We start from the raw sequence: 57,671 nt of genomic DNA, 5'->3' as shown, positions 1-57,671 counted from the left end.
GTGGTTGATAAAAACAATGTTGTTGTTCTGAAACGAGTGGAAATAGGCAGTTTAGAGCAAGGCATGCGTGCTGTCCTTAAGGGACTTGATGCCCAAGATAATGTTATCGTCAGTGGATTGCAGAATGCCACACCTGGCAATCCAGTTACTCCTCAATCATCCTCATGAGGAGGCATAGCCATGATTTCTAAATTTTTTATTGAACGGCCGGTACTAGCAAACGTCATCGCATTATTGCTGGTTTTTCTTGGCTTGATTTTCATTGCTGTTTTGCCTGTATCACAATATCCAGCGATTGTCCCCCCCACAATCCAAGTGACGACGAACTATCCTGGCGCTGATGCCAAAACCTTAATCAACACCGTTGCACTTCCCATTGAGCAACAAGTCAATGGGGTAGAGAATATGCTCTACATGCAATCAACCAGTACCAACAGCGGTAATTATAACTTGATCGTGACCTTTGCTATTGGTACTGATCTCAATTTTGCCCAGGTGCTTGTGCAAAATCGTGTGCAAGCAGCCATGGCGCAATTACCACAACCAGTCCAACAACAAGGCGTACTTGTACAACAAAAATCCACCAATATTTTGCAGTTTATTACCCTCACATCCGAACATGGTGAGTACGATGGATTATTTCTTAACAATTACGCCACCATCAACATGCAAGACGAGTTATCTCGATTACCCGGTGTAGGCAATGTAATCATTTTTGGCTCGGGCTCGTATGCCATGAGAATCTGGCTTGATCCTAAAAAAATGCGGGCTTTTTCTTTAACGCCACGTGAAGTACTTGAAGCCATCAGCAATCAAAATAAGGAAGTCTCCGCTGGACAAATTGGCAACCCGCCCACTGCAGGCATACAGGCTTATCAATTGACCCTAAATGTCCCGGGTCAGCTTGCTGACCCACAGGAGTTTGGCAATATCATCATTAAATCACAAGCCACTCAACCGGATGAAAATGCGAATGCCAGCAATAGTGCACAAATCATACGTGTTCGTGACGTCGGTCGGGTTGAACTTGGCTCCTCTAATTACAATCAGCTTGCCAAATTCAATGGTAAACCGACGGCTGCTATTGGAATATTTCAGCTCCCCGGAGCCAATGCTTTGGAAGTAGCCAATGAAGTGCGCAAAACGGTCGATAAAATGGCAAAAAAATTCCCGCCGGGAATGAAGTACTCCATTCCTTTTGACACAACAATTTTTGTAAAAGCTTCAGTCGATGAAGTGTATAAAACACTCTTTGAAGCAGGTATTTTAGTACTACTGGTCATTGTTACGTTCCTACAAAATTTTCGTGCGACTTTAATTCCTGCAACAACGGTTCCGGTAACCATTATTGGCACCTTTATTGCCATGTTCATGCTGGGTTACAGCATTAACTTACTGACGTTATTTGCCCTGGTATTAGCGATTGGTATTGTGGTTGACGATGCAATTGTTATTGTGGAGGGAGTGACCCAACATATTGAACGCGGGATGCCGCCCAAAGAGGCAGCCATTAAAACCATGCAGGAATTATTTGGACCAATTCTTGGCATTACGTTGGTCCTCATGGCCGTGTTTTTACCTGCTGGGTTTATGCCTGGTTTAACGGGTTCTATGTATGCTCAATTTGCTTTAGTCATTGCCGCAACAGCATTTATTAGTGCCATTAACGCGATGACGCTAAAACCGACCCAATGCGCCTTATGGCTCAAACCTATTGATGAAAGCAAACCAAAAAACGTTTTTTTCCGTACCTTTGACCGAATCTACAATCCCCTGGAAGCGGCCTATGTGCGATTCATGGATCGCCTGGTACATCACAGTGGTCGCGTGTGTTTACTTGGGATTCTTTTGGTTGCTTGCGCCATTTTTGGCTTAAGCCGTATCCCTACAGGATTTATCCCAATTGAAGATCAGGGTTATATTGTTTTGAGTGTCTTACTGCCTGATGGTGCGAGTTTGCAACGCACGGAAAGAATTTTGGACGAACTCAGTAAAAAAGCAGCCAAGGTAGATGGAGTTGAAAATGTTATCGCCATTGACGGCATCTCACTCCTGGATAATAACGCCAGCCTCTCAAATGCCGGTGTTCTGTATGTGATGTTTAAGGATTGGAGTGTACGAGGCAAAAAAGAAGATTTACTGGCCATGTATGAAAAATTTAATGATATTGCTGCAAATACACTCGATGCAAAAGTATTAGTTGTCGTGCCTCCGCCAATCCAAGGTCTAGGATTATCAGGTGGTTTTCAGATGCAAATTGAATTACAGGATGGCACGTTTGATTACCAAAAATTACAAAATATCACAGATCAGATCATTAATTATTCTAATCAATGGCCAGAAGTACAGAAATTGATGACCTCTTTTCGCTCCTCAGTACCGCAATTGTTAGCACCCATTAATCGAACAAAAGCAGAGTCCTTAGGTGTTTCCATTGGAGATGCCTTTGATACCTTACAAACCTATCTTGGCTCTTCTTACGTTAATCTTTTTACAAAATTTGGACAAGTATTCCAAGTGTATGTGCAAGCGGATGCTGCTTCACGTATGACCATCGAAGACATGCGTAATTATTATGTAAAAAATCAGTCAGGCGAAATGGTACCTCTTGGCACGCTCACCGATGTTGCCCCAACTGTCGGGCCTGGAATTATCTCTCTTTATAATCTTTACCCTTCCAGCAGCATCAATGGCATGGCGGGAGCAGGATACAGTTCGGGTCAAGCCATGCAAACCATGGAAACGTTGGCGCGTCAATTATTGCCGGCCGGATTATCTTACGAGTGGACAAGTACGGCTTATCAGGAAAAGATAGCCGGAAATATGAGTTACTACATATTTATTTTATCGCTGATTTTAGTGTATATGATTTTAGCTGGACAGTATGAAAACTGGCTTACGCCAGCATCGATTATTTTTAGTGTGCCATTGGCATTAATTGGTACCGTATTGATTTTATCTATTTTAGGCTTGGCTAATAATATGTATACACAAATCGGTATATTACTGCTAATCGCCTTGGCTGCCAAGAACGCCATCCTGATTGTTGAGGTAGCGCGGGAACAACGGCTATTTCATAATAAATCGATTACGGAAGCAGCCGTACTAGGAGCAAAAACACGTTTTCGCCCTATTCTGATGACCTCTTTTGCATTTATTATGGGGGTGATGCCTTTAGTCTTTGCCAGTGGCGCAGGCGCTAATGCCCGGCGTTCTATTGGTATTGCTGTAGCTAGCGGTATGCTGGCGTCTACTTGCCTTGCCGTCGTGTTTGTCCCAGTTTTTTATGTACTGATACAGAACTGGCAAGAGCAACGACGTCTGAAAAAAGAAAAACACTCATAAAACAATGAAAGACCACCGCTTATTTCCCATTCTGGCCTTTTTTACGTCATACTATTTGTACCTTACCCCTGTAATTGATATGTTTTAGAACATGAAGTACAATGTGTAATCTTATGGCGCAGCTAAATTAAAATAGAGTTCTCCTCGTAACAATAAGGCATTATATCAAGCAAAACCTATTCTTCCCTTTAGTTAGGAGGGATATAAAGTCTGTTGTTAAAAAGGAAAGCAATCTCTAAATAATTAAATGTAAGGCAGCAAAAGATAAGAGTTGATTGTTTATAGGATCTTGATGTTCAGACCGAAGAAAAAAATTGTGGAAGAAGAATTTAAATCTGTCCAACAAGAATTTAAAATGCGTCATAAAGAATTTTTTGAATCCCAATTAGCATGTCAGCTTCTTCATCATCCGAAATTATTTCCTTCCATTAAAAAAGTATCGGACGCAATTTATCTTTTAATAACACAAAATAAAGAAATCCTATTAAAGATTCTTACAAAAAATAAAACCATCACTGAAGAATTATTAGATGAGAAATACTATGGCCGCTTAGAATTTATGGATTCTTCTGTTTCTCTCACAGAAGAATCCATCCTGCAAAAAATACAGGAAGTACTCTGCTCTGACCAAAATAATATAAGCCAAATTCTGCAAATTCATGTCGTCTTTATTCATAGGCTATTTGATGAGCTCATCAAGCAAACCGATCCAGAAGATACCCAGGGAATCGCCACGAAAAAAATGACCTTAGTCAATCAAATTTTTTCTGAAACTCTTTTTCGGGATCGGGCAAGAAAAGAAGTAAATAGTAATCCTCCTCTTACCAGACGATTAGGCATTACACGACACCCTGTGTTTAATAAACTTGCCGGTGTTTGTGAGGAAGCCCATAAACGCGCAATTGATCGATATGAAATTGATTCCAGCTCCATTTTTTATAAAAACACAATAGGGAAAACCATTCCAAAGGTGGCAGGGCCTTCGGGCCACACAGGAGCGTTGTTATTAGGGGCCAAGCTGTATGGTGATCTCACTGCAGAAGAGTTACATCAGTATGCAATTGCTTGTTTCGTATTTTTGACCACCGGTGGCAATCATAGTTTTCATGAAGTGATGATTGTCGCCAATCAAGTAGGTATCCCTTATCGAGAAAATGATTATTTGCATAATCTCCCTTCTTCCATAACAGATACCGAATTTTTCAAAAAGTTTTCTGATGAATTTCCACAATATTTCCAAGAAGATGATACACCCCCCTCTTCTCCAAAACGTGCCTTATAGCTTGTCATCATGATTGTCTGCAGTATTGTATTCATTACATTTTATTAAATGGAATATAAAAAATTATTTTTAACTATAAAGTAGATACTTACCTTTAGTTAACTTATAAATAATAATGTTATCTATAAAAATATCCCATTGAAAGGATGACTGATTGTGAGCCAATTTTTTCTCTTTACAATCGTAGGTTTTATCGCTCAGATTGTTGACGGTGCATTAGGTATGGCTTACGGCGTAATAAGTACTGGCGTTTTGGTTAGTTTTGGAATTCCACCTATGGTGGCCAGCGCATCCGTGCATACGGCAGAAATTGCAACCACAGGCATTTCAGGATTTTCCCATGCTATGTTTAAGAATATTGATTACACTTTATTCAGACGCTTGGCAATCCCAGGCATTATAGGCTGTATCATTGGCGCTTATTTATTAACGCGCATACCTGAAAATATAGCAAAGCCATTCATTGCTGCATACTTAATCATCATGGGAGGATTTATTTTATACAGAGCATTTCAAGGAGGAAAATTATCACATGTTCTTAAAAATTTTATTGTAAAAAAAGTTAAAACTCATAAGTTACCATCCGATGAAGCCCGTGGCTTAATCCCTCTTGGATTGGTCGGCGGTTTTTTTGATGCGACAGGGGGCGGAGGATGGGGACCGATTGTCAATGCAACCCTTCTAGCACAAGGCACAACCCCTCACTGTACGATCGGCTCTGTCAATCTAACAGAATTTTTGATCACAATCAGTGTTTCGACCACATTCCTCTTCACAATAGGAATTTCCCATTGGTCTATTATCTTAGGATTAATTGTTGGTGGAGCCGCAGCAGCACCCTTGGCAGCCATTATTGTTCGATATATTCAACCACGCATTATCATGTTACTGGCAGGCAGTATGGTTATACTACTTGGTATTCAAATGATTATCAGACTTTTTTTATGAACGTTCCATTTTATACTGTGTTAGAAAAAACAGAGGGTCTGTCAACAGACCCTAAAGTAAAGTGACAATAAAAGTGATTTCGGCTAATCTTACAAGCATTAATCATATCTTTACAAGGAATGTGAAATGTCAATACCGGTTACTACCAGCGATATCATTGAAGGACATCCTGTCAAACAATATTTGGGAGTCGTTCGTGGTATTGTAGTTCGGTCTCCAACAATAGCACAGGGGTTTATGGGTGGATTAAAATCAATCGTTGGAGGAAAGATAGGCGCTTATACTCAAATGTGCGAACACGCACGGGAAGAGGCACATCAACTTATGTTAACGCATGCTCAAGAACTTGGCGCTAATGCTGTCATTGCCATGCGCTATGATACAGGGGAACTTGGCCAAATCGGAACTGAAGTATTATGTTATGGAACAGCTGTTATTATATGATATCGTAGATTCACAGGCACAGCTAACATTTTGTCTTAACTCACTTGCATTGCTTACCTGTTAGTACACATCTTTGCTCAATCCAGACTTGTAATTTTTATACTAAAATTAAATCAAATAGAGTTTAAGATTTACAATAAGGATAATAGGATGCCTAAAAAAGTCTTTTTTTCGTTTGCCGGCACCGGGGACACTGCAGTTAATATGAGCGCACTCCATGAACAAAAACCTTTTGGTGAAAATGTCATTCGAATTTATTTTAATGGTTGTCAGGATAGTAAAATAGGTGGCGCACCTCCCGGCATAGGTTATCTTGCTCCTGATCTTAATGTTGTTGCCAGTAAACTTCGCACCTGTTTCACAGAAAGTGGAGAACTTTCACTTGCAGCGCTAAAAAAACAATTTGGCAGCTCCATTATCATTAAGGGAACCGACGCAGAACTTGATCGTGTGGCCATTGATGACATTCATCTGCAAGGCTTCAGCCGCGGGGCAGTAACCACTTTCGCCGCCGCCCGTCATTTAGATGATCTTAATATACCAATCTCTCTTATCGCCGAAGATCCTGTGCCAGGAAACACAAAATATCATGCTGTAAAATCTTCTTCCGAGTTTTATAAAAATCGAGATTTACGGGCATGCAGAAACCTGCGCCATGCGGAAGTCATATTAGGCGTTTATGATAAAAAAGTGAACCCGCTACACAATAAATATTTTAGACAGATGGCTCCTCTTTTTAGCGCGGACTGTCGGCATTTTATTTATACGGTGCCTAAAACTCATCACGTTGAATTTTCCCGCAAAGCAGGCAATCATGTGTTTGATTATTGCACTAACATGGGACTCACTACACGTGCTTTAGCATACGATGAAATGTCCGACCGTATGTTTTATATGCCCAAAATATTTCAACAAAAATTTCACGCAGGCGTTGTTGGTCGCCTACAACTTTCTTCACGCTATAAACACGCTTTATTTAGAGAAGTATCTAGATCCAGAGATACACTCACGATGGATGGAGCCGTTAAAATTGGCCAAGCATTATACGCTCTGGATCGCGCCCCTCATTTTCCTGATAAAGACCAATTATATAGAAAAATCACAGAACTGACGTCTAATGAAGGGAAAGCGCTTCGAGAATTTACTATTGAATTTGAAAACATTCTTCAATATTTTTTCTCAAAGGATGAACCTGCTGCGTTAGATGATGTCCGCAAAGAAATTTATAGGCTAGTTAATCAATATCCCTGTGAAACAGCCGACCACCACCAGAAACAAGCCTTGATGGAAAATATTTTAAAATCAATAGAAACTCTGAAAGGCAACATTCCTGCCAAACAGTTCGCTGCTTTACAGGCAAGTATGATGCACTTCATGAAAGAAAATGTTATTTTTCATCTGGATCTGGCAAGATATCTTGATGAAACAGAAACCTACAAGGCAACTCCATGCCGCGTTATCGATGATGTAAATCCTTTTGCCGATATAAAGAGCGCAAGAAGTGCAGAAGAACTGGCCACCATCCTTTATCACATGTCAGAACGTTCCAGAGCAGCCGCTTATGAGGATATTGCTCCTTTACTTTCGAGTCTTGTCAAAGACGCAAATCAACTAGCAGATATTCTTCGTTTTCTTCCCCCAACTAAAATCGAACAAGCTCTTAAAAAGAGTGAAATCAAGGGATTAATCAAAAATTTGGAGGATGTTAACGTCGTTATGGAAAAACTATTTACTTATGCACAACGAAAACAAGTATTTCAAGCAATGCTTGACACATTAAAAACTCCAAGTTTTGAAGAAGCTGGTCATTTAATGCAATATTTATCTACAGACAAATGCAGAATATTTCTTACTAATGTTCCCTTCGACAGCTTCCATGCAGAATCAAGTGATGATGTTTTAAGATTTTTTGAAAAATTGAATACCAAGCAAATAAATGCCATATTACCTTTAATCGAAAAACAGTTAACCGATTACGTCAAAGATAAAATGGAGCCTACCGCAAGAGCAACCCTATGTAGTTATTTGACCAATAAAATAGAGGGAGAATCCAATGCCGGATTATTAACAAAGGTGTTTTCAGAAGTTCATCAACGAAAACAACTACAACATGAGCTAAAAGCAAAAATATCTGATATTCGTAGTGAACTGCTTGATGATACGGCGGACAGATCATCTATATCCCATGGAGCTTAATCATGATAATACGATGATTATTTTGGAGCGGGCCTGTCTTCTTCTTTATTCTCCTCACGTTCTAATTCTAAGTGCCTCCGCATTTCTTTATACATTTTTTCAGTAGACGTTGACGTTGAAAAGAGTCTGCTAAAAAAGTTTGGATCTCGCTTTTTATGTAAAACCTCTTTATTTATTCTTTCATGTTCATTGATTTTTACTAAAAGATCGCTTGCAGACAACCTGTTTTCCCCGACCAGTGATTTATATAAGTCTTTTAATTTATCAAACTTTTTACGAGTTTCAGGATCTTCCGGTTTTATTTTAGGGATTTTTTCCAGCCTTGCGTATAATTTTTCTAATACATATTGTTGTTGAGCGGATAAATCAGGACATGTATTGGGAGGGGGCGGCAGAATATAAAAACTATCCTTATCCGGCTGGCCCGCGCGCAATTTGCTTTTATAATCCGGTTCAATAAAAAAATAGCGGGACACATTGGTTTTAAAACCCAAAATCGATTCAAGAATATTAAGCGCAGTCGTTCGGCAGGTATTGCTGACATGCAAGCTTTGCGCACCAGTCACAGTAGCCGAAGGCTCAGCAGAAGGGTCTCGATGATACCCTGCACTCTCGAGTGTTCGATATATTAAGGTTATCCTATCCGAATCCGCTTCACCCTCCTTAGGTACATAACATTCTATTCTAGAATTGGATTCTCTTTCCACAGCGTCCCGAATGGCTGGATTAGCAAGCTGCCTTTTTTCAATGTCTCCAATTAATTCCAGAAACTGTTTAAATTGCTCATAATTGATAGCATACGCTTTATAATTAACGTCTGCCTTATGATCCTTGCCACGAGCAATCCCTTCATCGGCAAGCCTTGCCATAGTTTGACTGGCAATTGCTTTTCTCGCCATGGTGACTTGACTTGCAAAATCAGGGTCAATGTCATTCGTCTTCCCGACTCTTGCCAATAACTGCGGCGAACCATCCTCACCAACCACCCCAAGCATGAGAAAACTATGTATTCCTTGCTTGGCGATTGAGATAAAAAATTCACTATCTCGTCTGACGCTTAAATCACTAGGCATGTTTCTATCCAATAAAAAATCAATTTATTGAATAATTATAGAACATAAAGATTATTATTTTATTAAATAGAAAATTTTATAAATATACAAAGTAAATGTACTAACCACTTTTTGTAGCTGTCAAAGGTACACCAGCAGAAATATTAGCCATCGCTTTTTGCAAAACAGGAACATCCAGCATCAACTCTCCCTCTTTGCTTAGCCAACCAAGCGCTTTTAATACATGACGAGTTCGTGTACCGCCTTCCTGAAGCGCATGGCGCAGTATTTTCTCCAGAGAAGCCTGTTTATAATCAAGTCTAGAGCGTTGCAAAGAATAAAAAAAGCCCTGCTTATCTTTATCAAGAGACGCTTCATACTGCTTGCGAAAACAGGCAAGCAATGCTTCCTCAGAACACGCTTTTTGGGGTTTTAAAACTCGATCGGGTTCCAGGAGCTCATACCGCGTTGATAAGCGCGAATAGAAATGATAAGCCAACAAAGCATGCATATCTGCCGAAGGATGCAAGTCATCATAAAACATGTATCCACTGGCAGGGGAAAAACCATCGGATGGGTCATCAAAATCGGCAGATTCTGTATAGGCAGTTGCTCGTTTTGCAGGGTCAAAATAATACCGTGACGGATTTTGATAGATGTCTGAGAATTCAGTATTTACATCAAAAACATCCACGACACAATATGGATAATCACGGTTCAATTGCTCACAAGCGTTCTGTAATTGTGTGTTGAAATACAGGGAACACCGCCTGGCTTCTTCACGTTCTTTCTCGGATTTTGCCTGAAAGCGAGGGGTTAGCGATAAGTCGGGCAGGTTAAATAAAACAAAATGTCGATAGCCTGCGGCCATGAGTTTTTTAACATTTTGGATTCTTGCTGCAATCGCTTTATCCACTTCCTCGATGGAAGGTTTTGCATTAACGGTTACTAAGTCGTTAGCACCAGACCATTCAACGACAAGTGTTTCTGCTTTTTGTTGATAAGAAATATGATGTTCTTTATCATACTGTAAAATCTTTTTTCTCATATCCGCCAAAGCAGACAATATAATGCGGCTGAAAAAACGGGTAATGCTTGAGCTAAGTGTCCAACCGTAATCATGTGACATTAGTCCACCTTCACAATAACTCCTTACCCACACTTTGCCACGGTAATTAACAAATCGATCATCATCGAGCGAGTAACTGTCATAAATTGCATGCAAAATACGCTTATCACGTGCGATCACCGCGTCCGCAATATCCGTATCATCCATATGCCGTTTTTTTTGCAATCGTTTAATTGTAAAATCACTGGCGATGCTTGCTGTGACATGGTCGCTCCATACCAAACCATTTGTAAAGCGCCCATCTGGTGAGTATTTATTCAGTCCGCTTATATAACTCATGGGAATACAGCCAAATAAGAATCGCTTGTTTAATGTCCCGCGATCTGAAAGACTATCGCCCATCATAATGATGTGTTTGATTTGAATAGGTTCCATGGCTGTTGTCATTGCCAATGAATGTTGCGTCCCTAATGCCACCATAAATACCCTCCATTACCGTGTCCAACCATTAAGAATAGTACAATTTTTAAGTAACAACTATTTTTTAACATTTAGGTGAAATTCGACTACAGACATGAATTCAATGGTTCAGAATAATCAACCGAATGTGAGCAAGAGATTTCATAGGCTTCGTCTAAAAAACAACGTTCATAGGAAACAGAACGGCAAAATCCACTTGTCATAGCATCAATCGCTCTTTGTTCCTGCTCGCATTGAGCATATTCGTTAAATATTTCCACAACGTGTTGTGTTGCGATTCTGAATGATGGGCTTGAATATGTTTGGAGCCAATTTTTATAGAGATGATTGCCGGGCAGTAATACCGTGGGCATTTGCTCGCCCAAGCTGCAATAAATCCAAAAGCAAGGGATACAACCTGCGATTGCCGTGGCAAGGGAAGCATGTTCTGCACTCTCATGAAGATGCATACGATACGCTTTAATGATTGGTGATTCTGTTCTAGCTGGATGAGAGGAAAAAAATAGATAGGGAGATGGCTTTAAGTATTTTTGTAACAACGTTTGCTCTGTACGTATCATTTTAGTGGCGAGACGTTCAAATTTATATTGCTGTTCTTTATTAGGTAAACGCTTGGTAATAACCATCAAGGTTTTAGCAAAATGATGAAGATAAATTTGATCTTGCATCACAAAATGTCTAAAAGCCGCTGGAGGCAATGTGCCACGATATAAATTACGATTAAATGGATGAGTATATATTTTATGCACGTTCGCTTCAGCGGCACGCAGCATGTGTTGCAAGATGAGCACGTAAATCTTCCAAAAAATAAAAATGATCAACAGGGCCATGGCCATGACCGATGTGAAGATGGCTTGCTGACGCAAGCGCATTAGTAAGATAGTGTTTTGCAAATCCAATTGCGACGTCTAACGATTCTCCCAGCGCTAAAAAAGAAGCAATTGCCGCCGATAAACTGCAGCCAGTTCCATGGGTATTTTTAGTAACAATGCGCTTGGAATGAAACCATGTCATGGTTTGTGTTTTTATAGAATAAAATACGTCAGAAGCCTGTGAAGAATTTAAGTGGCCACCCTTGAGTAAGACATTTACGCCATAGGCTTCTGCCATCGTTTTTGCAGCATCAACCATCTCATCCATGGTTGCAATAGCAACGTTCAATATCTTTTCTGCCTCAAACAAATTCGGGGTAAGCAAATGAACGTTTGGGAAAAGTCTGCTCTTAAGATACGAAAGCGTTTCTATTTTAAGCAACGGAGAACCATTTTTTGCCACCATCACCGGATCGAGTACAACATGCCTAGGTTTGTACACTTGAAGAGCTTGGGCTACCACATCAATGACTTCCATATTGTGTAGCATGCCAATTTTCACACTAGCCATGTTTAAATCCTGACAAACTGAATCAAGTTGTTGTTGAATAAAAGAAGCTGGCACGTCTAAAATAGCCTGCACACCTTGGGTATTTTGCGCAACAAGCGCAGTAATGACGGAAGCAGCGTAACATCCTGTTGCTGAAATCACTTTAATATCTGCCTGGATTCCGGCACCACCCGAAGGATCAGTTCCAGCAATGGTCAATACGCATGGATAGTTTTTTTTATTCATCGCTTTTCTCATGTGAATATTGATACAACGCATCCAGAAAATGCATTTTAAAAGAACCAGGTCCTTGCACCTTATCAGCAGCCAGCTGGCCACAGGCACCATAAAATCGTGCTGCGGCTTGTGCCGCCACATAATAATCGTTATAGACAGCACAAAAAGCCGCAATAACTGCAGTAAACAAGCAACCTGTGCCAGTTACATACGGCATGATTTCTGAACCTCCATGAATACAAGCCGACTGAGTCTGGCTAACGATCACATCCATCTCCCCGCTGATTGCAATCACGGCCTGACTTAATGACGCAAGTCGTTGTGCTGCTGAAATTGCTTGCGCGACAGCCTCGGAACTATCTACACCGTTCGTTCTGACGTTTAAGTCAATCAATGCCATGATTTCACTGGCATTACCACGAACCACTGCAATGGAGTTGGAGTCCAGCAATTGCCAGCAAGCATTCGTACGAAGAAGACTCGCCCCTGCTCCCACTGGATCAAGAATAATGGGTACAGTAAGCTGATTGGCAAATTTGCATGCTTTTTGAGCTAAAGAGATAAAATCCGTGTTTAACGTTCCAATATTAATCACAACTGCCCTGGAACATTGCAGTAAAGATTCAAGCTCTTTTTCCGCAAAGCTCATCACCGGTGAAGCACCGATACACAATAAACCATTGGCGACTAATTCGATGGATACATGGTTTGTCAAATTCAAAATCAAAGGTTTTTGTGCTCTTATTTGAGCAATAATCGCCCTATCTTGGCTAATAATGTTCATCAATAATTTTCCTTAATGCGCTTGCAGCTTGTTGATGATCCGTGACCTGATGGACCGCACTAACCACAGCTGCTCCATAAGCGCCGTGTTCAAGAACGGATTGCAGGTTAGACGTGTTAATTCCCCCTATTGCAATGACCGGATGCCTTGATGAGTTTACCAAGGCTCTTAAACCATCTAATTGCCAGATGGTTTTACAATCCGTTTTGGTTAGGCTCGGGAAAACTGCACTAGCGGCAACATAATCAAGACAATCCAATGTATTGGCATACTCCAAGTCTGAAAAGGATTCAATGGATAAACCAATGAGCTTTTGTGAACCTAAATAATCACGAGCCAATATGGGGGAAGCATCAGCCTGTCCCAAATGAACGCCTTCAGCATCAACGGCATAAGCCAGTTCAACGGAATCATTGATGATGAGAGGTACCGACAAAGGTTGTAAAATCGATTTGAGGATTTGAGCCCGGTGGTGTAACTCGGAGAGAGAACTATTCTTATCGCGCAACTGTATTGACGTTATCCCGCCATTCACCGCTTGCTGAATGAACTTCAGATAACTTGAAAATGAACAACCATGAATATGTGTTACTAAACACAATTTGAGTGTGGATATCATCACTCTCCCTCCGCAGGCATTATCCAGTGCAGGTTATAAGGGTGTTTCTCAGCCCTGATTAATTTCAGAGCACCCCTGGTGAATTTTTTTTACATACTAACGAGGCATGATGAAGGAGTCAACGGTTCCTCATTTATTTTTATTTTTCTATCTTGTAGAGCAAGAATTGACATTATTATTCTATTTCGTGTATGCTTATTAGCCATTATTTTCAACAGGTGTTCCTCCAATGCGCAAGTAATTTTCCATTTTTTGTTTTGGCACAAAAACGGAGATTATTCATGCGTAATTTACCTCAGATTTTTCTTAATCATTTATCTTATTCCATCCCTGACACCAGCGTTCGATTTCAGGACGTATCATTTGCTTTTAATCAAAGGCGATATGGCATTGTCGGTGATAATGGAACAGGAAAAACAACCTTATTAAAATTGATTGCCCAATGCATGCTGCCACAACATGGTAGCGTAAAAAGTGCTGGACGCATTGCCTATTGTCCTCAGCAGTATAAACCAACTCACCCCAAAGAACAGATATCCGAACTGTTAGGCATTGCAGATAAACTGCAAGCCCTCCATCGCATTCAACAAGGCCAAATCACCAAAGAAGACTTGCTGCTCGTTGCAGACGACTGGGACATCCATACCAAAGTGGTGCAGGCATTCGCCACCTTTGGGTTGGATGAGCTGAATTTGGCACGCCCTGTCTTAAGTTTAAGTGGTGGGGAAACAACCAAATGTTTATTGGCGCGCGCCATACTTATGAATGCAGATTTCATTTTACTGGATGAGCCTACCAACAACCTGGACAGCCTGGCACGAAAAAAACTGTCCGCCTGGATAAAACAAGCCAAACAAGGGTTTTTAATTGTAAGCCATGACCGTCATTTGCTTGACACCATGGATGAAATTATTGAAATAACGCCAATCAGCGTGAATCATTATGGTGGCAATTATTCATTTTATCAGCAGCAAAAACAAATTCATCAAGCCGCTTTAGAGCAGCAATTACAAGAAGCCAAACACCAAATTCATACAACACAAGGCAGTATTCAACGTTCACGTGAAAAACTCGAGCAACGCCGAAAACAAGGAAAAACATTAAAGCATCAAGGAAAAATTGATAAATTGATGGCAAATTCCATGCGTGGCCGAAGCGAACGAACGCAATCCAGACATACCACGCAAGCCAACAAAATGCAGCAACAAGCAAAAGAAAATATAGCTATGGTTCAATCTAAACTCGAAGTAAAAGAAACCATTCATGCTAACCTTGCGTCAACACGGGTACCTAATGGCAAAATCGTTCTTCGCATTAACTCACTCAATTATGCCTTTCCTCAACAATCTAGCTTATTTCAGGATTTTAATTTGTTTATAACAGGTCCTGAGCGTGTGGCTATAGCAGGCAACAATGGCACAGGAAAAACAACATTAATTCAATTGATCTTAGATCATATTAAAGATTATCAAGGAGACATTTATCTTGGCGTTTCACCGGTTTGTTACTTGGATCAACGGGTACATTTTCTTAATCCCAATCTTTCTTTGGTTGAGAATTTACAAACATGCAATCCTGACATGCAAGTTCAAGAATCCTATGCAGCCCTAGCTTCTTTTAATTTTAGAAATAAAGATGCTGAAAAAACCGTTTGTCATCTTAGTGGTGGCGAACGCTTACGTGCAGGCCTAGCCATCCGTCTTTTATCCAAAATACCCCCGCAATTAATGATTCTAGATGAACCGACTAACCATTTAGATATACGAAGCATTGAGGCCATTGAACAGATTTTACGTCACTATGAAGGAGCATTGATCGTGGTTTCCCATGATCAATCGTTTTTAAACAACCTGGGAATACATCGAACCATTATGCTGGAGAAACACGATGGCTAATAATCACCATGCCCCGCAATCATTAACTGTTTGGGGATTTTTATGGACCATCATCAAGCCATATCGCTGGTGGTATGTGCTCATGCTGCAAGCCCCTTTAGTCACTGCATTTTACGTATTTGCAAATAACTATTCGCTGAAACTGCTGGTTGACGCTTTTTCCAGGGATTCCGTCGTTGGGTATCACCATTTGATTTATCCAATTGCTTTATTTATTACTGCTCAGATTATTTTGGATTTGTCATGGCGAATAAGCAATATTGCAGAATGGAAAGCAGAACCATTCGCACGCCGTAACTTGTTATTAAAAGCCTATAATTATATTCAATATCACTCTTATAATTATTTTCAAAATAATCAAAGCGGTACCGTCATCAGCAAGTTGAAAGGCATCTTGGATGGATATGACAGTGTATTTGCCAACCTTCATCACATCATTGGCAAAAATTTTTGTGTGGTGGTGGTCTCTATTTTTGTTTTGTGGTTAATCAATACGACGGTTTTTCTTTTTATGCTGGTCTGGTGCATCCTTGTCGTGATTATTCTTTACCCCATGGCTTTGCGCTTAAATAGGCTGTCTAATGAAGCAGCTGAAAGCAAGCATCATGTCATTGGGCTTTTATCGGACAACATTACCAATATCTTTTCTTTATTTTATTTTGCAACTCGTAAAATTGAGCTTAAACGCGCAGACTCATTCATGTCAAAAGATTACGTGCCACGCCAAATCAGCATGTATCGTTATGATTTTGTTTTTAATTTTGTCGGCAGCATCATGTATTGGATCATGCTGATTTCCGTTTTTTTATTCATGATTCATTTACGTACAAACGCTTCCATTTCAACTGGAGACTTTATTTTTGTCATGCTAACCGCAATCGCGATTTCTTTTGAATTATGGGGATTTATTTCCGGCATGTGCGAATTTATGAAAGAGATAGGCGATTTCAAATCCTCTTTTTCTATATTAACAGTGCCTCATGCAACCATGGATCGACCCAATGCGATTAATCTTCATGAGATTAAAGGAGCAATAGAATTTAGAAATCTATTCTTTACCTATGAGAGCGGAAGACCAATTTTCACCGATTTAAATTTAACCATCAGCGCTGGCGAAAAAATAGGTCTTATCGGTCATTCAGGCGCCGGTAAATCAACGCTTATTTCTTTATTGCTTAAAAATTTCCAGCCATCTTCAGGAAAGATTTTAATCGATGGCCAGGATATTGCTGAAATCACTTCAGACTCTCTCAGAAAACAAATTTCACTTATTCCACAAGATATTATGCTTTTTCATCGTTCGATTGCAGAAAACATTGGCTATGCAAAGGAAAAAGCTTCTCTGCAAGACATCAAAACAGCAGCCAAAATGGCCAATGTCGATGAATACATTGAATCACTGCCCAATGGCTATCATACCTTGGTAGGAGAACGCGGCATAAAACTGTCAGGTGGGCAAAGACAGCGCATTGCCATTGCGCGCGCCATTTTAAAACATGCTCCCATTATTATTCTTGATGAGGCAACATCCAGCCTTGATACTGCCACAGAGCAACAAATTCAACAATCGCTGAATGTAATCCTGGAAGAAAATAAGACCACCGTTATCGCCATTGCCCATCGTTTATCCACCATTCGCCATATGGACCGTATTGTGGTGATGGAAGAGGGAAACATTGTTGAAGAAGGCAGTTTTAATCAACTGATGAACAAGAAAAATGGTTATTTCAAGCAATTATGGGATAATCAGGTGAATGGTATGGTTTTATAATGGCTGGTAGTATAACCAAGTTGCTTAATACTTCATGGATTCGTAACAGTAGTTTGTAAACAATTCACGAAATCCAATTTTTTTATACAAATTAAGTCCAATACCAGAAGCCTCCAGAAAACAATAGCGGGCATTATACTCTTTTGCCCGCCTTAATGCTGCAAAAATAAGCGCACTAGCATAGCCCTTTCGCTGAAATTGAGGCCTTGTTGCAATATCATCAATTCGTGCCTTATTTTCATAGAATGAGAGGGATAAAGAACAAACTATTTGATTGTCAATGAAACCAGAAAAATGATAAAGCTTTTTTCCCATTTCCGTTGCTAACTGATGCCTTATCGCATAAGGCCTTGTTATTTCTGGTGTTGATTCAAATCCCTCAATTAACGGCATGCACCATTCCGCCAGATTTCCCTGAATTTCTCTGATTTCTAATGAGGCTGTTTCCATCGGACCTTCAATTTTTTCAAGGGCGATAAACATGGCGACCCCATTATCCCCATTTAAAATAAAATGATGTTGCTGTAATAAGTCTGCAATTTTTGGATTATGATAATAATCAGGTAATATTAATGCCCAAGGAAGTTGTTTTTCTGCATAAAAATCGAAACACAGCGATAAACTTGTTTCAAATGATTCATCAACCTGATAAACAATCGCTGGATTTAAACCAGGCGCTTCCACGCCAGTAGCAAACGCAATTAAATGACCAAAGGCAATCTGTTCGAGACTGACCATGCTGAAAAAATTGTTTTCGGTTGTACGAAACGCATTAAATACATGGCGTACGCCCTTACCTTCTCTATGCATTTTTAAATAGGCTTATCATCAGGATAGCACGACATTTAGTGCTTATAATGTTCCTCAATCATTAGTATAGCTTATGTCGCATAAAGACATAAAACTAATTCTTGCATATAAGAACTAGAAAAGTCATAAAAACATGTTAGAATTAAGTCTCCTATATTAGAGAATAAACAACATGTCAGAAAAAATACGTGGTACAGTAAAATGGTTCAATGAAAGTAAAGGTTTCGGATTCATTGAGAGTGAAGGGAAGGATTATTTTGTTCATTTCAGTGCAATCCAAGGCTCTGGATTTAAAACGTTAACTGAAGGCGCTGCTGTTTTATTTAAAGCTGCCAAAGGTCAAAAAGGTCCGCAAGCTGAAGAAGTTGAAGTTGCCTAATCGTTGTTATGTACGCTTCATCCTTACTTGATTATTTTTAGAGCGCCATTAATTTGAAAATCTGGATTGATGGCGATGCTTGTCCTAATGTCATAAAAGATATTACATTTCGTGCCGCTATTCGTACGAAAACTAATTTAATTATCGTTTCCAATCATCATCTCAAAGTACCCTCTTCTTTCTTTATAAAAAAATGGATCGTTGCAGGTGGATTTGACGTTGCCGACAAAACCATTATTAGTCATGTGGCTGAACATGATCTGGTTATAACGGCAGACATACCTTTTGCTAAAGCCGTCATTGATAAAAAAGCAACCGTCTTAAACCCAAGAGGCGATCTCTACACCTCAAATAACATTGATCAAATTTTCGCCATGCGAAATCTGAATGAATCCTTACGAAGTTGTGGCCTCATAACCAGTGGTGCCGCAAAAATGAGTCAAAAAGAAATACAAAACTTTTCCAATCACTTGGATAAAATTCTGACCCAATATCATCGAAGCAAAACTTGTTAACTTCAGAAGGAGCATGTAAATTTACAGCTAACTTATCTATTTTTTCCGAAACGGACTTGGCATGCATGATGCGTATTTGCTGTTTTTAATCCTTTCCTTAACGCTGGCCATGTTTATATGGGGGCAATTTCGCTATGATACCGTAGCCTTAATGAGTCTCCTCACCTTAGTCTTGACAGGACTTATTCCAACAGAGCATGCATTTCTTGGGTTTAGTAATTCGGCAGTGATTAGTGTTGCGGCTGTTATGGTCATATCAGGTGTGCTTATCCAATCTGGACTAGTTGAGCAGATATTAGTCATCGTTAAACCTTTGCTGGTTTCTCCATTTTTGCTGATAAGTGCCATATGTTTTGTCGCAGCTGTTCTATCTGCATTCATGAATAACGTTGGGGCATTGTCTTTAATCATGCCTGTTGCTATTCAAAGCGCTATCAATGCCAGAATTTCTCCATCACAAATACTCATGCCATTGTCATTTGCGACTATATTAGGTGGTATGGTTACCAAGATAGGAACACCGCCAAACTTACTCATTTCTTCTTATCGGGAAACGCTTCTGGGAACGCCATTTTCCATGTTTGATTTTGCCCCTGTTGGACTATCAGTTGCTATTGGCGGATTAATATTTATTAGCACCATTGGCTGGCGGTTTGTCCCAGTACGTCGAGCAGCTTCAAGTGATCCCAGCACATTATACCAAATACAAGACTATATCAGTGAAATTCGTATTCCTGAAGATTCTCCTGTCGTAGGCATGGAGCGACAGCAATTAGAAAGCTTAATTGCAGGAGATTTTTCTATCTTAGGATTAATTCGTGGACGGACAAAAAAGTTAGCTGTTCCATATGATGAAGAACTACAAGCCAATGATGTCTTGATTATTGAAGCCTCCCATGAAGATTTGAATAATCTCATTATTAAAGGCCAGTTGGAGCTTTATCATGGGGAAATCGTTTCACCGGAAAGTTTACGAGGAAAAGACATCAGTACAATTGAAGCCGTGGTTACTCCAGGCTCAAGAATGCAAGGCCGCTCCTGGCAACGCTTACGTATCCGTTCCAGATTAGGATTAAATTTATTGGCAATTGCTCGCTCGGGAAAAGCAATTAAAAATAGATTGAATCATGTCAATTTTAATCCCGGAGATATCTTACTGATTCAAGGACCAACGGCCGATCTCCAAGAAAATATTGTGAGCTTAGGACTTGTTCCAATAGCTGAACGGATGATTAACGTTGGTTTTAGACGCAGTGTATTGCTGCCATTGCTTTTATTTATTAGTGGCATGTTGCTGACTTCATTGCAAATTTTGCCTATTGAAATTGCGTTCACACTGGTTATTGTTTTAATGGTTGCTTTTAATATTATTCCGATGCGGCGAGTTTATACAAGCATCGATTGGTCAATTATTGTCATGCTGGGCGCACTTATTCCACTGGGTGATGCTTTACAAAATACTGGTGCTGCAAAAATGATTGGCTCCATGTTGATAACCATGACTGGCGACAACTCGCCTCTCTTAATCATAGGGCTATTATTACTCATCACCATGACGCTATCCGATTTAATGAATAATGTCGCGACCGCCGTTGTCATGGCTCCAATTGGCGCGGATTTAGCTGAATTGCTGCATATGAATCCAGATCCTTTTTTGATCGCAGTAGGCATTGGAGCATCCTGCTCATGCCTAACCCCTATCAGCCATCAAAATAACACCTTGATTATGGGTCCAGGTGGCTATAAATTTTATGATTATCTATGGCTTGGTATTCCTTTAGAGTTGGTTGTTCTAGCAATTTCCTTGCCCGCATTATTCATTTTCTGGCTATAATCAATACAAATTATGAATTCAAATAATCAACAGAAAACATGGCAATCCTTTAGAGAAAAAATTGAATTTTTAAAGCAATCAGATTCCTATCATGAAGATAACTCACTGATTGAGAGCATCGAAACTCACATGTCGTGGGTATTTTTAACGGATAAACATGCCTATAAAATTAAAAAACCAGTAGAGTTTTCTTTTCTTGATTTCAGTCATATAACAAGCCGTTTTCTAAATTGCCATAAAGAAATCAAATTAAATCAACCGTTAGCACCTGACATTTATCTGGATGTCGTACCAATGATTCAAAGTCACCTGCATGCTTTTTATCCAATTGATTGGCTACGAGAAGGAAACATTGTGGATTGGCTGGTAAAGATGCGTCGATTTCCCCGCGAACAAACGCTCGATAATGTAATATTACGCGATAATATCGATGAATCATTGCTTCTTGCCGCAGCGTACAAGTTGGTGAAGTTTTATCAAGACGCTCATCCTCTCCCTCTACACCCAAAAGAATATATACTTAGACTACATCAATATATTGATGAGAATTACCAAGCGTTATTAAATAAAAAATATCAATTTAACCAATCTGTTATTATAGAGATGCATGAGGCACAAATGCATCAACTTGATTTATTATCCGAATATATTACTCACCGGGTTCTCGAAGGTCGTATTATTGAATGCCACGGCGATTTACGGCCTGAACACATTTGCCTTATCTCTCCACCTATTTTTACCGACCGCCTTGAGTTTAATACGAGTCTCAGGATCATGGATCCTGTAGCAGAGTTGTCGTACTTATCGCTTGAATGTGAATTCTTGGGAAAACCTGAGGTGGGTGCATTTTTCTTGCAAATTTACCAGAAAGAGTTTCCTGATATCCCTGACCCAAGACTTACTGAATTTTATAAAAGTTACAAGGCCTGTCTCAGAGCAAAAATTTCCGCATGGCATCTTGATGATGAACACGTCGTAAACCAAGAAAAATGGCATAAAAAAGCTAAAGCTTATCTTAATTTAGCAACCAAAATAATGAACTAACTCATTTTATTTTCTTGATATTTTTGCAATAACTCAACGATTGATCCTCCTTCATACATTATTTTTACTGCCTGTGCAAATAACTGTGTGGCATCCAAAACAATCACTTTCCCATGCAATAATTGTTTGTTTAGTCGATGAGATGAAACGGTATTAGTAATGATAATTTTTTCGAGCCTTGAATCTGCAAGCGTCTGATTCGCTTTATCTAAAAAAACGCCATGAGTTGCGCAAGCCATAATGCGTTTGGCTCCCTCACGATGCAGCGCCTCAACGGCCAAACGGATGGTTGAACCAGAGCTGATCATATCATCAACAATAATGGCTGTACGATCTTTAACTTCTCCAACAATGACTTGCCCGCCACTAACTTCTCCAGCGCTTCTTTGCTTATCCAGGAATGCTTTCCTAACTTCTTTTTGTAAAAGTTCACTAAGGGTTTCACGAAAATACTCGGCTCTTTTGGCTCCCCCAGCATCAGGTGACACAATGGTTATCTCCTCATCCTGCACAATGTTAGCAAAATAAGGAGCAAATAATACCCTGGATTCTAAATGTTCTGTTGGTATACGAAATGCATTTTGGAAGGCAGCCACATTATGAACATCAATGGTGACTACTCGATCCGTACCAACGGCTTCCAAAAGTTGTGCAACATACTTTATGGTAACCGGATCTCTGGATTTGGTTTTACGATCTTTACGAGCATATGCAAAATAAGGAATAATCACAGTCACTTCATGCGCTGCAGCGTCTTTAAGTGCTCCAATAAAAAAAAGAAGTCGGCAAAGTTTATCATTCACACTCTGCTCACGATCACTGAATAAGGATTGAACTAAAAACACGTGTTGATTTCTTACATTCTCCAAAGAGCGCACCTTATGTTCACCATCTTCAAAATCCCGCTCTTCATGGGACGCAAGTCTGATATTTTTAACATGTGACACTAAATGTGTTCCCCAGTCTTTAGAAGCATTCAGTGCAAAAAGCATAATATCCATATAATGATTCCTTAATCTAGCTTATCCAAATTAACGAAACGCCTGGCTGCTTATAAAATTCACTCCTTTATTCAAAAGTTCACCTTTAAGTTGTTGATAATGGTCCTTATCTAATGGGCGAGCAGCATCTTCTATTAACCAACACCTAAACCCTTCTGCCAGAGCATCTTGAATGCTAAAATACACACAGATATCGGCAGCTAAACCGCAAAAATACAAATCATCAATTTTTTTATCGCGAAGATAACCTGCAAGCCCTGTACTTTTCCTGTGACCATTATCATAAAAACTGCTGTAACTATCTATTTCAGGATCAGTCCCTTTACGAAAAATTGCCTCAATAGGACAACTATCAAGTTCAGGATGAAGTTCAGCACCTGGGGTACCCTGCACGCAATGATCAGGCCAAAGTGTTTGTTTCATTCCATGAAGAACAATCTGATCGAAGGGCTTTTTATCAGGATGATTGGAAGCAAAGCTTTTATGATCGGCAGGATGCCAATCCTGTGTGGCTAGAACAAGATCAAAATAATCTTGGATTTGGTTAATGACAGGAATAATACGGTGGCCATCGGGAACTTCCAATGTGCCATCTTTTATAAAATCATTCTGGACATCAATGATGATAAGAGCATTCATGAATCATCCTTTTTGTAAGCCTGAATCAGTTGATCGCGAATTATTCTTAACCGATTGCTTATTCCAATTTTATAAATACCTGCCTTATCAAGACGCTTAAATTCACCCGATAATAATTTTAGTCGATTTTGACTAAAGCATGCGATTTCTTTAAGCGACTTAGGTTCTTCCACCCGTCTTCCATTATTCATGACCTGTTGCAATAAAGGTTCTGTTTTAAGCCCTTTAATGTTTACAGAACCTGAATGGTCAAAGGGAGAATACATCGCCGTAATATCCTGCTCATCCTCCAAGCTGATCACATCAGCACCCCAAAACATCTCATTTTCCCTAAGAATTCGATGCACTTGTTTTTTACCTGGGATAGTAATTTTATCCATCGTTTCTGACAATTTAATTCGAGGTTTACCTTGGGTAGAAACCAATTTATAAACACCATCTAATGCGCCATCTGGTTGTCCTATCACAAGGCTTGTACCAACACCAAAAAGATCAATCGGTGCTTGCTGTTCAAGCAATTGTTGAATCGCGTATTCATCCAATTGATTGGAGGCAGCAATTTTGACATAGGTCATTCCAGCCTCATCCAGAAGTTGACGAGACTGTTTAGCCAGAAAGGCCAAATCACCACTATCCAAACGAATCCCTTTAAGCTTATGGCCTTTTGCCTCCATTTCTCTACCGACTTTAATCGCATTGGGTAAACCACTGTTCAATGTGTCATAAGTGTCAACCAATAAAATACAGTTATCAGGCCAAACTTCGGCAAAATCACGAAAGGCGGAATATTCATCATCATAACTTTGAATAAACGCGTGAGACATGGTACCTGAAACTGGAATGCCATAATCCCGTCCCGCAGCCACATTACTGGTTGCATTAAATCCACCAATAAAAGCTGCTCGGCTTGCAAAATAACCACCGGCACCTTGGGCCCGACGCAATCCAAAATCTACCAATTGACGTTCTTTTGCTACCTGACGCATACGATTGGCTTTAGTTGCAATAAGCGTTTGGAAATTCAAAATATTTAACACCATCGTTTCAATGATCTGGACTTCGAGCATGTTTGCTTCAATGGTAATCACAGGCCGGGTTGGAAAAACAACATCTCCCTCCCGAGAAGCATAAACGTTTCCACGGAAACGAAACTGCTTAAGATAATCGAGAAAATCAGACACAAAGCCTTGTTGTCTTAAAAATTGTATATCCTCATCATTAAATTTGAGTTTTTCCAAAACATCCAAGAGATCTTCCAAACCAGCAAATACCGCATACCCGCCATTAAAAGGAAGCTTTCGGAAAAAATAATCAAAAATTGCCGAGTGTTTTGCTCGTCCCTTAAGAAAATATGCTTGCGCCATGGTGAGCTGATACTGATCAGTATAAGTTCCTGTGTAATTGATCATAGGCATGCATATCCTCTATAAATGAGGGTTATTATCCGTTAATGTTTCTGTTCTAGCACTACTCTCTACAAATACGACGAGTCATCAGTTCCGAGCCCAATGGGTAGAAACCAAATAATACAGAACTTTTTGCTAAATGTTCATTTCTCTAAACCTAAACATTGAATTATTACAAAACCTATTCTTTAATTCTCAGAACAAAAAGCATGATTAAGAATTATAATTAGGCCGGTTTGATAATAAACAGGATAAAACCAGGGAGCAATCTTCCCTATAATCGTCAAAAAATGAGTCGAGGCAATGATGAAACCTCATAATAGATGGGAACATTTTACTCATGGCGCCGACATAGGCGTTAGAGGGATTGGTGATTCCATCGCTCATGCATTTGAAATGGGAGGCTTGGCCTTAATTGGTGTGATAACCAACCCTGATAACATTGTCCCAACGATTGAAATTTCCATTTCTTGTTATGCACCTGATTATGAAATTTTATTTCTTGACTGGCTGAATGCCATCATCTATCAAATTGAAACCAAAGACATGCTTTTTGCAGAATTTCATGTAGACATTGCTGAACCGTTTAAATTAAACGCGACGATAAAAGGAGAAAAAATTAATCGTCTTCGCCATCAACCAGTTAGCTCATCATTCAGGCTGAGCTAAAAAGGTAGTCCGTTTAAAGCCTTTAGTATGTGTTAAAGGATAATTTAGAAACACTACACATCAGCACGTAAAAAAATTTGGGTATAATAAGCCCAGCCTTGTTTACTGTGAGCAATTCCTATACCGGTCAAATTGTAATTGCCTTTAATATTTCTACGATGCCCAGGACTGGCTATCCAGGCGTCCACAAGTTTTTTGGCGTCCAGCTTGTAATAAGCGACATTTTCAGCGCCAGCATGACAATTTTTTATGTCCTTATACAACCGATGTATACGAGCATCAAAATACTGATGTCCAAATGGAACCGCCTTATTTGCCATAGCTTGGCTGTGTTTTTTTGCTTCTAAAGACACAAGCGAATTCATTGTCAGTGGCGCCAAGTGATGTTTTAATCGATACTCATTAACATACTGCAATATCAATTTCTGATAATCAGCATCAGACGTTGATTGCCCCTTAGGATGAGCAGCTAAACTGGTCGGCGAAAAAACAAGGAATGATGCAATAAATAAACTCAGCGCTATACGGATCATACAATGATGCAGAGTTAAATTTCTTATATTCATGTGGGCAAAATTATATCACTTTAAGAGAACAACTTATACTGAGCAGGTCGCCTGAACAGGAGACGCTCCTACATTCACAAGGTATACTCTCGTACCTGGCTCTGCACTCACTGAAATTTGATCGTTATTCTTTAACATAAGAAATGTAGCTTGCCCTTGGGATAAATTTCTGCCGTTTACCTTACCTTTATTATTTAAAATACTGACTCGAATTTTACTTTTGGTATTATCATTCTGAACATTGCAAGTTGCATTTAAAGTCCAGGCATAATGGTTTGTTAAAGACTTAGACTCTTTGGGAGCAAGTTTAATCATTTTTTGTGCGTATGCATGTATGGTAAATAAACAAACTAAAACAAAAACGGCACTACGAAAACAACTTGACATATCACTCCTCACTTGGGACAACATCGACCCTTTGTATTTTTTAACAAACATGTGTAAATTATATACATATATTCTTAACATTTTATTAGGGATACCTCATGATTCCATTAAAAATCTGTTTCGGGAATTTTGTGCATAGGCTGATTGCATTTTTTATGCCCAGGAAGGATCGTTGCTTAAGTTTTATAAAATATTATTGAGGATGGGTAATTTCCGAAAATAATTGGCCAGTAAAAACGTCAAAGGTATAGCCAAAAGACAAGTCAGCACCCAGCCAGCAATCCCATAATACCCCAGCCATTGATATTCATAATAAGACATAGGTACGATAATCAGCGGGTGAATCAAATAAACGGTAAAAGATGCTTTGGTTAAGGTCTGAAACATCGGATTCGTATTATTAAAATAGATCTGACTTAAGGCGAGCAAACTGATAATCAAACTAAACGCAGAAAAAGCTTCCCATTGTGTCCATAGGAAAGCATACCAATTAAAGCCCCCCATCACTGCAGTCATTAAATCATGCTTCATGACATATTGCAGGTAAAAACCAATAAACCCCATGCTGATGAACGCACCAATATACCAAGGCCTGGCAAAAGCTGCATTAAACTTATTCAGCCAATCATTACGGACAGCAATAATACCTGTCGCAAACAGGAAAAGATACATGGGATAATAACCGAATTGAAAACCATGCCAATGAGTGCCAATTGGCCAGTAGAGTCTTAGCAAAAAAGTGATGCATCCTATTAAAAAACCCATCAAGATAATCAACCCTTGTGAGGGCAAGCGTACGTTTAATTTTGATGGACAAAGATTGATATACCGATAAACAGAATACAATAAATTAAAAGCAAATAACGTCACAAGAAACCAAGTAGGGCCAAAAGAAAAAGCATAATTCAATGCATGGTGGTCAAAAAAGGAAGCCATCGCCACCACCAGGGGAGAAAAAATAAAGAAGAACATTAAAGCCGGAATCATTAAGCGTAGACATTTGTCTTTTAGAAAAAGAATTTGGCCTTTTTTATCAAAGGATAGGGGTGTAAACAACGCTGAAATAAAAAAGAAAAACCCCATGAAAAAAGATTGATTGAGAGCGAGAAACCAAGTTAACCAGTAAAAAGAAATGGGGGATGGTCGTTGTGGGACAATATAATACCACTCACCCATTCCTCCAAAAGCAATGCCCACATGATGAGCCAATACTAGGATAATAAGCGCCCATTTAAGATGGTCAAGGTAAGCCAGTCGAGTCATGAAAAAATGATTGATATCTAACGGTCTTTATAACCAGTCACCGCCAATATGCATGGTCCCTTGGCTATGACATTGATATGATGTTTTGCGCAGTCGTTAATTGCTCTTTCGCTTTCCGCTCCAGGCTGCATCCATATATTTTTTATGCCTTTAGCAATAGCCTGTTCAACTACCTTTTCCGTAATTGCAGGAGGTGTAACAATTGAAATGCTGTGAACAGCATCTGGTAAATCATTGATGGTTTGCACGCATGATACCCCTTCGATCGCTGTTTCTTTCGGATGCACAGGAATCACTTTTTTATGCTGTTGTAAATAACAACGCAACACTTTATTACCATATTTTGCACGATTGGTTGATGCCCCAATAACCGCATAACCGTCGGAAGTAAAGAACTGCCTTATTTTATCATCCATAATCTGCTCCTAATGGTCAAGCGCCATGCCTCGCTGTTGAGAACGCTCAAAATCCAATGCTTCTTTTGCTTCTTTCAATACAGGGATATTCAAATCCAGGTTACCAGCCGCATCTATCCACTGTAATTCCATGATCACTTCACGGGTGCGATGTCCTCCACCATATAATGCATGAACCAGTATTTCTTTAAGACTTGCTTGTCTGAAATTGATATTGCTGCGTCTGAAGCTGCCAAAAAAACCGGATTGTTCCGCCTGTAATTTACTTTCATATTTTCGAATAAAGGATGCCCGCAGTGCCTCTTCGCTGATGTCTAATTCTTCCTTTTCCAGCGCTTCTTCCTGAGGTTCCAAAAAATGATATTCTTTACTGTACTTTTCGTAAAAACGCTCAGCCAATAATGCATGCAGATCAGCCGTTGGATGAACATCATCCCAAAACATATATCCTTTTGCCGGTGAAGTACGGTCAGGATTGATTTTAAAATCCGCTGATTCCGTGTATGGTATCCTAAGTTTTGCCGGATCAAAACCATGCGCTTCGGGATGTTGATAGATCTCAGTAAATAAAGAGCTCACATCAAACACATCTACCGAACAATGAGGATAAGTTTCTGCCAGCTCCTTACATGCCTTGGCTAACTGTTCATTAAAATATAAGGAGCATGCATGTGCATTATCACGCTCTTCCTGGCTTTTAGCCTGATATCGTGGAGTCAACGAGAGATCAGGAAGATTAAATAAAACAAAATGGCGATAGCCATTTTTAATTAACTGTTCTGCATTGGTGATACGATCTTTAATGGCACGATTGACTTCTTCCTTTGATGGATGAGCATTCACTGTAATTAAGTCATTTGCTCCGGACCATTCAAGCACCAGGGTTTCTGCTTTATGCTTTCTTGACAATTCATGGTCTCGATCATACGCCAGTAATTTATTGCGCATCGTTGCCAGCTTGGATAAAATGATTCGGCTTACAAATCGGCTGACACTTGTACTGGGCATCCAACTGTAATCATGAGCAGTCAGGCCACCTTCATCATAATTTCGGACAAAATCACGACCCTGATAACGAACAAAACGATCATCATTTAAAAAATAGGAATACCTGACCAATTTTTTTATGCGTGGATCATCAGTTAGAATTTCATCGGCGATTTCAGAGGGCTCCAGAACATCCGCAGGCGTTTTAGGGCGAGAATGAGAATTGGTAATGATATCATCGGCAATATCCGTAACATCATGTTCTTCTCGATGCTGTCCTGCTTCTTGATCACGCTCTTCCGTTTCCTCAATTAAAAACTCATCCGCAATCATGGCACTGATAAAATCGCTCCAAGCCAATCCATTCGTAAAACGGCCTATTGGCGAATGCTTGCTTAATCCGCTTAAAGATGCCATGGGAATGCAACCCAACAGATAGCGATGATCCAATGTTCCTCTGTCAGAAAGACTATCGCCCATCATAATAAAATGAGAAATTTTTTTAGCTTTCATTCTCTACCATGGCATTTTTGTTGTTAATAATTTGTACATTATATCTTATTTTAAACACAATGTAATTATAAACTGGTTGAATCCATTATAAGTTAACCTCTTGATAAAGCTTCTAACTGATTCATCACCATGGATCACAGTGACTTCTCAATTACAAAATTCACCTACTCTAATACCATTCTCCCAGCAGTTGATTATCTGTTGATTGGTATTGACGGTTAAAATCATCATAGTACAGAATGGATAAATCTCAACTGAAGACAATCAAGAATGGATTATCTGACTTTTTTTACTCCTTTTCGTGGAGTTATTGGTGGTATTTTAATTGGTCTTAGTACTGTTCTGTTTTTATGGTTCAACGGCCGTATTGCTGGGATGAGTGGCTTGATTCATGGTCTTTGTCCCCCTAAAAAACCATTCGAGCTTTGGCGTCTTACTTTTTTGTTAGGTTTAATAGTCGGTGGTTTAGGCTTTTATTTGTTCCCTATGATTCAATTTTCACCACGAAGCCATTATCCAATTTCTCTATTGATTTTAGGAGGTTTTTGTGTTGGTTTTGGCACAAGAATAGGGCAAGGATGCACTTCGGGACATGGGGTGTGCGGCATTGCAAGACTGTCCAAACGTTCAATCATTGCTACATTTACTTTCATCATTTCAGCCATGATAACCGTTTTTATACTTAGGCATCTTCTTGGAGTGTATTGAATGTATTCCTTTATAGCTTTTTTATGCGGTTTAATTTTTGGTTTAGGTCTGGCCATCTCTAATATGATTAACCCAAACAAAATCTTAAATTTTTTAGATGTATTTGGACATTGGGATCCTACCTTATTTGTGGTCATGGGTGCTGCACTACTCGTTACCCTCCCTGGATATCAAATGATTTTAAAATCAAATAAACCGAAACTTGACAATCAGTTTCATTTGCCCAAAAAAACAAACATTAACGCTCCTCTTATCATTGGCAGTATAATTTTCGGCATTGGCTGGGGACTTTCTGGTTATTGCCCAGGTCCAGGAATTACAGCCTTATCTACTTTTAACTTAGATCCTCTTTACTTCATTATAGGATTGATTTTAGGCTCTCTTACTTTTTTTGGCCTGTTTAAGCTTACAGGACGAAAAAACCTCAAGACCTAAGCAAAAAAATGTTGATGAGGACGTTTAGACTAACGAAATGACTGAATCAAAATGTCTTTTTAACGCAAAGATTAGGGTTTTTCGTAAATATTGATTTAAGTATTATCTTGACACAAAAGGATTTCCCTTGATGTGAAATCTTAATAACCTCTTTGCCCAATGCTTGGCATAGGCAATGCCAATTCTTGGGGTTTTTACGATAGTGATGCGCGACTCATGATTCGCCGTTGCAATAAAAAAATCATCACTTAATAGATCATGGCCATTTAATTGTTTATCAATTTCCATTGCTTTGCATAATAATCCGGGGCCTTGTGTGCGTGTATCAAGATTGGCTATAGGCTCAAGCGCACGCAACAGCACGGCACACCCATTCCCTTCCTGTTCTGTCACAACATTCACACAATGGTGAATACCATAGATTAAGTAGACATAGGCATAACCTGGAGGTCCAAACATAATTTGGGTACGTTTCGTGATGCCTTTGGATGAGTGGGCTGCCAGATCATGTCGACCAAGATAAGCTTCTACCTCTACAATTCGGCCAATACGTGCCACTGCTGATGTTTTGTGCACCAACAATTTACCCAGCAATTCTTTTGCAACCAATACCGTATCTCGATTATAAAATTCACGCCCCAGTTTTTGCATAACAACCAAATATTAGAAAAAAAATAAATTTCAGATAAAAACGTTCTGTATCAAAGTAAGCACAAGACATTTAGATATGATGCAATTATAGCGCAGATAATACTTGTAGGTTGATATAAGCATGCTAAACAATATACTCTATTAAAAAGCCATTTACACATCCGCCTATCCATTGATTTTTATTTTTGAAAAAAGTTCTAAAGATTATTCAAGTGCAGACGATAACCAAGAAGGACGTGATTAGGGAGGAGACTATGAGTCAAGTTGATCATTTAAATGCAAAAAAAATGAATGCTAAATCATCCTGCCAGGTGCTGGAGAATTTTATGAAACGCCTCAGTTTTAATGATACCGTGAAACAAATAACAGCACTAAAAGCGATGATTTTTAATGCCCCAGACATCAATCAAGCAAAAATTCAATTTCTTAAAGAAGAAATAGCTGCCGGCAGATACCAAATTCAAAGCACAAAAATTGCCAGTAAATTAACAGCATATCATCAAGTCACCAGAGAACTCGAACTGGCCTGATTCCAGCATAACATTGCCCTGCAAATTATGTAGGTTGATCTTGCCACAAAAGTTCTTTAATACTGATTAGTTGCCATCCTCCGAGAAATCCGAGGATGGCAAGCTTGCAGTTTATTTAACTTCAGTTCTTATTTCGGCAGCATCCGTAAGGCACCATCCAGGCGAATCACTTCTCCATTGATCATGCAATTTTCAATAATATGAATCACAAGAGCAGCGTACTCTTCTGGTTTTCCCAATCGTTTTGGAAATGGTACAGTTTCAGCAAGGCTTTGCTGCACTTCAACAGGCATGTTTAACAGCATGGGGGTTGCAATCAAGCCAGGTGCAATTGTATTGACTCGAATTCCAAATTGAGCTAGTTCCCGAGCTGCAGGTAAGGTCATCGCCACAACCCCTCCTTTTGACGCGCTATAAGCAGTTTGTCCGATTTGACCTTCATAAGCAGCAATAGAGGCTGTATTGATAACAACACCTCTCTCTTGTGAATCGCCCATAGTTTCCAGCTTTGTCATTGCAGCAGCAACAACTCTCATGACATTAAACGTTCCTATTAGATTAACATCAATAACTTTGCGAAATGCTTCTAAAGGCATGGCACCCTCTTTGCCAACCATGCGTTTGGCTGGCGCAATTCCAGCACAATTTATACATATTCTGGGAATTCCAATATGTTTGATAGTCTCTTGCAATGCCCGTTCTACTGCTTGTTCAGAACTCACATCACATACCATGACTTCCTCAGACGCTTCTTGAATCTGTTGGTCCCAAATAACCACCCGAACGCCACGCTGTTTTAAAAGCTGGGCACAGGCTCTGCCCATCCCGGATGCACCACCTGTGACAATTGCAACTTGATTATCAAGATTCATACATTCTCCCTGTTACATTACGAGCGTAAAAACGATTGACTAAGTGCTTTAAACTGGGCAGTACCTGCCTGTCTGACCCATTCAAAAAACACCATTTCTGCAGTAATCAAATGAATACCTTGTGTTTTCATTCGTTTCAAACCATATTTATGATCCAGTTCATATCGACTGCTTACTGCATCAACCACAATAAAAACATCTATACCAGCATCGTTCATCTCCATTGCCGTTTGCAATACACAAACATGCGTCTCGATACCTGCTATAATGGCCTGAGTTTTATTAATGTCTTGCCAATGTTTAACAAATGCAGGTTCTCTGTAGCTAGAAAAATGAACTTTATCAATGCACTTTCCAGAAACCATCCACTCTTTTAATGCCGTCACCGTATGCCCTAAACCTTGAGGATATTGCTCACTTATCAATAATGGAACATTTAACGTCTTGGCCAACCGCATTAACCATTGACAACGAGTGACCAAAGCATCCGGCTTTATAACATAAGGGGTTAATTTTTCTTGCACATCCACTAACAACAAACAAGATTTCTCTTTTTCTAACAACATTTTTTTCTCCTAGGTTCGGCTTTTTAAAAAGCGATTGATGCAAAGTCCAAATTTGTTGTTCTGCATGTTATTTTTCCATCATTGTTCCGTTAAAAGATAGCAAACAATACGGCTAACCAGTTATAAGATACCCCTTCCTGTTTTTTGAATCGCTTTGGAAAAGATCCAAGGATGCTCTCGACGCAAAATCGTTTGTTTGACAGGATGGAGATAAATGGTAGGTTTCATCGCTATTTTCATCTTTATAAAAGTCGGTTAATCTACACTACGGATGATTGATGCTCAAGTCAGTAAAAATTTCAGGGTTTATCAAAGAGGTTATTATGTACAAAAGAGTTGGATCAGCATGTCTGGTTACCTTGTTCTTTTTTATTTGTGATGTAGCATATAGCGATCCTTGGTTTACGGGTCCTTTACTTGCTCCATCAGGAAAAACGATTCCTCGTGGACATGTAAACCTTGAAACCTATGGCTTTTACACCGAAAACTCCGGCATGTTTGACCGCCACTGGAAATTAATTGAAGGACCTTCCTCTCAAAATATTCAAATCAACCCATTATTCTCATATGGGCTAACTGATCGTATGGATCTGCAATTTAGTCTACCGTACGTCATTAACCGCACCCATGGACAAACGGGAAGACACATCGGTGATACTGCTGCAACATTAGGTTTCCAGATATTTAAACAAGAACAATCTCTTTGGTGGCCTGATCTTCGTATTTCTCTACAACAAATTTTTCCAACTGGACGATATGAAGGATTCAACCCCACCAACCAAGGAACAGAAGCAACGGGTATCGGAAGTTATCAAACAGCACTTGGATTTAATTTTCAACACTTAAACTTACTTAGCCAAACTCATTATTTTCGCCAGCGTCTTAGTTTAACTTATTTATATGCCGCCCCAGTAAGTATCAGAGGACATAACAGTTACGGTGGCAATATGGATACCAGAGGCTCGGTTAAACCTGGAAATCTAACAAGTATTGATTTAGCTGGCGAGCTGAGCCTTACTCAAAACTGGGTCGTTGTTATGGAAGGCTATTATTTTACCCGGGGAGCTTCCGCGTTCCGAGGTAATCCAGGCTTAAATACCCAGGGATTACCGCTCATGATTGGTCACGATACCATTGCAGAACTTAGTCTTGCACCCGCCATTGAATATAATTTTTCTGCGAACTATGGAATTATTGCTGGCGTTTGGTTTTCCACAAGAGGAAAAGATGCGCCAGACTTCATGTCTACCGTTATTGCCTTTAATGCTTTTTGGTAAGATTCAATGCGCCTCCTTATCCTGTTTATACAGGCTATAGGAGGCCTCATCAAATCAGTTTAATTAAACACAAATTCGAATCGCAGCCTTTGTCGATTCATGGTAGCATCGCACTTTTTCATGAGGGATTAATGATGTGGTTTAGTAATGCATTACTATTTCAATACGATTTTGACAAACCTTTTGATTTAACAGCTTCCTTAGCGAATGAATCTCTAAAACCATGTCCGCCACATGCGCGCTTTATTTATGGTTGGCTACCTGCCTATGCGGATGAACTGGTTCAGGAAGTTGCAGGCTCCATGTTGATTTGCCTCGGAAAAGAGGAACGGCTTTTACCAAGGGGCGTCATCAATAAAATGCTTGCTGAACGAATTCTAAACTGGGAATCTCAGCAAGGCAAAACCATGAAGCGTGCAGAGAAAGCCCAACTGGCTGAAGAGCTGGAATTTGAATTACTTCCCAAATCATTTTGTCTGCAAAAACGGATGTTTGCCTTATTTGATACCACAAGTAAACGGCTAATTGTTAATACAGCCAGTAATAATCAAGCAGCACAACTTACTGCCTTATTACGTAAATCACTTCCGGGCATAAGCATCGAACCTCTGCAATATGAGGAAAATTTAGCTCATCGTTTTGCAGAGTGGATAAATCATCCTGCAACATTGCCACCTGTTTTTCAATTAGCCGCCGATTGTCTGTTATTTTCACCAGAAGATGAGAAAAAACGCTTTAATTGCAAAGGATATGAATTACCTGCAGAAGAAATTTTAACCCTATTATCACAAGGATTAGCGGCCGCTGAAATTTCATTAATATGGAACGAACGTATCCAATTTACTTTAACTCATGATTTTACTTTGAAACGTATTAAGTGTCTGGATTATCTGGTGGATGAATTTAATGACATTCGCCAACTTGAGGAGGAATATCAGCAACAAGATGCTGCTCTGACTCTACTTTCCGGCGAATTAAGAACGTTAATTAATGACTTGCTCACGGCAACCGCAAGTCAAAAACCACTTAAAACACGTCCAGAAACCGAGCTTGTCATCTAAGAAGCTGTCTTCAGAGTCGCTAGATGAGGTTAAAAGCCTTGATTTTAGAGCGCCGTAGCGCAGAAAATCGAGGCTTTTAGCACTTGCCTAGTTAGACTTCTAATCTCCTAACAGGCCTGTTAGTCAAAAGGCCTTATTGAATTCATTTTGAATATAAAACCAATAAATTGAAACTAAATCCACTTTAACCTTGACAGAAATAAATAAACCCCGTAAATTGCGATAATGGATAAATTTTGGATATAAATTCAAAAATGAGCCAATATATTAAACGATTAATACCTTTTTTGGCTATGTCCTTACTGATAGGATGTAAACAAGAAAAAAACATCAAAGACATTCACTTCTCAACGTCTGCTGAATACCCACCCTTTGAATATATTGAACATGGAGAAATAAAAGGATTTGATATTGATTTGGCGCGGTTGATTGCCAAGGAACTGGGTAAAAACGCCGTATTTGATAATCTACAATTCAGTACGGTGTTGACTGCTGTTGCTTCCGGGCAGGACGATGCTGCTATTGCTACCATTACGATCACCGAAGATAGAAAAAAACATTTTGATTTTAGTCCCCCTTATTATTTTGAAAACCTGGTCGCTATTTTTAAACGCCATACTCCTGTTAAAAATCAACGTCAATTAACTGGGAAAAAAATAGCTGCACAATTAGGCAGTGTTATGGATATATGGCTGCATCAACATGTTCCAAACGCTAATATCATTGCTTTTGACAACAACAATCAGGCCATAGAAGCCTTAATAAGTGGGCATGTGGATGTGGTTGTGATGGATGGTGCGCAAGGCCGTATATTCAGTCAAAAACATTCAGAATTATCTTATCATGTCATTGCAAAAGCCGACGATGGATACGGCATTGCCCTGCGAAAAGGCTCTCCTTTGACCAAGCAAATCAATCAAGCACTAATCAAATTAATGGGGCGTGGTGAAGTCAACGGGCTTAAGAAAAAATGGCTGGAGGAGACATCATGGAAGAACTGAATCACAGCTTAGTATTTATCGGTCAAGGGATCGTCTTAACGCTGCAATTATTAACGGGCGGTATTGCAATTGGCTTCATACTCGGCATTTTATGGGCCATCTGTCGTTACCAACGCATAGCCGTCCGATTGATCAACCGCTTTATTTCCATCATGAGAGGTACTCCTTTAATTCTGCAATTAAGCCTGGTTTACTTTTCAACTCCAGCCATTTTAGGAATTCGACCCAGCATTCTGATTGCGGGCATTATTACGTATGGCTTAAACAGTTCCGCTTATTTTGCCGAGATTTTACGGGCAGGGATTGAAAGTTTGCCTAAAGGACAATTTGAAGCAGCGAGAACATTGCAGATTCCCACCTTTTATTTATGGAAAGATATTATTTTACCGCAAGTATTGAAAAATATTTTTCCAGCCATGGTGAATGAATTGATTTCCTTACTCAAAGAAACCGCATTAATTTCGACAATTGGTGGCATGGATTTAATGCGCCATGCTCAAGCATTAGCAGCAGAACAATTTACTTATTTTTTACCACTAACCATCGCCGGAGCTTATTACTATGGATTGGTTTTATTGATCGAAACCGCAGGAAAACGAATTGAAAAAAGAGGCAGGTATGTTGCAAATCATTGATGCCAGTAAACAATTTGATAGAACATTAGTACTTAATCGGCTTAATTTGGTTATTGCAGCCAATAGCATTGTAGGGTTGGCTGGACCATCCGGAAGCGGCAAATCAACACTATTACGATGCATCCAGCAATTAGAATCACTGGACTCAGGAGCCATCCAATTTACCGGTAAAAGTGGTTTTATGTTTCAAGATTTTCAACTGTTTCCGCATATGACCGTTTTGAAAAATTTAATGTATGCACCAACACTGCATGATAAAAATCATAATCATCGTGAAAAAGCTATTGATTTGCTGACAACCCTAGGACTTAAAGATAAAGCGCATCTTTATCCGCAACAATTGTCTGGAGGGCAAAAACAACGAGTAGCCCTAGCCAGAAGTTTAATGATGCAACCGGATTTACTGCTTTGCGATGAACCAACTTCCGGGCTGGATATGGCCAGTATTGGTGGGGTCGTTTCTTTATTAAAGACCGTCAAATCGATGCAAGTAACGATGATTATTGCCTCTCATGATTTGAAATTTCTGACTCAAATTGCCGATCGTATCATACTACTGAAAGAAGGAAGTTTAACAACCGACATTCAACCAGCGGCATTAACTGATCCCGTTGCCTATTTAAAACCGTATTATCAAGAGGCGCCTTATGAAACAGAACATTAAAAAAATTACATTAGCTTATTCCGGTGGACTGGATACTTCCATCATGATCCCCTGGTTGAAACAACATTACAATCAGGCCGAGATTATTGCCGTTATTTGTGATTTGGGACAACAGGAAAATTTGGCTGCCATCAAGGAAAAAGCGCTGCACAGTGGAGCTACAAAAGCCTATCTAGTAGAAGTACAGCATGAATTTGTATGCGATTATCTATGGCAATTAGTTAAATCTGGAGCACTTTATGAAGAACAATATATTTTAGGCACTATTTCAAGGCCGTTAATTGCCCAAAAACTGGTTGAAATTGCCATGGCGGAACAAGCCGATGCCATCGCGCATGGAGCGACAGGAAAAGGCAATGATCAAGTACGTTTTGAATACACCATTAAAACCCTAGCCCCTCAACTTAATATCATTGCACCTTGGCGCAGCTGGGAAATAAGATCACGACAGCAAGCCATCAATTACGCTAAAACTCATGGGATAGAAATTTCAGTAACACCGAAATCTCCTTACTCACGTGATCATAATATTTGGTACATTTCACACGAAGGTGGAACATTAGAAGATCCCAGTACGGAAATGCCCGCTGATTTATTATTGATGACATCGCTCCTGGAACAAACTCCTGATGAACCTGAAAAAATTACTATTGATTTTAAAAAAGGAATTCCTGTTGCGGTCAATGGCGACTCTTTAGATCCACTTGAATTACTGAAATGGCTAAACCAAAAAGCAGGCATGCACGGTATTGGGGTTTCTGATATTATTGAAAATCGATTGGTGGGCATGAAAATCAGAGGGATCTATGAAGCACCTGCCGCGGCTGTACTTTATAAAGCCCACCAAATGCTTGAAAGCCTATGCCTTGATCGAGCAACATTACATCTCAAACAGTCACTTCAACAAACCTACGCCAACATTGTGTACGAAGGACGATGGTTTTCCCAAACAAAACAGGCCTTGGATGCATTGATCGATGTCACGCAGCAACACATCACTGGCCGCGTCAAATTAAAGCTCTTCAAGGGCAATATTATCCCCTGTGGCATGCAATCACCATTCAGCTTGCATCACCCAGAATACGCAACTTTTGAAGAAGATAATAGTTATAACTCGCAAGATGCTGAAGGATTTATCAATCTTTTTTCCCTTTCAGCCAAAGTATATGGACTGGTACATCAGGGAGAAAAAAATGACTAATAAAAGTTGGGGGGGACGATTTAAAAAAAAGTTAAATCCACTTGTTGTTAAGTTTAATGCATCGTTAGCGTTTGATAAAGCTCTTTTTGAACAAGATATTACTGGCAGTCAAGTGCATGTCCGCATGTTGGCCAGACAAAGAATTATAACCACTGAAGAAAGTGAATTAATTCATTCTGCATTAGAAACAATAAGACTAGAAATCAGGGAAGGACGACATCCATTCGATGAATCTGCTGAAGACATCCATATGTTCATCGAACAATTACTAATTAATAAAATTGGTGATATCGGTAAAAAATTGCATACTGGCAGAAGTCGTAATGATCAGAGTGCGCTGGATTTGCGTCTATATACTCGCGATATTAGTAGACAAATCCTAACCCTATTAAATCATCTGATAGAGGCTCTTAATGTTCTGGCAAGCAAACATCAAGAAGACTGGATGCCAGGATACACCCATCTACAACAAGCACAGCCTGTGCGTTTAGGAGATTTTTTTGGGGCTTATCAGGCAATGTTTAAGCGTGATAAGAACCGTCTTGAAGATTGGCACGCTCGCATGAACTATTCACCATTGGGTGCAGGCGCTTTAGCGGGTAGCAACTTGCCTCTTGACCGTACATGGGTGGCAAAGACGCTCGAATTTGATGGCGTCATCGAAAACACCCTTGATGCAGTCAGCGATCGGGATTTTGTCATTGAATTCTGTAGTGTAGCAACCATCATGATGATGCATTTATCGCGTTTATGTGAAGATTTAATCTTGTGGGCAACCCAAGAATTTGATTTTGTAACACTTGATGATGCTTTTGCCACTGGCTCTTCTTTAATGCCAAACAAGAAAAATCCGGATGTATTGGAATTAATTCGTGGAAAAACTGGTCGAGTTTTTGGGCATTTATTTAGTTTATTAACCGTTATGAAAAGTTTACCTCTTGCTTACAATAAGGACATGCAGGAAGACAAGGAAGCTTTATTTGATAGCTGTCAGACCCTTATGGCATGCTTAGAGATCATCACTCCCTTTTTACAAAGCCTGCAGTTTAATACAGCATTAATGCATCAAAAAGCGCATTCCGGCTATCTTGATGCGACCGCTGTTTTGGAGTCGCTGGTCATGCAAGGTGTGCCTTTTCGCGAGGCACATCATCAAGTTGGAATTTGGGTAGCAGAAGCAATCGAAAAAGGATGCCCTCTTTCAGAACTGGTCAAAGAAAGAAATACCTCATAAGCGCTTAAGCCGAGGTTTCTGTCTCATCAAGCTTACTGTGATAAGTTGCCTGATAGACTTCCCTGGCATCATCGGCTGCTTTTTTCAATCCCAGCGCCTTATTAGCATGATAGACAATAGATAAGGCAGGCTTGGCACTTGGTGCCTGTGGATAGGTTTTAATCAGATAATTGGCTCGCTCAGCCGCTGCAACATACATCTGACGAACGTAATAATAATTAGCAATATTTAACTCACGCTTTGCAAAAAGATTTCGCAGATAAATCATGCGCTGTAAAGCATTTGCTTTATATCGACTCTCTGGAAATTTTTGAACTAATGTTGCAAAGTCGGAAAAAGCCTGGGATTGCGTGCCAGGATCCCGCCAGGATTCATCGATAGGGAATACATTTGCCAACGTACCACGAGTTTGCTGAAAATTGGCCAAGCCTTTCATATAATAAGCATAATCCACCTTTTTCGCACGTGGGTAAAGATGAATAAAACGCTCAGCCGTTGCTGCAGTTGATGGATAATCACCTTTTTTATAATAAGCATAGATTAAATCAAGTTCAGCTTGTTCTGCATAATCATTAAACGGATACATGGTTTCCAATGCTTCAAGCCGCTTGATCGCACTTTCATATTCTTCCTTAGCCAACGCTTGTTTTGACTCACTGTACAATTGCTTGGCACTTATTCCTTTAAATGGACCATCGTCATCATCACTACCACCCCATTTTGTACAGCCAACGACCGATAATAGAAAAAAAATCACAAACAGCACTTTTATTTGTTTCATACAAAAATACCTTAAATCATACTGGGGCGACGAGTAGTCACATACATCCTATACAACCTGGATAAAGCTCTCCGGAGCATAATAAGCCATCAGCCTTATAAAACCAAATGAATGATTTACACAAAAGTGGAAAGTTTCGCAGGAAGCCTAGTATACAACAACCCATTGCAAATACAGCACATTATTATCATCAAAAATCATTTTTAAAAATCATTGCAAACAAGATTCCATTACGATAGTATTTGCAGCGGAGAGATGGCAGAGCGGTCGATTGCGGCGGTCTTGAAAACCGTTGAAGGGCAACCTTCCCAGGGTTCGAATCCCTGTCTCTCCGCCAACGAACTGAAATGTCTCACCCTTTAGATTACTTCCCCCGTTTTTTTAAACACATGATCAATAGCCATAAGCGTTTCTAATAGCGCCCTCATATTTGCTAATGGCCAGCTGTTTGGACCATCACTCAATGCTTTGTCTGGATCAGGATGCGTTTCCATAAATAGGCCAGCAACGCCAGCAGCAACTGCGGCACGGGCTAACACCGGAATAAATTCGCGCTGCCCCCCTGAAACGCCATTACTGCCACCCGGTAATTGCACTGAATGGGTCGCGTCATACACGACAGGACACTCTGTCTCACGCATGATTTTCAAAGAACGCATATCGGAGATTAAATTGTTATAGCCAAAACTCACACCGCGCTCACACACCATAATATTCTCATTGCCGCAAGCTTTTGCTTTAGTAACGACATGCTTCATCTCCCAAGGAGATAAAAATTGTCCTTTTTTAATGTTAACTGGCTTATTCATCGCAGAAACTTTTTGAATAAAATTGGTTTGCCTGCAGAGAAACGCGGGCGTTTGTAATACATCAACGACACTGGATACTTCAAGCAATGGTGTATCCTCATGAACATCCGTCAATACCGGTACTCCAATCTGACTTTTCACTTTCTCAAGGATCATTAACCCTTTTTCAAATCCAGGACCACGATAACTCGTGATGGACGAACGATTCGCTTTGTCAAAAGAAGATTTATAAATGAATGGTAATGAAAGCTGCGCGCATAGTTCCTTAAGATAACCAGCCGTTTCTATAGCAAGTGCCTCACTTTCAATCACGCAAGGGCCTGCAATTAAAAATAAAGGAGAATCAAGACTTACCTCAAAACCACATAATCTCATGCATTGCCCTCCTGTTGTTGATGATGATCACGTGCTGCCAGCACGAATGACTTAAATAATGGATGACTGTCTCGAGGTGTTGACGTAAATTCAGGATGAAACTGACATGCCAGAAACCATGGATGATCAGCAAGTTCTATCATTTCAACTAAACTCTCATCACTTGAACGTCCGGAAATGATTAATCCATGTTCTACCAATGATTCGACAAATAAGTTATTGACTTCATAGCGATGGCGGTGCCGCTCGAGAATCTGTGCTTTTCCATACACGTTCCTTGCTAAAGAATCTGCTGCCAACTTACAAAATTGAGCCCCAAGGCGCATGGTACCACCCAAATCGCTGTTTTCATTTCGTAGATTGATACGACCATCTGCTTCCATCCATTCACTAATCAATGCAATAACCGGATAAGGTGTATGTTTATCAAATTCAGTCGAATTGGCATTTGTTAAGCCAACAATGTGGCGCGCGTATTCAATCACCGCCACTTGCATACCAAGGCAAATACCAAGGAAAGGAATCTTATTTTCTCGAGCAAATTGAACGGATTGTATCTTTCCTTCGACACCACGCTCGCCGAATCCCCCAGGAATTAATACGGCATCGACTTCTGACAATAAAGATGTCCCATGCTTTTCAATGAGTTCGGCATCGATATAAACAATTTCAACGCGAGTCTGCGTATGAATACCGGCATGAAGCAATGCTTCATTAAGGGACTTGTAAGCATCATTCAGTTCGGTGTATTTACCGACCATCGCCACCTTGACCGTCGTGGTTTGTACGACTTGAGCGTCAATCACTTGTTGCCATTCGGACAGATCGGCTTCTGGGACCTCCAAGCCCAGTTTTTTTACTACAATTTCATCCAATCTCTGTGCGTGTAAAATCATCGGTATTTGATAAATACTTTTTGCATCTTGTAAGGAGATAACGCCGTCTTTCTCTACGTTGGTAAATAACGCAATTTTTGCTCGGTCATGCATGGATAAAGGTTGTTCGGAACGACATATCAGAATATCAGGTTGAATTCCTATGGAGCGCAATTCTTTAACGGAATGCTGCGTTGGTTTGGTCTTGGTTTCACCAGAAGTTGGGATATAAGGCACTAAGGTTAAATGAATAAATAATGAACGCTGGCTTCCCAACTCAATACGCATTTGACGAATTGCTTCAAGGAATGGTAAAGATTCGATATCACCAACGGTTCCGCCAATTTCTACCATCGCTACATCAAAACCGTCTGCGCCCAGTTTAATGCAACGCTTTATCTCATTGGTAATATGCGGAATGACTTGTACGGTACCACCAAGGTAATCGCCCCTACGCTCTTTTTTAATGACATTCTCGTATATTTTTCCTGAAGTGAAATTATTCAATTTTGTCATGGTCGTACGTACAAAACGCTCATAATGACCAAGATCAAGATCCGTTTCTGCACCATCCTGGGTTACGAAAACTTCACCATGCTGGAAAGGGCTCATGGTGCCCGGGTCAACGTTGATGTAGGGATCGAGCTTAATGAGAGTAACTTTCAGATTGCGTGCTTCCAGAATGGCAGCAAGTGATGCGGCGGCAATGCCTTTCCCTAAAGAAGAAACTACCCCGCCGGTAACGAAAATATAACGTGTCATAAAAAAATCCCGTTGTCATGCGTAAGCCGCCGAATAAGCGGAACGATAAGATGCATATAAACGGGGGTTTATTTTACCAAATAAAGAACATAAATAATACCTAGAAGCCGCCTTTACTTAATTGTTCGTCTGAAAACACTCTATTCACTTTTCATGTGTTATAAAGAATCAATATGACATTATTGCAAAATAATGGTAAAATATGGAACAAATTGATGATGTAAGTAGGATTATGAATAAGCTGCATGGTTTACCTGATCTGGCAACGTCTTCATCGAGAGAAGCAGCCGAATTCCTTCTGGCTTATCTTCGTACAGAAATTCCCCAAAGTTCTACTAAGTTATCTTTACACGCTGGTGGTTACCCTGAGGACGGCGACGTAGAACGCACCATTCGCACCTATCGAAGAAGCGCATCATCACCAGCCCATGCCGCCATAAAAGCACTTGAAACCGGCTGTGGGAATTGCCAGGAATTGGCTTATGCCGGCGCTCTTGTATTAAGAGCAGCAAAATATCAAGGTTCTATTTCTATTGGCCAATATGGCCTAAATCATCAATTTCTATTTGTTGACGATCTGATTGTTGACCCATGGGCCGAAATGATTTGTTCTTCATCGGATTGGCAAGGAAACTTATTTGCCTATGGAGGCAGCATTCGAGAAGGTACTTTATATGGTCGGCTTATTCCATGGGATCACGATGAACTGGAAGATGAAGAACCTGAAATCATTGAATCTATTCCCTTGGATTATTATGCTTTTATAGAAGGGATTGAAGACAATGAGGAAAAACCCTCTTTAGGAATAAGTCCACTGCCTCTTGAATTGTTTTTATTAGGAAAACCACCGCAAAAACCTGGAAAAACACTAAACAATGACTTGGCTTCAATTGAAATATCAACAGACTCTAGCCTTAACCTCAGCTAAAGTTATATTGTAAAATTATCGGTGCCATATAGATTTTGTTTCTTTAAAATGCACGCCTGAATTCTGTAAGGTTGTAGCGGAAGGTCAATTGAGACACTAAATGTTGCTGAAAAGCTGGAGTAATCATCTGCATGGTTTAGTATTTAGAGATTGTCTAAATTTGCCAGTTCAAGTAGATGATGTGATTAAAGCAATCAACGATTGGATAAACTTAAAAAATTTAATCTATTAAGGTAATTATTAATGTCTAAAAACATCAAAATCCTCGTCATTGGCGCTGGTATAGCTGGTCCTGCAATTTGTTATTGGTTAAGAAAATTTGGTTTTTCTCCTATCTTAATTGAAAAATCTGCTGCTATTAGAAAAGGCGGTCAGGCACTGGATGTCCGTGGCATAGCAACTCATATCGCTAGAGAAATGGGTATCTATGATCAAATATGTGAGATGCGCACGCGAATAAAGTACGGTCGTTTTGTAGATGCGGCGGGCAAGGTTCTACATGAAGAACATGGTGAGAAATTTGGGTTCAGGCAAGATGACGAAGTCGAAATTCTCCGTGGTGATTTGGTTGAGATCCTGATGAAAACAATTGCTGATGTACCTTGTTATTTCAATCAATCCATTACTAGCATACAGCAGAATACTGATAACATTATAGTCAATTTCAAGGATGGCAAGGTTGAAAATTATGACATAGTGATCGCTGCAGATGGCATTCACTCTGCTACAAGGCGCATGATTTTTGATAAAAATGAATATCAATTAATTCATCTTGGTTCGTATCTTAGTACATTTACCATTCCAAATTATCTTAGCTTGAGTCACATAGATCTGGAATGTGAAGCTAATCATAAATTGGTATCAATCAATAGCGATAACAACCCTGAAATAGCAAGAGCTGGATTTATGTTTCGCTCTCAGCATATCCTGAAGGATATTCGTGATGAGCATCAGCAAAAAAAATTCCTGTGTGATACTTTTCGCGATTTTGGCTGGGAAACAAAAAATATTTTAAATCGAATGCCAGAAAGCGATGATTTTTATTTTGATGCTATTATGCAAGTAAAAATGAATAGTTGGACCAAAGGTCGAATAGCGCTTGTCGGCGATGCAGGTTATTGTCCTTCTCCGTTATCTGGCCAAGGTAATAATTTGGCATTCGTTGGCGCATATATCCTAGCGGGAGAATTAAAAGCTGCTAATGGAAATTATATGCAGGCGTTTACTCGTTATAATGCACTACTACGCTCCTTTGTTGATGCTAATCAGGAATTTGGTGTTTGGGTGAGCAAATCATTTCTTGTAGAAGATGCAGTTTCCAAGAAAATTGCAGAAGAACGCTCGAACAGAATCCTAGCCATGTTAAAATCAGTTTCGAATGCGATTATCTTACCTCAATATGAATAATCACATTGAGCTATGGAGTTCAATGCCAATTCAGCTCTAAAAATAAAACATCAATTTGAAAGATAAGCCAGTCCACATATAAAGAGAAAGCTCAGGGCAGGGAGTCCTTTCTGGGATTTGTAGCCGTTGTAGCTCTGGGAATTCCTTTAGCTGCATATGGTGCTATTAATGGAGCAATCGGAGGTGCAAGAAATGGCATAGGTGGTTTATTGCAGAATCCTTTAGCCACAACTTTTAATCTTGGAGGTGGAGAGCGGGGTCTTTTTAATAAAGACCCGATAGCAGATAAAGAAGATGAAGAAGTTGCACCGACTTCCACCCCTGCTGATACTAAAAGACCCCCTGCTACAGTTCGTGCTCCTGCTGTGTCTCCTCAAAAAGGGGCAGAACATGTACCTGCTTTTAGACACACTTCTGCTGCCACATCCTATCCGTTACCAATTGCTCACGTTGAGGCCAAAGCGAAAGCAGAGCATTTTGATGATATAATCAAAAATTATAATAAAAAATTCCTCTCCAGCGGCAAATATTCTTCAGGTCATGAACCGCCTAGAATCCAAGAAGCTAAAGATGGTCAAAAATCTGCAACGTTTAAATTTTCTTCGTTACAGAGTGCCATCGATTTTTTTCTGGAGCAAGCTCAAAATCAGAAATTAGATGGTGTTCAATTAAAAAAAGACGGTCAAGTTATAGCCGTTGCTAGAGATGGAAAACTTTATTATCCAGGCCCAGAAGGAGCAGAAATTAAAAAAGGAGAGTCATTTGTTATGCCAAGTCAAGTTCAACCCCCTCAGTCTTCTCTGAAAGATCGTTTGGCACATCCTCCAGTACCAACAGGCAAACCCGAAGAATCCGAACCTAGCGACACCCCTGCCCACCAACTCTCCTAGGTTCTGTGCACTTATCTAAAGAAAAGAGGATTAAATCAAGCTGAGGTTAGTCTTAGGACTTATATTCAAAAACGCTTTTTATCGCTGCTAAACATAAATCCGTTATCTGCTGCCAATCTTTTTTGATGACTGCTTCATTTGGAATGACCCAAGACCCACCCACACACGCAACATTCGGCAAAGCCAAATAATCTAGAAAATTTTGTGCGTGAATACCTCCAGTAGCACAGAAGCGCACATCTGGTAAAGGACCAGCAATCGATTTCAGAGCTTTTGTACCCCCAACTGCCTCAGCCGGGAAAAACTTAAAATGTTTATAACCATATTCCATACCCATCATTATTTCAGAAACACTACTCACTCCTGGAATAAAAGGAATACCGGATTCTTGGCCTGCTTGCAATAAAGTGGGGGTAAATCCTGGACTAATGGCAAAGCCGGCACCGGCTTTAATCGCTTGCTGTAATTGGTGATGATTAAGAATCGTACCTGCGCCAATCATTGCCTCAGGGACTTCCTGATGTAATAGATGGATTGCCTGCAAAGCAACCGGTGTTCGTAAAGTCACTTCCAAGATACGAATACCTGCAGCAAGTATTGCTTTTGCCATGGGTATGGCGTGTTCCAACTCATGAATCACTATCACAGGAATCAATGGACTATCATCAAATAAAGCCTCAGGTAATTGTTGCCAATTATAAGACATCATGCACTTTTTCCATTCCATTTTGTTTTAGATATACTGCTGCGCCCAATAAACCTGGTTGCTCTGTAGTAATCACATACGTTGCAATTTGACGGTTAAATAAATGAAACCGCCCTTTTTCTTCAAATCGAGCACGGAACTTGCTTTGCAGAAGCAAAGGCAATAATTTCGGCACAATACCACCAGCAATATAAACGCCGCCAAACGCATTGAGATTTAAAGCTAGATCACCCGCAAAACTTCCAAGACTTGCAAAAAATTGGTTTACGGCATCAACTGCCAATGATGATTCACCCGTCAATGCCAAAGCTGTAATGTCAGAAGCAGATCGTGGTTCTGCGACTTGTTTCTTATAATCAGCAAGTGCTAAATAGAGACTTTCTAGCCCTGCCCCTGACAAAACACGCTCTACAGAAACATGGCCATGCTGACGTGTTAAGAATCGATGAATAAACCATTCTTGCTCTGTCTGAGCTTTCCACCCCATATGGCCACCTTCACTTGGAAAAGGCAAATAACGATCTTCATGAGGGATAAGATAAGCAAGACCTAAGCCAGTACCAGGCCCTAAAAACACGACAGGCTTTTTATTTTTAATCCCGCCTTCTCCTATCTGAATCTTTTCTTCAGGCGGCAGTTGCATCAAACTCATGGCCACGGCAGCAAAATCATTCATAATCATCAGATGATGCAAACCAAGATGCCGCTTCATCTCGTTAATCGAAAATTGCCAATCTAGATTGGTCATACGAATCCAATCATCATGCACAGGGCAAGCCACGGCAATTGCCGCCTGTTTTACTGTCATTAAACCTTGCTGTTGCTGATAAGTGAGAAAAGCTTCGGCAAAATTTACAAAATCAGCACAACGATAGGTCACGACGTTCTTAATGATAAAACGACGCGTATTAACACAAGCAAAACGAGCATTTGTCCCACCAATATCTGCAACAATGGCAATTGCATCGTCTGGCTGTCTATTCATAATATTGTTTCTCAGCAAATAAACTGCACGCCCCCTGCTCTGCCCCACTTAATTGTTGGCGCATATGACCGAACAATTCGCGTCCCATCCCATGATAATAATCTGACAAATCCGGTCTGACTGCCTTACGCTGCGTCAATTCCTGCTCAGAAATAAGCCATTGCAAAATACCTCGTGTCCAATCCATTAAAATAACATCACCCGTTTGTACATAAGCTATCAAACCATCCTCAACCGCTTCTGGGGTAACATGAATGGCAGCGGGTATTTTGCCTGAAGCCCCAGACATTCGCCCATCCGTTATAAGTCCCACGCGAAAACCACGTTCCTGCAAGACAGCAAGCATTGGTGTTAGTTTATGCAATTCTGGCATACCACAGGCTTTAGGTCCCTGAAAACGAACCACCACCACGCAGTCTTTATCCAACGCGCCTGTTCTAAACGCCGCTTCCAAATCATGCTGGCTGGAAAATACCACAGCAGGCGCCTGTATTTTTTCTAAATCATCTCGCAAGGAAGATGTTTTGATGACAGCTCGTCCCAAATTACCTTTCAGTACGCATAACCCTCCGTGCTTTTTAAATGGCGCAGAAACGGGTCTTAGAACATCCCTGTCGCCAGAAACTTGAGGACCATCCACCCAAAGCAAGGTATCTTCCTGCAACACAGGTTGTTTCAGATAATGGTGTAAACCAAATCCTGCAATGGTATTCACTTGTTCATGTAATAAATTCGCTTCCAACAAGGTGCGAATTAAATAAGCCATCCCCCCCGCACGTTGAAAATGATTAATATCAGCTTGACCATTAGGATAAATGCGCGTAACTAATGGAATAGCCACCGACAAATCGGAAAAATCATCCCAATTAATGATAAAACCAGCAGCACGTGCAATAGCAACCAAGTGCATCGTATGATTGGTTGAACCTCCAGTAGCTAATAATCCAACCATGCCATTTACTAGCGTTTTAGCATCAACGAGCTTACCAATTGGAAGATAATGGTCACCAAGATGAGTCAGTTGGATGATCTGCTGTGCAGCTGCCTTTGTTAACTCATGGCGTAAAGCAGTATTTGGATTTATGAAAGACGACCCAGGCAACTGCAAGCCCATCATTTCCATCAGCAGCTGGTTTGAATTAGCAGTACCATAAAAAGTACACGTGCCAGATGTATGATAAGAAGCAGCTTCGGCATCAAGAAGTGCTTTTTTATCAACTTTCCTTTGTGCATATAACTGGCGAATGCGTGCTTTTTCTAAATTTGAAATGCCGGATGGCATAGGTCCCGCTGGTACAAAAATAAACGGTAAATGACCAAAAGAAAGCGCTGCTATCAATAGTCCTGGGACAATTTTATCGCATATTCCCAGCATTAACCCACCATCAAACATATTATGGGATAATGCGATTGCAGCAGACATGGCAATAACATCACGACTCATCAAACTTAATTCCATGCCAGCTTGGCCTTGAGTGATGCCATCACACATTGCAGGTACTCCACCAGCAAATTGTGCGATGCCTCCAGCATCTTCTATGGATTGCTTCAATTGTTCTGGATAATCTTGATAAGGCTGGTGAGCCGATAGCATGTCGTTGTAGGCGGATACAATTGCAATATTGGCTCTACTTTCGCCACGTAGCGCTGCCTTGTCTTTTTGACTACAAGCGGCAAAACCGTGCGCTAAATTACCACAGTGCAAAACTGTACGATGTGGCTTCGATAAACAGGCCTTTTCCAAACGTTCAAGGTAGATGCTTCGGCTGTATGCACTACGCTCAATGATTCGTTCTGTCACCTCTTTTATTACTTGGTTCATAATGACGACTACCTCGTTGCCACGACTAGTTTCCGCAAACAGGTCCGGGAGTTAGGAAGACTTAAACTACGGTGCATACATCACCTGAATATCCACCTGTGGATCATGCAAGAAAGCACGAATTGGCATCGCGAAAAAATCCTGCTCGGCCATGGCGCGATTAAAAACCATTAATTTTTTCTCGCCAACCAAATGTAAAAATACAGTCCGACTATTTAATAATCGTTTTCTGGTTAATGATATTCGCTGATAAGGTGCTGAAACTGGAGTAATATTAACAATGGCCTGTTTTGTATCATCAGCCAAGCCAAGATGAATTTCGGGACTACAGGGAAATAACGAAGCCGTATGACCATCTTCACCCATGCCTAGAATAACCGCATCAAAGGTTGGTAAAGCAGCTATCGCTGCGTTGATAGCCGCTTCGTCATTGTTCTGGCATAAACCAATAAACGTTGCCTGCGATGCAAATCCTTGTAATAAATGCGTTCTGACCATTCGTTCATTACTGTCTTGTGCCGTTGGTGGCAACTGTCGCTCATCTGCCAAAGTGATCGTCACTTGTGCCCAATTAATTGGCGTTTGAGCCAGTAAATCAAATAAAGCAACAGGGGTACGTCCTCCAGAGACTACTAGATAGGCATGACCACGTTGCGCAATGGCTTGGGTCAAAATCATGGCCAATTGCTCTGAAAAATATTGATTTAATGTCTGAACATGATCAAATGAATGTAATCGCATTTTATTCGTCCCAGTTACGACCATCGCGCGCCAACAAAGAAATAGCGGCGATAGGCCCCCACGTACCAGCTTGATAAGCTCGTGGAGGCTCATGATGATTGCGCCATGCATCAATAATACCGTCAACCCATTTCCAAGCTTGCTCTACCTCATCACGGCGAACAAATAAATACTGATTGCCTAATAAAGCCTCTAGCAATAAACGTTCATACGCATCTGCAATCCGTTGAGACTTAAAGGTTTTATCAAAACTTAAATCCAGTTTGGTTTGTTGTAAACGCATTGTTTCACCCAAGCCGGGAATTTTGTTCATGATCTCAACTTCTACCCCTTCATCAGGCTGTAAACGAATGATCAATCGGTTAGGTGGCAATTGTCGGTAGGTCTGATGAAAAATATTATGCAATTGCGGCCTAAAACAAATCACCACTTCGCTTGATTTTTTCGGCATTCGTTTACCAGTGCGCAAATAAAAAGGAACACCAGCCCAACGCCAATTATCAATATCAATTTTAATGGCCACAAACGTTTCCGTTTGGCTGTTTGGTCGTGCGCCTGGTTCCTCAAGATAACCCGGAACCGCTTGCCCACCGATAAAGCCTTGCGTATATTGCCCACGAACGGTTTTCTCACCGACATTTCCCATATCAATCGGACGCAATGCTTTTAAAACCTTCAGTTTCTCATCGCGAATACTGTCTGCATCCAAATTAGCGGGGGGTTCCATGGCAATTAATGATAAAATTTGCAACAAATGATTTTGTACCATATCACGCATTTGGCCTGCTTCATCGTAATAAGACCAGCGACCTTCAACACCAACTTCCTCAGCAACAGAAATCTGCACATGATCAATCATGGTCCTGTCCCAATTAGAGGCAAAAATGGCATTGGCAAAACGCAACGCAAGTAAATTAAGTACCGTTTCCTTACCAAGATAATGATCAATTCGATAAATCTGGCTTTCTTTAAAATACCGAGCCACTTCATCATTAATGCGTTTGGATGACAACAAATCCTGACCTATCGGCTTTTCAAGAACGACTCTAGCGGGCTCTTGAGTAAGCCCCACCTCGGCCAACCCTTGGCTTATTGATCCAAATAAAGAAGGAGGCGTTGCAAAATAACTGATGACGACTTTTGTATCCGGCTGAGTCACCGTCTTTAGCTTGGCATAATCGGATGCATTGGTTAAATCCATTTGCAGATAATGCAGTTTTTTCTGCAATCGATTCCACACATCAACATCCATCTTCTCTTTTAAAAATTTATGCAAATGAATTTCAACAAATTGGCAATAAGCAGCCTCCTCTATGTCATCTCTTGCAATACCAATGATGCGGGTCACATTCGGAAGTAATCCTGCTTTTTCCAATTGATAAAGTGCGGGTAATAATTTGCGACAAGTCAGATCGCCTTTCGCACCAAATAATATCAGATCGCAAGTTTTATCATTCGGTGTTGTTGCGAACATAATGTTTATTACTCCCTATTTAATGAGGCATACGTTTGCATTGCAAGCACAATTAATTGCACTCGAGTTCTACCGCCATAATCATTAAGATCTAACTTATAAGCAGCATGAATATAGCGAGCACGATGATTTGGCCATGCTTTTAGATCAATATTAAAAGCGATGGCATCCACAGGTTCGCTTTTTTGTTCATGCATTAATGTTAATTTCAAATGCCGTTCTCCGACAAGACGTTGTTCTAGAATTTCAAAAACATTATCAAAAATTGGTTCAGGAAATTGTTGTCCCCACGGACCTGCTAATTTGAGGAGAGTTGCCACTTCCCTATTGAGATCCGTAGCCATCAATGGCCCATCACTCCAAATCTCATTTTGACATTGTGACACATCCATATGTTTACTGACCTCAGCAGTAAGCGCTTGTTGAAAGGACAAGAAAACCTGTGGATGCAAGCTGACTCCAGCAGCCATCGCATGGCCGCCAAATTTATCAATCATTCCAGGACTATTTTTATCCACCGCCGCAAGGATATCTCGAATGTTTAACCCTGATACAGAACGTGCCGATCCTTTAAGTTCATCATCACTGACCTTGGCAAAGGCAATGACTGGACGATGGTAACGCTCTTTTAAGCGACCCGCCAAAACACCAATAACACCTTGGTGCCAAGATTCGTCATACAAACACAAAACCACCGGTAATTGCATCGCTTTTTCATCAACTTGAAAGGCCAGTTTATTCAAAGCAAGGGTTGCCTGTTCTTTCATTTCCAATTCAATTTTACGCCGCTCGATGTTTAATTCATCCAAATGACGAGCAAAAACACGTGCTTGCTCCATCGTATCACATAGCAAACAATTGATGCCTAAAGACATATCATCAAGCCTGCCTGCGGCATTTAATCGTGGTGCAATAGCATACCCCAAATCACCTTCACCGATTGTTTCACAACGTCGGCCTGAAATCTCAATCAATGCTTTGATGCCAGGACGGCATACGCCCTGACGAATGCGGGAAATACCTTGCTCAACTAAAATCCGATTATTCTGATCAAGTGCTACAACATCTGCAATGGTTCCTAAGGCAACTAAATCAAGAAATTGTGCCATATTCGGTTCGGTCAGATCGTTTGATTTAAACCAACCGTTATCGCTTAACCGGCGGCGTAAAGCGAGCATCACATAAAAAATCACACCAACCCCAGCAATCGATTTACTCGGAAAATGATCGCCTGCCTGATTGGGATTAACAATTGCGCACGCGGCAGGTAATATTTCTGCTGGTAAATGATGGTCTGTAATCAATACATCAATACCCGCTTCATTAGCCGCCGCAACACCTTCTATACTAGCAATGCCATTATCAACCGTAATAATGAGCTTCGGCTGCCATTTTTTTGCAACATCAATAATGGCTGGCGTTAACCCATAACCATATTCAAATCGATTTGGAACTAAAAATTCAACATGCCTTGCTCCCATGGCGCGCAACGCCGTGACGGCTAATGCACTGGATGTTGCGCCATCGGCATCAAAATCTCCCACAATTAATATTTTCTGTTGAGCATGAAGCGCTTGCTCCAAACGCCGTGTTGCTTTTTCAATGTCCATCAATGTATGAAAGGGCAATAACCTCTGCAATCGTTTATCCAACTGCGAATCGTTCAGCACGCCTCTTGCCGCATAAATGCGCTGCAAAATGGGATGAGCAACGGATAAAGAAGGCAATGTGGTTGGGATGATGCGCCGTTTAATTTGCATAACTAATCGAACCCCATAAACGTGATAACCATTTTTTTGGCCGTGTACAATAGACACCATTATTCCAATACCAATGCACGGTAGTGTGACATAGCTGCACTTGTAAATGATGCAATTCGTTTGCATCAAGACAATCAATAAGTAAGATGGCATTTTTAGGAAGGGATTGTGAGGGTTGATAAAGTCTGACGTCAGACGAAAGATGGTTTGCTATCTCAATCAAATAAGAATCGCCGCAAATCACGGGAATACAAACTGACGTATTTAACCGACCACTGCCCCATAGCCACAACCCATTAATTGAGCAATCCGGACGTTTGTCATTTAAAGGATGAGTATTAAAAAACATTTGGCTTTCAGTAATAAATCGCTGCCAATAAAACGTTTCATCCAGCGCTTGCAAATGAGGCAATAAAGATTGATGCAGCAAGCTATGTGCAGGCTTTGCTATAATTTCAGGCTTATCATCATAGCGAAGCAGCCAAGTGTGTGCATCACAATAGTAAGCTTGCATACGTTCTTCAGCTGAAAATTCAGCAAACGCTGAAAACCACTGCCGAGACTCTTCCTCAGATAAATGAAGTTCATGAGACGTTGCAATCATCATGGCATCATTATGTGTCGCCTCCCAATGAACAGGCGAAACAACAAGCCAGCGCCCTTCTAGCCCATAGTAACGCCCTAATAAATCCGCAACCGGGGGGTATTTATCAGAATAATTTAAGCAAGACAAAAGATGATGATAAAAATGGCCGTGTTCTGTCAAACGTATGCTAGGTTCAGGAACCACAGTGTGTTGCGCATTAATAATAACATCCATATCATACAGCCTGCATAAATCCGTCTCGTCTGAACATTAATTTCAGATTCCGGATGGCTTGACGGATGCGTTGAGTATTTTCTATTAGACCAAACCGAACAAAACCATCACCTTGCTGGCCAAAACCAATACCCGGAGAAACTGCAACTTGTGCTTCTTTTAGCAAATATTTACTGAACTCCACCGAACCGAGATGGCGATAAAAAGCAGGAATAGGAGCCCATACAAACATCGTTGCCTTCGGCCGCTCAACCATCCAGCCAATGTCTTGCAAACCATCACATAAAACATTGCGGCGTTTTTCATACATGGCGCGAATCTCATGGACACAATCATCAGGACCTTCTAACGCAGAAATGGCAGCCACTTGAATAGGGGTAAACGTTCCATAATCAAGATAAGATTTAATTCGCGTCAATGCGCCAACCAGTTCATCATTACCGCAAGCAAATCCAACTCGCCATCCTGGCATATTATATGATTTGGACAGTGAATACGTTTCAATAGCAACATCAATCGCTCCTGGAACCTGAAGAATAGAAGGCGCTTTATAGCCATCAAACACAATGTCGGCATAGGCCAAATCATGGATCACCCATATTTTATATTGTTTGGCCAATGCAATCACTTTCTCAAAAAATGGATAATCAACACAATGAGTACTTGGATTGGCTGGAAAATTTAAAACCAACGCTTTGGGTTTAGGCCAACTTTGTTCAATTGCTTGTTCAATTGCTTGCAAAAACTGGGTTTCTTCCTTTAAAGGAATTTGTTTGATGTTTGCTCCTGCAATCACAAACCCATACGTGTGGATTGGATAAGCAGGATCCGGAACAAGAATGGTATCTCCAGGTCCTGAAATGGCTAAGGCAAGATGTGCCAATCCCTCTTTTGAACCGATGGTTGCTAAAATCTGTGTTTCACTATTAAGTGTGACTTGATAATTTTTTTGATACCAAGCCGCCATTGCACGTCGCAGACGAGGAATCCCCTTAGACATAGAATATCGATGTGTATCCGGACGTTTAACCGTTTCTATAAGCTTATCAACAATATGTGGTGGAGTAGGCTGGTCAGGATTACCCATGCCAAAATCAATAATGTCTTCTCCACGCGCCCGTGCTTCCATTTTTAATTGATTCAGTGTATTGAACACATAAGGAGGAAGGCGCTTAATTCGTGGAAATTGACTCATGATTATAACCTCTGTTTTAACAAATGCCCCAAGCTCTACACACAGAACCTACAGTTTATCTGGCATCAAATACAATCAACGCTTTTGCAATTATCCTGACAATGTTAACATACACCGTATGATTTGGAGCTTGTTAATTCATTGACTGTACTGCAATGCTCGCCAATAACATCCATTGCTCTATTTTTAGCGAACTAATGAACAAGCTCTTAGATTGCAGTATAAATTATTGAGCCATGAAAAACCATGCACATCACCCGTGAACAAGTCGATCTGCATACGATCCAATCGTATTCCGAATCAGAAATTAAAATTAACAATACACTGTATGAGCGTAGCGTGATCATAAGCCGTAAAACGCTTATTGCGCAGTGGCAGATCCATTCAGTGCAGGAATTAAATGAAACGCTTCTAGCACCTATGCTTGAACTTAATCCCGAGGTTATTATTATTGGCCATAATAAGGTAGGTCTGCAGGCTTCTATATCCGTCCACCAATACTTATCAAAACGACGAATTGGCTTGGAATGCATGTCAATAGGAGCCGCTTGTCGCACGTTCAATGTGTTATTAAGTGAACAACGCGCCGTGGT

Annotated in this window: 56 protein-coding genes, 1 tRNA gene and 1 riboswitch (2 of these 58 running past the window's edge); of the genes, 28 read left to right on the top strand and 29 right to left on the bottom strand. The window is 40.3% G+C overall.

Features of this window, described 5'->3' with window-relative positions; genetic code table 11:
• The 6 genes from E1O52_RS06460 to E1O52_RS06435 form a co-directional block, all read left to right on the top strand.
• A protein-coding gene (locus tag E1O52_RS06460; protein WP_133127882.1) for an efflux RND transporter periplasmic adaptor subunit crosses the window boundary here: on the top strand, nucleotides 1-168 show its 3' end. 981 nt of this gene lie to the left of the window's left edge; only the last 168 of its 1,149 coding nucleotides appear in the window; its start codon lies beyond the left edge, outside the window; it ends in the stop codon at nucleotides 166-168.
• 12 nt (nucleotides 169-180) lie between these two features.
• A complete protein-coding gene (locus E1O52_RS06455; RefSeq protein WP_133127881.1) occupies nucleotides 181-3,345 on the top strand; it encodes an efflux RND transporter permease subunit in 3,165 nt (1,054 codons plus the stop codon).
• 292 nt (nucleotides 3,346-3,637) lie between these two features.
• Nucleotides 3,638-4,627 (top strand): hypothetical protein, encoded by a 990-nt coding sequence (locus E1O52_RS06450; RefSeq protein WP_133127880.1) that lies wholly within the window; start codon nucleotides 3,638-3,640, stop codon nucleotides 4,625-4,627.
• A 156-nt stretch (nucleotides 4,628-4,783) separates the two neighbouring features.
• Nucleotides 4,784-5,575, top strand: coding sequence for a sulfite exporter TauE/SafE family protein (locus E1O52_RS06445; protein WP_207384184.1), 792 nt, complete (start codon nucleotides 4,784-4,786; stop codon nucleotides 5,573-5,575).
• A 126-nt stretch (nucleotides 5,576-5,701) separates the two neighbouring features.
• Complete coding sequence (locus E1O52_RS06440; RefSeq protein WP_133127878.1) at nucleotides 5,702-6,019, top strand: YbjQ family protein; 318 nt, start codon at nucleotides 5,702-5,704, stop codon at nucleotides 6,017-6,019.
• A gap of 150 nt (nucleotides 6,020-6,169) precedes the next feature.
• Nucleotides 6,170-8,215 carry a hypothetical protein gene (locus tag E1O52_RS06435; protein WP_133127877.1) on the top strand — a complete coding sequence of 682 codons (2,046 nt, stop codon included), beginning with the start codon at nucleotides 6,170-6,172 and terminating at the stop codon, nucleotides 8,213-8,215.
• Nucleotides 8,216-8,232: 17 nt separating this feature from the next.
• Here E1O52_RS06435 and E1O52_RS06430 read toward each other — a convergent pair whose 3' ends face one another.
• The 6 genes from E1O52_RS06430 to thiE form a co-directional block, all read right to left on the bottom strand.
• Nucleotides 8,233-9,288: a hypothetical protein gene (locus E1O52_RS06430; RefSeq protein WP_133127876.1), complete on the bottom strand. Its 1,056-nt coding sequence runs from the start codon at nucleotides 9,286-9,288 to the stop codon at nucleotides 8,233-8,235.
• A 100-nt stretch (nucleotides 9,289-9,388) separates the two neighbouring features.
• Nucleotides 9,389-10,816 carry an SGNH/GDSL hydrolase family protein gene (locus E1O52_RS06425; protein WP_242602185.1) on the bottom strand — a complete coding sequence of 476 codons (1,428 nt, stop codon included), beginning with the start codon at nucleotides 10,814-10,816 and terminating at the stop codon, nucleotides 9,389-9,391.
• A gap of 86 nt (nucleotides 10,817-10,902) precedes the next feature.
• Nucleotides 10,903-11,607 carry a TenA family protein gene (locus E1O52_RS06420; protein ID WP_165474728.1) on the bottom strand — a complete coding sequence of 235 codons (705 nt, stop codon included), beginning with the start codon at nucleotides 11,605-11,607 and terminating at the stop codon, nucleotides 10,903-10,905.
• Nucleotides 11,573-12,424: a bifunctional hydroxymethylpyrimidine kinase/phosphomethylpyrimidine kinase gene (thiD, locus tag E1O52_RS06415; protein ID WP_207384183.1), complete on the bottom strand. Its 852-nt coding sequence runs from the start codon at nucleotides 12,422-12,424 to the stop codon at nucleotides 11,573-11,575. Before thiD ends, E1O52_RS06420 begins: the two co-directional genes overlap by 35 nt.
• Nucleotides 12,417-13,199 (bottom strand): hydroxyethylthiazole kinase, encoded by a 783-nt coding sequence (gene thiM / locus E1O52_RS06410; RefSeq protein ID WP_133127873.1) that lies wholly within the window; start codon nucleotides 13,197-13,199, stop codon nucleotides 12,417-12,419. Before thiM ends, thiD begins: the two co-directional genes overlap by 8 nt.
• Entirely contained in the window at nucleotides 13,186-13,818 is a 633-nt protein-coding gene (gene thiE, locus E1O52_RS06405; RefSeq protein WP_133127872.1) for a thiamine phosphate synthase, read from the bottom strand. Before thiE ends, thiM begins: the two co-directional genes overlap by 14 nt.
• Nucleotides 13,806-13,905, bottom strand: a riboswitch (TPP riboswitch). Its footprint overlaps the gene before it by 13 nt.
• Nucleotides 13,906-14,099: 194 nt before the next feature.
• On the opposite strand from thiE, the gene abc-f reads away from it, so the two are divergent.
• The gene (gene abc-f, locus E1O52_RS06400) at nucleotides 14,100-15,713 is read left to right on the top strand and encodes a ribosomal protection-like ABC-F family protein (protein ID WP_165474726.1); all 1,614 of its coding nucleotides are present in this window, start codon (nucleotides 14,100-14,102) and stop codon (nucleotides 15,711-15,713) included.
• On the top strand, nucleotides 15,706-17,484 hold the full coding sequence (locus tag E1O52_RS06395) for an ABC transporter ATP-binding protein (RefSeq protein WP_242602184.1): 1,779 nt from the start codon (nucleotides 15,706-15,708) through the stop codon (nucleotides 17,482-17,484). Before abc-f ends, E1O52_RS06395 begins: the two co-directional genes overlap by 8 nt.
• Nucleotides 17,485-17,508: 24 nt before the next feature.
• Here the strand turns inward: E1O52_RS06395 and E1O52_RS06390 are convergent, their stop codons facing one another.
• Nucleotides 17,509-18,294 (bottom strand): GNAT family N-acetyltransferase, encoded by a 786-nt coding sequence (locus tag E1O52_RS06390; protein ID WP_133127870.1) that lies wholly within the window; start codon nucleotides 18,292-18,294, stop codon nucleotides 17,509-17,511.
• A 172-nt stretch (nucleotides 18,295-18,466) separates the two neighbouring features.
• Between E1O52_RS06390 and E1O52_RS06385 the strand changes: the two genes are divergently transcribed.
• The 4 genes from E1O52_RS06385 to E1O52_RS06370 all read left to right on the top strand — a co-directional run bounded on the left by E1O52_RS06385 (nucleotide 18,467) and on the right by E1O52_RS06370 (nucleotide 22,066).
• Complete coding sequence (locus E1O52_RS06385; protein WP_133127869.1) at nucleotides 18,467-18,673, top strand: cold-shock protein; 207 nt, start codon at nucleotides 18,467-18,469, stop codon at nucleotides 18,671-18,673.
• 53 nt (nucleotides 18,674-18,726) lie between these two features.
• A complete protein-coding gene (locus E1O52_RS06380) occupies nucleotides 18,727-19,188 on the top strand; it encodes a YaiI/YqxD family protein (RefSeq protein ID WP_133127868.1) in 462 nt (153 codons plus the stop codon).
• A 61-nt stretch (nucleotides 19,189-19,249) separates the two neighbouring features.
• Complete coding sequence (locus E1O52_RS06375; protein WP_133127867.1) at nucleotides 19,250-21,022, top strand: SLC13 family permease; 1,773 nt, start codon at nucleotides 19,250-19,252, stop codon at nucleotides 21,020-21,022.
• 12 nt (nucleotides 21,023-21,034) lie between these two features.
• Nucleotides 21,035-22,066, top strand: a complete 1,032-nt coding sequence (locus tag E1O52_RS06370; RefSeq protein WP_133127866.1) for a hypothetical protein — start codon at nucleotides 21,035-21,037, stop codon at nucleotides 22,064-22,066.
• Here the strand turns inward: E1O52_RS06370 and E1O52_RS06365 are convergent.
• Genes E1O52_RS06365 through E1O52_RS06355 form a run of 3 tightly spaced genes read right to left on the bottom strand, consistent with a single transcriptional unit; the run spans nucleotide 22,063 to nucleotide 25,115 of the window.
• Nucleotides 22,063-23,067 (bottom strand): ribose-phosphate diphosphokinase, encoded by a 1,005-nt coding sequence (locus tag E1O52_RS06365; RefSeq protein WP_133127865.1) that lies wholly within the window; start codon nucleotides 23,065-23,067, stop codon nucleotides 22,063-22,065. The two genes, E1O52_RS06370 and E1O52_RS06365, sit on opposite strands and share 4 nt — an antisense overlap.
• 30 nt (nucleotides 23,068-23,097) lie before the next feature.
• A complete protein-coding gene (gene pncA, locus E1O52_RS06360; RefSeq protein ID WP_133127864.1) occupies nucleotides 23,098-23,706 on the bottom strand; it encodes a bifunctional nicotinamidase/pyrazinamidase in 609 nt (202 codons plus the stop codon).
• Complete coding sequence (locus tag E1O52_RS06355) at nucleotides 23,703-25,115, bottom strand: nicotinate phosphoribosyltransferase (protein WP_133127905.1); 1,413 nt, start codon at nucleotides 25,113-25,115, stop codon at nucleotides 23,703-23,705. The genes pncA and E1O52_RS06355 overlap by 4 nt, the downstream gene beginning before the upstream one ends.
• Before the next feature lie 300 nt (nucleotides 25,116-25,415).
• Between E1O52_RS06355 and E1O52_RS06350 the strand changes: the two genes are divergently transcribed.
• On the top strand, nucleotides 25,416-25,781 hold the full coding sequence (locus E1O52_RS06350; protein ID WP_133127863.1) for an archease: 366 nt from the start codon (nucleotides 25,416-25,418) through the stop codon (nucleotides 25,779-25,781).
• 53 nt (nucleotides 25,782-25,834) lie between these two features.
• On the opposite strand, the gene E1O52_RS06345 is transcribed toward E1O52_RS06350, so the two are convergent.
• From E1O52_RS06345 to E1O52_RS06325, 5 genes are all read right to left on the bottom strand, one after another.
• Entirely contained in the window at nucleotides 25,835-26,347 is a 513-nt protein-coding gene (locus E1O52_RS06345) for a CAP domain-containing protein (RefSeq protein ID WP_242602183.1), read from the bottom strand.
• 33 nt (nucleotides 26,348-26,380) lie between these two features.
• Entirely contained in the window at nucleotides 26,381-26,734 is a 354-nt protein-coding gene (locus tag E1O52_RS06340) for a hypothetical protein (RefSeq protein ID WP_133127862.1), read from the bottom strand.
• Between the two features lie 183 nt (nucleotides 26,735-26,917).
• The gene (locus tag E1O52_RS06335; RefSeq protein ID WP_133127861.1) at nucleotides 26,918-27,997 is read right to left on the bottom strand and encodes an acyltransferase family protein; all 1,080 of its coding nucleotides are present in this window, start codon (nucleotides 27,995-27,997) and stop codon (nucleotides 26,918-26,920) included.
• Between the two features lie 17 nt (nucleotides 27,998-28,014).
• Entirely contained in the window at nucleotides 28,015-28,416 is a 402-nt protein-coding gene (locus tag E1O52_RS06330; RefSeq protein ID WP_133127860.1) for a CoA-binding protein, read from the bottom strand.
• 6 nt (nucleotides 28,417-28,422) lie between these two features.
• Nucleotides 28,423-29,913, bottom strand: a complete 1,491-nt coding sequence (locus E1O52_RS06325) for an SGNH/GDSL hydrolase family protein (protein WP_133127859.1) — start codon at nucleotides 29,911-29,913, stop codon at nucleotides 28,423-28,425.
• 270 nt (nucleotides 29,914-30,183) lie between these two features.
• Between E1O52_RS06325 and E1O52_RS06320 the strand changes: the two genes are divergently transcribed.
• Both E1O52_RS06320 and E1O52_RS06315 read left to right on the top strand, forming a co-directional pair.
• Nucleotides 30,184-30,621: a YeeE/YedE family protein gene (locus E1O52_RS06320; RefSeq protein WP_133127858.1), complete on the top strand. Its 438-nt coding sequence runs from the start codon at nucleotides 30,184-30,186 to the stop codon at nucleotides 30,619-30,621.
• Nucleotides 30,622-31,056 carry a DUF6691 family protein gene (locus tag E1O52_RS06315; RefSeq protein ID WP_133127857.1) on the top strand — a complete coding sequence of 145 codons (435 nt, stop codon included), beginning with the start codon at nucleotides 30,622-30,624 and terminating at the stop codon, nucleotides 31,054-31,056.
• A gap of 102 nt (nucleotides 31,057-31,158) precedes the next feature.
• Here E1O52_RS06315 and E1O52_RS06310 read toward each other — a convergent pair whose 3' ends face one another.
• On the bottom strand, nucleotides 31,159-31,707 hold the full coding sequence (locus E1O52_RS06310) for a DNA-3-methyladenine glycosylase (protein WP_133127856.1): 549 nt from the start codon (nucleotides 31,705-31,707) through the stop codon (nucleotides 31,159-31,161).
• 212 nt (nucleotides 31,708-31,919) lie between these two features.
• Here E1O52_RS06310 and flgM point away from each other — a divergent pair, with 212 nt between their 5' ends.
• Nucleotides 31,920-32,237: a flagellar biosynthesis anti-sigma factor FlgM gene (flgM, locus tag E1O52_RS06305; RefSeq protein WP_165474725.1), complete on the top strand. Its 318-nt coding sequence runs from the start codon at nucleotides 31,920-31,922 to the stop codon at nucleotides 32,235-32,237.
• A gap of 128 nt (nucleotides 32,238-32,365) precedes the next feature.
• Here the strand turns inward: flgM and E1O52_RS06300 are convergent, their stop codons facing one another.
• Both E1O52_RS06300 and E1O52_RS06295 read right to left on the bottom strand, forming a co-directional pair.
• Nucleotides 32,366-33,109 (bottom strand): SDR family oxidoreductase, encoded by a 744-nt coding sequence (locus E1O52_RS06300; protein ID WP_133127854.1) that lies wholly within the window; start codon nucleotides 33,107-33,109, stop codon nucleotides 32,366-32,368.
• A 17-nt stretch (nucleotides 33,110-33,126) separates the two neighbouring features.
• Nucleotides 33,127-33,675, bottom strand: coding sequence for a hydrolase (locus E1O52_RS06295; RefSeq protein ID WP_133127853.1), 549 nt, complete (start codon nucleotides 33,673-33,675; stop codon nucleotides 33,127-33,129).
• 323 nt (nucleotides 33,676-33,998) lie between these two features.
• Between E1O52_RS06295 and E1O52_RS06290 the strand changes: the two genes are divergently transcribed.
• The 7 genes from E1O52_RS06290 (at nucleotide 33,999) to argH (ending at nucleotide 40,748) form a co-directional block, all read left to right on the top strand.
• Nucleotides 33,999-34,952 (top strand): hypothetical protein, encoded by a 954-nt coding sequence (locus tag E1O52_RS06290; RefSeq protein ID WP_133127852.1) that lies wholly within the window; start codon nucleotides 33,999-34,001, stop codon nucleotides 34,950-34,952.
• A gap of 134 nt (nucleotides 34,953-35,086) precedes the next feature.
• Nucleotides 35,087-36,013, top strand: coding sequence for a recombination-associated protein RdgC (locus E1O52_RS06285; RefSeq protein ID WP_133127903.1), 927 nt, complete (start codon nucleotides 35,087-35,089; stop codon nucleotides 36,011-36,013).
• Nucleotides 36,014-36,279: 266 nt separating this feature from the next.
• Nucleotides 36,280-37,014, top strand: a complete 735-nt coding sequence (locus tag E1O52_RS06280) for a substrate-binding periplasmic protein (protein WP_207384185.1) — start codon at nucleotides 36,280-36,282, stop codon at nucleotides 37,012-37,014.
• Nucleotides 37,002-37,649 carry an amino acid ABC transporter permease gene (locus tag E1O52_RS06275; protein ID WP_133127851.1) on the top strand — a complete coding sequence of 216 codons (648 nt, stop codon included), beginning with the start codon at nucleotides 37,002-37,004 and terminating at the stop codon, nucleotides 37,647-37,649. Before E1O52_RS06280 ends, E1O52_RS06275 begins: the two co-directional genes overlap by 13 nt.
• Nucleotides 37,633-38,313, top strand: a complete 681-nt coding sequence (locus E1O52_RS06270; RefSeq protein WP_133127901.1) for an ATP-binding cassette domain-containing protein — start codon at nucleotides 37,633-37,635, stop codon at nucleotides 38,311-38,313. The genes E1O52_RS06275 and E1O52_RS06270 overlap by 17 nt, the downstream gene beginning before the upstream one ends.
• Nucleotides 38,297-39,514, top strand: coding sequence for an argininosuccinate synthase (locus tag E1O52_RS06265; protein ID WP_133127850.1), 1,218 nt, complete (start codon nucleotides 38,297-38,299; stop codon nucleotides 39,512-39,514). The genes E1O52_RS06270 and E1O52_RS06265 overlap by 17 nt, the downstream gene beginning before the upstream one ends.
• Entirely contained in the window at nucleotides 39,507-40,748 is a 1,242-nt protein-coding gene (gene argH, locus E1O52_RS06260; protein ID WP_133127849.1) for an argininosuccinate lyase, read from the top strand. The genes E1O52_RS06265 and argH overlap by 8 nt, the downstream gene beginning before the upstream one ends.
• 4 nt (nucleotides 40,749-40,752) lie before the next feature.
• Here argH and E1O52_RS06255 read toward each other — a convergent pair whose 3' ends face one another.
• Entirely contained in the window at nucleotides 40,753-41,529 is a 777-nt protein-coding gene (locus tag E1O52_RS06255) for an outer membrane protein assembly factor BamD (protein ID WP_133127848.1), read from the bottom strand.
• Nucleotides 41,530-41,778: 249 nt separating this feature from the next.
• On the opposite strand from E1O52_RS06255, the gene E1O52_RS06250 reads away from it, so the two are divergent.
• A tRNA-Ser gene (locus E1O52_RS06250) sits at nucleotides 41,779-41,866 on the top strand.
• 22 nt (nucleotides 41,867-41,888) lie between these two features.
• On the opposite strand, the gene kdsA is transcribed toward E1O52_RS06250, so the two are convergent.
• Both kdsA and E1O52_RS06240 read right to left on the bottom strand, forming a co-directional pair.
• Nucleotides 41,889-42,713, bottom strand: a complete 825-nt coding sequence (gene kdsA, locus E1O52_RS06245) for a 3-deoxy-8-phosphooctulonate synthase (protein WP_133127847.1) — start codon at nucleotides 42,711-42,713, stop codon at nucleotides 41,889-41,891.
• A complete protein-coding gene (locus E1O52_RS06240; RefSeq protein WP_133127846.1) occupies nucleotides 42,710-44,350 on the bottom strand; it encodes a CTP synthase in 1,641 nt (546 codons plus the stop codon). Before E1O52_RS06240 ends, kdsA begins: the two co-directional genes overlap by 4 nt.
• 232 nt (nucleotides 44,351-44,582) lie before the next feature.
• Here E1O52_RS06240 and E1O52_RS06235 point away from each other — a divergent pair, with 232 nt between their 5' ends.
• The 3 genes from E1O52_RS06235 to E1O52_RS06225 all read left to right on the top strand — a co-directional run bounded on the left by E1O52_RS06235 (nucleotide 44,583) and on the right by E1O52_RS06225 (nucleotide 47,575).
• Nucleotides 44,583-45,278: a transglutaminase-like domain-containing protein gene (locus tag E1O52_RS06235; RefSeq protein ID WP_133127845.1), complete on the top strand. Its 696-nt coding sequence runs from the start codon at nucleotides 44,583-44,585 to the stop codon at nucleotides 45,276-45,278.
• Between the two features lie 243 nt (nucleotides 45,279-45,521).
• A complete protein-coding gene (locus tag E1O52_RS06230; RefSeq protein ID WP_133127844.1) occupies nucleotides 45,522-46,685 on the top strand; it encodes a tetracycline destructase in 1,164 nt (387 codons plus the stop codon).
• A gap of 209 nt (nucleotides 46,686-46,894) precedes the next feature.
• The gene (locus E1O52_RS06225; protein ID WP_133127843.1) at nucleotides 46,895-47,575 is read left to right on the top strand and encodes a hypothetical protein; all 681 of its coding nucleotides are present in this window, start codon (nucleotides 46,895-46,897) and stop codon (nucleotides 47,573-47,575) included.
• 52 nt (nucleotides 47,576-47,627) lie between these two features.
• Here the strand turns inward: E1O52_RS06225 and E1O52_RS06220 are convergent, their stop codons facing one another.
• The 8 genes from E1O52_RS06220 to alaC all read right to left on the bottom strand — a co-directional run bounded on the left by E1O52_RS06220 (nucleotide 47,628) and on the right by alaC (nucleotide 57,078).
• The gene (locus E1O52_RS06220) at nucleotides 47,628-48,281 is read right to left on the bottom strand and encodes a bifunctional 4-hydroxy-2-oxoglutarate aldolase/2-dehydro-3-deoxy-phosphogluconate aldolase (RefSeq protein ID WP_133127900.1); all 654 of its coding nucleotides are present in this window, start codon (nucleotides 48,279-48,281) and stop codon (nucleotides 47,628-47,630) included.
• Nucleotides 48,271-49,266: a glucokinase gene (gene glk / locus E1O52_RS06215; RefSeq protein WP_133127842.1), complete on the bottom strand. Its 996-nt coding sequence runs from the start codon at nucleotides 49,264-49,266 to the stop codon at nucleotides 48,271-48,273. The genes E1O52_RS06220 and glk overlap by 11 nt, the downstream gene beginning before the upstream one ends.
• The gene (gene edd / locus E1O52_RS06210) at nucleotides 49,259-51,088 is read right to left on the bottom strand and encodes a phosphogluconate dehydratase (protein ID WP_133127841.1); all 1,830 of its coding nucleotides are present in this window, start codon (nucleotides 51,086-51,088) and stop codon (nucleotides 49,259-49,261) included. Before edd ends, glk begins: the two co-directional genes overlap by 8 nt.
• 66 nt (nucleotides 51,089-51,154) lie before the next feature.
• Nucleotides 51,155-51,829 carry a 6-phosphogluconolactonase gene (gene pgl, locus E1O52_RS06205; protein WP_133127840.1) on the bottom strand — a complete coding sequence of 225 codons (675 nt, stop codon included), beginning with the start codon at nucleotides 51,827-51,829 and terminating at the stop codon, nucleotides 51,155-51,157.
• A 1-nt stretch (nucleotide 51,830) separates the two neighbouring features.
• Nucleotides 51,831-53,303: a glucose-6-phosphate dehydrogenase gene (zwf, locus tag E1O52_RS06200; RefSeq protein WP_133127839.1), complete on the bottom strand. Its 1,473-nt coding sequence runs from the start codon at nucleotides 53,301-53,303 to the stop codon at nucleotides 51,831-51,833.
• Between the two features lie 8 nt (nucleotides 53,304-53,311).
• The gene (gene recJ / locus E1O52_RS06195) at nucleotides 53,312-55,063 is read right to left on the bottom strand and encodes a single-stranded-DNA-specific exonuclease RecJ (RefSeq protein ID WP_133127838.1); all 1,752 of its coding nucleotides are present in this window, start codon (nucleotides 55,061-55,063) and stop codon (nucleotides 53,312-53,314) included.
• A complete protein-coding gene (locus tag E1O52_RS06190) occupies nucleotides 55,053-55,883 on the bottom strand; it encodes a hypothetical protein (RefSeq protein ID WP_133127837.1) in 831 nt (276 codons plus the stop codon). Before E1O52_RS06190 ends, recJ begins: the two co-directional genes overlap by 11 nt.
• A gap of 1 nt (nucleotide 55,884) precedes the next feature.
• Nucleotides 55,885-57,078: an alanine transaminase gene (gene alaC / locus E1O52_RS06185; protein ID WP_133127836.1), complete on the bottom strand. Its 1,194-nt coding sequence runs from the start codon at nucleotides 57,076-57,078 to the stop codon at nucleotides 55,885-55,887.
• 246 nt (nucleotides 57,079-57,324) lie between these two features.
• Between alaC and E1O52_RS06180 the strand changes: the two genes are divergently transcribed.
• A protein-coding gene (locus E1O52_RS06180) for an Mth938-like domain-containing protein (RefSeq protein ID WP_133127835.1) crosses the window boundary here: on the top strand, nucleotides 57,325-57,671 show its 5' portion. It continues 22 nt past the right edge of the window; the window shows 347 of its 369 coding nt (coding positions 1-347); its start codon is at nucleotides 57,325-57,327; its stop codon lies beyond the right edge, outside the window.

The organism is Legionella nagasakiensis (assembly GCF_900639915.1).
Taxonomy (GTDB): Bacteria; Pseudomonadota; Gammaproteobacteria; order Legionellales; family Legionellaceae; genus Legionella_A; species Legionella_A nagasakiensis.
The sequence above is the reverse complement of the archived record's forward strand: the minus strand, read 5'-3'. Positions and strand labels throughout refer to the sequence as shown.

Excerpts from the sequence above, each read along its gene's own strand:
- E1O52_RS06455 (WP_133127881.1), top strand. The coding sequence starts at position 181 with ATGATTTCTAAATTTTTTATTGAACGGCCGGTACTAGCAAACGTCATC.
- E1O52_RS06450 (WP_133127880.1), top strand. The coding sequence starts at position 3,638 with ATGTTCAGACCGAAGAAAAAAATTGTGGAAGAAGAATTTAAATCTGTC.
- E1O52_RS06440 (WP_133127878.1), top strand. The coding sequence starts at position 5,702 with ATGTCAATACCGGTTACTACCAGCGATATCATTGAAGGACATCCTGTC.
- E1O52_RS06435 (WP_133127877.1), top strand. The coding sequence starts at position 6,170 with ATGCCTAAAAAAGTCTTTTTTTCGTTTGCCGGCACCGGGGACACTGCA.
- E1O52_RS06430 (WP_133127876.1), bottom strand. The coding sequence starts at position 9,288 with ATGCCTAGTGATTTAAGCGTCAGACGAGATAGTGAATTTTTTATCTCA.
- E1O52_RS06425 (WP_242602185.1), bottom strand. The coding sequence starts at position 10,816 with ATGGTGGCATTAGGGACGCAACATTCATTGGCAATGACAACAGCCATG.
- thiD (WP_207384183.1), bottom strand. The coding sequence starts at position 12,424 with ATGAATAAAAAAAACTATCCATGCGTATTGACCATTGCTGGAACTGAT.
- thiM (WP_133127873.1), bottom strand. The coding sequence starts at position 13,199 with ATGAACATTATTAGCCAAGATAGGGCGATTATTGCTCAAATAAGAGCA.
- thiE (WP_133127872.1), bottom strand. The coding sequence starts at position 13,818 with ATGATATCCACACTCAAATTGTGTTTAGTAACACATATTCATGGTTGT.
- abc-f (WP_165474726.1), top strand. The coding sequence starts at position 14,100 with ATGCGTAATTTACCTCAGATTTTTCTTAATCATTTATCTTATTCCATC.
- E1O52_RS06395 (WP_242602184.1), top strand. The coding sequence starts at position 15,706 with ATGGCTAATAATCACCATGCCCCGCAATCATTAACTGTTTGGGGATTT.
- E1O52_RS06390 (WP_133127870.1), bottom strand. The coding sequence starts at position 18,294 with ATGCATAGAGAAGGTAAGGGCGTACGCCATGTATTTAATGCGTTTCGT.
- E1O52_RS06385 (WP_133127869.1), top strand. The coding sequence starts at position 18,467 with ATGTCAGAAAAAATACGTGGTACAGTAAAATGGTTCAATGAAAGTAAA.
- E1O52_RS06375 (WP_133127867.1), top strand. The coding sequence starts at position 19,250 with ATGCATGATGCGTATTTGCTGTTTTTAATCCTTTCCTTAACGCTGGCC.
- E1O52_RS06370 (WP_133127866.1), top strand. The coding sequence starts at position 21,035 with ATGAATTCAAATAATCAACAGAAAACATGGCAATCCTTTAGAGAAAAA.
- E1O52_RS06365 (WP_133127865.1), bottom strand. The coding sequence starts at position 23,067 with ATGGATATTATGCTTTTTGCACTGAATGCTTCTAAAGACTGGGGAACA.
- pncA (WP_133127864.1), bottom strand. The coding sequence starts at position 23,706 with ATGAATGCTCTTATCATCATTGATGTCCAGAATGATTTTATAAAAGAT.
- E1O52_RS06355 (WP_133127905.1), bottom strand. The coding sequence starts at position 25,115 with ATGATCAATTACACAGGAACTTATACTGATCAGTATCAGCTCACCATG.
- E1O52_RS06350 (WP_133127863.1), top strand. The coding sequence starts at position 25,416 with ATGATGAAACCTCATAATAGATGGGAACATTTTACTCATGGCGCCGAC.
- E1O52_RS06345 (WP_242602183.1), bottom strand. The coding sequence starts at position 26,347 with ATGAATATAAGAAATTTAACTCTGCATCATTGTATGATCCGTATAGCG.
- E1O52_RS06340 (WP_133127862.1), bottom strand. The coding sequence starts at position 26,734 with ATGTCAAGTTGTTTTCGTAGTGCCGTTTTTGTTTTAGTTTGTTTATTT.
- E1O52_RS06335 (WP_133127861.1), bottom strand. The coding sequence starts at position 27,997 with ATGACTCGACTGGCTTACCTTGACCATCTTAAATGGGCGCTTATTATC.
- E1O52_RS06325 (WP_133127859.1), bottom strand. The coding sequence starts at position 29,913 with ATGAAAGCTAAAAAAATTTCTCATTTTATTATGATGGGCGATAGTCTT.
- E1O52_RS06320 (WP_133127858.1), top strand. The coding sequence starts at position 30,184 with ATGGATTATCTGACTTTTTTTACTCCTTTTCGTGGAGTTATTGGTGGT.
- E1O52_RS06315 (WP_133127857.1), top strand. The coding sequence starts at position 30,622 with ATGTATTCCTTTATAGCTTTTTTATGCGGTTTAATTTTTGGTTTAGGT.
- E1O52_RS06310 (WP_133127856.1), bottom strand. The coding sequence starts at position 31,707 with ATGCAAAAACTGGGGCGTGAATTTTATAATCGAGATACGGTATTGGTT.
- E1O52_RS06300 (WP_133127854.1), bottom strand. The coding sequence starts at position 33,109 with ATGAATCTTGATAATCAAGTTGCAATTGTCACAGGTGGTGCATCCGGG.
- E1O52_RS06295 (WP_133127853.1), bottom strand. The coding sequence starts at position 33,675 with ATGTTGTTAGAAAAAGAGAAATCTTGTTTGTTGTTAGTGGATGTGCAA.
- E1O52_RS06290 (WP_133127852.1), top strand. The coding sequence starts at position 33,999 with ATGTACAAAAGAGTTGGATCAGCATGTCTGGTTACCTTGTTCTTTTTT.
- E1O52_RS06285 (WP_133127903.1), top strand. The coding sequence starts at position 35,087 with ATGTGGTTTAGTAATGCATTACTATTTCAATACGATTTTGACAAACCT.
- E1O52_RS06275 (WP_133127851.1), top strand. The coding sequence starts at position 37,002 with ATGGAAGAACTGAATCACAGCTTAGTATTTATCGGTCAAGGGATCGTC.
- E1O52_RS06270 (WP_133127901.1), top strand. The coding sequence starts at position 37,633 with ATGTTGCAAATCATTGATGCCAGTAAACAATTTGATAGAACATTAGTA.
- E1O52_RS06265 (WP_133127850.1), top strand. The coding sequence starts at position 38,297 with ATGAAACAGAACATTAAAAAAATTACATTAGCTTATTCCGGTGGACTG.
- argH (WP_133127849.1), top strand. The coding sequence starts at position 39,507 with ATGACTAATAAAAGTTGGGGGGGACGATTTAAAAAAAAGTTAAATCCA.
- E1O52_RS06255 (WP_133127848.1), bottom strand. The coding sequence starts at position 41,529 with ATGAAACAAATAAAAGTGCTGTTTGTGATTTTTTTTCTATTATCGGTC.
- kdsA (WP_133127847.1), bottom strand. The coding sequence starts at position 42,713 with ATGAGATTATGTGGTTTTGAGGTAAGTCTTGATTCTCCTTTATTTTTA.
- E1O52_RS06240 (WP_133127846.1), bottom strand. The coding sequence starts at position 44,350 with ATGACACGTTATATTTTCGTTACCGGCGGGGTAGTTTCTTCTTTAGGG.
- E1O52_RS06235 (WP_133127845.1), top strand. The coding sequence starts at position 44,583 with ATGAATAAGCTGCATGGTTTACCTGATCTGGCAACGTCTTCATCGAGA.
- E1O52_RS06230 (WP_133127844.1), top strand. The coding sequence starts at position 45,522 with ATGTCTAAAAACATCAAAATCCTCGTCATTGGCGCTGGTATAGCTGGT.
- E1O52_RS06220 (WP_133127900.1), bottom strand. The coding sequence starts at position 48,281 with ATGTCTTATAATTGGCAACAATTACCTGAGGCTTTATTTGATGATAGT.
- glk (WP_133127842.1), bottom strand. The coding sequence starts at position 49,266 with ATGAATAGACAGCCAGACGATGCAATTGCCATTGTTGCAGATATTGGT.
- edd (WP_133127841.1), bottom strand. The coding sequence starts at position 51,088 with ATGAACCAAGTAATAAAAGAGGTGACAGAACGAATCATTGAGCGTAGT.
- pgl (WP_133127840.1), bottom strand. The coding sequence starts at position 51,829 with ATGCGATTACATTCATTTGATCATGTTCAGACATTAAATCAATATTTT.
- zwf (WP_133127839.1), bottom strand. The coding sequence starts at position 53,303 with ATGTTCGCAACAACACCGAATGATAAAACTTGCGATCTGATATTATTT.
- recJ (WP_133127838.1), bottom strand. The coding sequence starts at position 55,063 with ATGCAAATTAAACGGCGCATCATCCCAACCACATTGCCTTCTTTATCC.
- E1O52_RS06190 (WP_133127837.1), bottom strand. The coding sequence starts at position 55,883 with ATGGATGTTATTATTAATGCGCAACACACTGTGGTTCCTGAACCTAGC.
- alaC (WP_133127836.1), bottom strand. The coding sequence starts at position 57,078 with ATGAGTCAATTTCCACGAATTAAGCGCCTTCCTCCTTATGTGTTCAAT.